The sequence below is a fragment of the Desulforamulus aeronauticus DSM 10349 genome (assembly GCF_900142375.1).
Lineage (GTDB): Bacteria > Bacillota > Desulfotomaculia > Desulfotomaculales > Desulfotomaculaceae > Desulfotomaculum > Desulfotomaculum aeronauticum.
Window position 1 is genome coordinate 1 of sequence record NZ_FRAR01000007.1, and the last position, 57,671, is coordinate 57,671.

62 protein-coding genes, 2 tRNA genes, 1 pseudogene and 2 riboswitches (1 of these 67 running past the window's edge) are annotated in these 57,671 nt (G+C 41.7%); of the genes and pseudogenes, 10 read left to right on the forward strand and 55 right to left on the reverse strand.

Features of this window, described 5'->3' with window-relative positions:
- The 14 genes from BUA78_RS19845 to BUA78_RS03505 all read right to left on the reverse strand — a co-directional run.
- Positions 1-156, reverse strand: a 156-nt coding sequence (locus tag BUA78_RS19845; RefSeq protein WP_476580462.1) for a transposase, incomplete at its 3' end; no start/stop codon positions are given.
- A 157-nt stretch (positions 157-313) separates the two neighbouring features.
- Complete coding sequence (locus BUA78_RS03445; RefSeq protein ID WP_072911015.1) at positions 314-625, reverse strand: YbjQ family protein; 312 nt, start codon at positions 623-625, stop codon at positions 314-316.
- Entirely contained in the window at positions 622-894 is a 273-nt protein-coding gene (locus BUA78_RS03450) for a hypothetical protein (RefSeq protein ID WP_072911016.1), read from the reverse strand. The genes BUA78_RS03445 and BUA78_RS03450 overlap by 4 nt, the downstream gene beginning before the upstream one ends.
- 105 nt (positions 895-999) lie before the next feature.
- Positions 1,000-2,298 carry a glutamate-1-semialdehyde 2,1-aminomutase gene (hemL, locus tag BUA78_RS03455; protein ID WP_072911018.1) on the reverse strand — a complete coding sequence of 433 codons (1,299 nt, stop codon included), beginning with the start codon at positions 2,296-2,298 and terminating at the stop codon, positions 1,000-1,002.
- Positions 2,299-2,308: 10 nt separating this feature from the next.
- Positions 2,309-2,782 (reverse strand): siroheme decarboxylase subunit beta, encoded by a 474-nt coding sequence (gene ahbB / locus BUA78_RS03460; RefSeq protein ID WP_072911019.1) that lies wholly within the window; start codon positions 2,780-2,782, stop codon positions 2,309-2,311.
- 19 nt (positions 2,783-2,801) lie between these two features.
- Positions 2,802-3,275, reverse strand: coding sequence for a siroheme decarboxylase subunit alpha (gene ahbA / locus BUA78_RS03465; protein WP_072911021.1), 474 nt, complete (start codon positions 3,273-3,275; stop codon positions 2,802-2,804).
- Complete coding sequence (nirJ2, locus tag BUA78_RS03470; RefSeq protein WP_072911022.1) at positions 3,276-4,268, reverse strand: putative heme d1 biosynthesis radical SAM protein NirJ2; 993 nt, start codon at positions 4,266-4,268, stop codon at positions 3,276-3,278.
- A 3-nt stretch (positions 4,269-4,271) separates the two neighbouring features.
- The gene (gene hemB, locus BUA78_RS03475; RefSeq protein ID WP_072911024.1) at positions 4,272-5,252 is read right to left on the reverse strand and encodes a porphobilinogen synthase; all 981 of its coding nucleotides are present in this window, start codon (positions 5,250-5,252) and stop codon (positions 4,272-4,274) included.
- 169 nt (positions 5,253-5,421) lie between these two features.
- Entirely contained in the window at positions 5,422-6,594 is a 1,173-nt protein-coding gene (gene nirJ1, locus BUA78_RS03480) for a putative heme d1 biosynthesis radical SAM protein NirJ1 (protein ID WP_072911025.1), read from the reverse strand.
- 279 nt (positions 6,595-6,873) lie between these two features.
- Positions 6,874-8,400, reverse strand: coding sequence for a uroporphyrinogen-III C-methyltransferase (gene cobA, locus BUA78_RS03485; protein ID WP_072911265.1), 1,527 nt, complete (start codon positions 8,398-8,400; stop codon positions 6,874-6,876).
- 5 nt (positions 8,401-8,405) lie between these two features.
- On the reverse strand, positions 8,406-9,335 hold the full coding sequence (gene hemC / locus BUA78_RS03490; protein WP_072911027.1) for a hydroxymethylbilane synthase: 930 nt from the start codon (positions 9,333-9,335) through the stop codon (positions 8,406-8,408).
- On the reverse strand, positions 9,332-10,711 hold the full coding sequence (gene hemA, locus BUA78_RS03495) for a glutamyl-tRNA reductase (RefSeq protein WP_072911029.1): 1,380 nt from the start codon (positions 10,709-10,711) through the stop codon (positions 9,332-9,334). Before hemA ends, hemC begins: the two co-directional genes overlap by 4 nt.
- On the reverse strand, positions 10,696-11,328 hold the full coding sequence (locus tag BUA78_RS03500) for a precorrin-2 dehydrogenase/sirohydrochlorin ferrochelatase family protein (RefSeq protein ID WP_072911030.1): 633 nt from the start codon (positions 11,326-11,328) through the stop codon (positions 10,696-10,698). The genes hemA and BUA78_RS03500 overlap by 16 nt, the downstream gene beginning before the upstream one ends.
- A gap of 12 nt (positions 11,329-11,340) precedes the next feature.
- Complete coding sequence (locus BUA78_RS03505; RefSeq protein WP_072911031.1) at positions 11,341-12,303, reverse strand: polyprenyl synthetase family protein; 963 nt, start codon at positions 12,301-12,303, stop codon at positions 11,341-11,343.
- 231 nt (positions 12,304-12,534) lie between these two features.
- Between BUA78_RS03505 and BUA78_RS03510 the strand changes: the two genes are divergently transcribed.
- Complete coding sequence (locus BUA78_RS03510) at positions 12,535-12,843, forward strand: hypothetical protein (protein WP_072911032.1); 309 nt, start codon at positions 12,535-12,537, stop codon at positions 12,841-12,843.
- 132 nt (positions 12,844-12,975) lie between these two features.
- Positions 12,976-13,073, forward strand: a tRNA-Sec gene (locus BUA78_RS20085).
- A 107-nt stretch (positions 13,074-13,180) separates the two neighbouring features.
- Here BUA78_RS20085 and BUA78_RS19850 read toward each other — a convergent pair.
- The 9 genes and pseudogenes from BUA78_RS19850 to BUA78_RS03545 form a co-directional block, all read right to left on the reverse strand.
- Positions 13,181-13,390, reverse strand: coding sequence for a hypothetical protein (locus BUA78_RS19850; protein ID WP_139257225.1), 210 nt, complete (start codon positions 13,388-13,390; stop codon positions 13,181-13,183).
- A gap of 20 nt (positions 13,391-13,410) precedes the next feature.
- The gene (locus BUA78_RS03515; RefSeq protein WP_072911033.1) at positions 13,411-13,632 is read right to left on the reverse strand and encodes a hypothetical protein; all 222 of its coding nucleotides are present in this window, start codon (positions 13,630-13,632) and stop codon (positions 13,411-13,413) included.
- A 12-nt stretch (positions 13,633-13,644) separates the two neighbouring features.
- A complete protein-coding gene (locus BUA78_RS03520) occupies positions 13,645-16,719 on the reverse strand; it encodes a hypothetical protein (protein WP_072911034.1) in 3,075 nt (1,024 codons plus the stop codon).
- A 154-nt stretch (positions 16,720-16,873) separates the two neighbouring features.
- Positions 16,874-17,386, reverse strand: coding sequence for an STM3941 family protein (locus BUA78_RS03525; RefSeq protein ID WP_072911035.1), 513 nt, complete (start codon positions 17,384-17,386; stop codon positions 16,874-16,876).
- A gap of 133 nt (positions 17,387-17,519) precedes the next feature.
- On the reverse strand, positions 17,520-18,224 hold the full coding sequence (locus tag BUA78_RS03530) for an N-acetylmuramoyl-L-alanine amidase (RefSeq protein WP_072911036.1): 705 nt from the start codon (positions 18,222-18,224) through the stop codon (positions 17,520-17,522).
- Entirely contained in the window at positions 18,217-18,402 is a 186-nt protein-coding gene (locus tag BUA78_RS03535) for a hypothetical protein (RefSeq protein WP_072911037.1), read from the reverse strand. The genes BUA78_RS03530 and BUA78_RS03535 overlap by 8 nt, the downstream gene beginning before the upstream one ends.
- An 81-nt stretch (positions 18,403-18,483) precedes the next feature.
- Complete coding sequence (locus BUA78_RS19855) at positions 18,484-18,744, reverse strand: hypothetical protein (RefSeq protein WP_139257226.1); 261 nt, start codon at positions 18,742-18,744, stop codon at positions 18,484-18,486.
- 162 nt (positions 18,745-18,906) lie between these two features.
- A pseudogene (gene tnpA / locus BUA78_RS03540) lies at positions 18,907-19,382 on the reverse strand (IS200/IS605 family transposase).
- 186 nt (positions 19,383-19,568) lie between these two features.
- The gene (locus BUA78_RS03545; protein ID WP_072911038.1) at positions 19,569-20,021 is read right to left on the reverse strand and encodes a hypothetical protein; all 453 of its coding nucleotides are present in this window, start codon (positions 20,019-20,021) and stop codon (positions 19,569-19,571) included.
- Between the two features lie 1,126 nt (positions 20,022-21,147).
- Here BUA78_RS03545 and BUA78_RS20090 point away from each other — a divergent pair.
- The 3 genes from BUA78_RS20090 to BUA78_RS03560 all read left to right on the forward strand — a co-directional run bounded on the left by BUA78_RS20090 (position 21,148) and on the right by BUA78_RS03560 (position 23,281).
- A complete protein-coding gene (locus BUA78_RS20090; protein WP_175548960.1) occupies positions 21,148-21,288 on the forward strand; it encodes a hypothetical protein in 141 nt (46 codons plus the stop codon).
- A 467-nt stretch (positions 21,289-21,755) separates the two neighbouring features.
- Positions 21,756-22,277: a cupin domain-containing protein gene (locus tag BUA78_RS03555; RefSeq protein WP_084082301.1), complete on the forward strand. Its 522-nt coding sequence runs from the start codon at positions 21,756-21,758 to the stop codon at positions 22,275-22,277.
- 362 nt (positions 22,278-22,639) lie between these two features.
- Positions 22,640-23,281, forward strand: coding sequence for a lactate utilization protein (locus tag BUA78_RS03560; protein WP_072911042.1), 642 nt, complete (start codon positions 22,640-22,642; stop codon positions 23,279-23,281).
- 882 nt (positions 23,282-24,163) lie between these two features.
- On the opposite strand, the gene BUA78_RS03565 is transcribed toward BUA78_RS03560, so the two are convergent.
- From BUA78_RS03565 to BUA78_RS03595, 9 genes are all read right to left on the reverse strand, one after another.
- Entirely contained in the window at positions 24,164-25,039 is an 876-nt protein-coding gene (locus BUA78_RS03565) for a copper amine oxidase N-terminal domain-containing protein (protein WP_072911044.1), read from the reverse strand.
- Positions 25,040-25,176: 137 nt separating this feature from the next.
- On the reverse strand, positions 25,177-25,515 hold the full coding sequence (locus BUA78_RS03570; protein ID WP_072911046.1) for a hypothetical protein: 339 nt from the start codon (positions 25,513-25,515) through the stop codon (positions 25,177-25,179).
- Positions 25,516-25,659: 144 nt separating this feature from the next.
- On the reverse strand, positions 25,660-26,145 hold the full coding sequence (locus BUA78_RS20790; RefSeq protein ID WP_139257227.1) for a methyl-accepting chemotaxis protein: 486 nt from the start codon (positions 26,143-26,145) through the stop codon (positions 25,660-25,662).
- Positions 26,075-26,488, reverse strand: a complete 414-nt coding sequence (locus tag BUA78_RS19865; RefSeq protein WP_139257228.1) for a hypothetical protein — start codon at positions 26,486-26,488, stop codon at positions 26,075-26,077. The genes BUA78_RS20790 and BUA78_RS19865 overlap by 71 nt, the downstream gene beginning before the upstream one ends.
- Positions 26,489-26,948: 460 nt before the next feature.
- Entirely contained in the window at positions 26,949-27,806 is an 858-nt protein-coding gene (locus BUA78_RS20795; protein ID WP_072911047.1) for a methyl-accepting chemotaxis protein, read from the reverse strand.
- An 87-nt stretch (positions 27,807-27,893) separates the two neighbouring features.
- Positions 27,894-28,064, reverse strand: coding sequence for a hypothetical protein (locus BUA78_RS20100; RefSeq protein WP_175548962.1), 171 nt, complete (start codon positions 28,062-28,064; stop codon positions 27,894-27,896).
- Positions 28,065-28,071: 7 nt separating this feature from the next.
- The gene (locus BUA78_RS03585; RefSeq protein WP_072911049.1) at positions 28,072-28,377 is read right to left on the reverse strand and encodes an abnormal cell lineage family protein; all 306 of its coding nucleotides are present in this window, start codon (positions 28,375-28,377) and stop codon (positions 28,072-28,074) included.
- Positions 28,378-28,479: 102 nt separating this feature from the next.
- On the reverse strand, positions 28,480-29,127 hold the full coding sequence (locus tag BUA78_RS03590; RefSeq protein ID WP_072911050.1) for a YkgJ family cysteine cluster protein: 648 nt from the start codon (positions 29,125-29,127) through the stop codon (positions 28,480-28,482).
- Between the two features lie 106 nt (positions 29,128-29,233).
- Positions 29,234-29,308: transfer RNA gene (locus BUA78_RS03595), tRNA-Gly, on the reverse strand.
- A 303-nt stretch (positions 29,309-29,611) separates the two neighbouring features.
- Between BUA78_RS03595 and BUA78_RS03600 the strand changes: the two genes are divergently transcribed.
- Positions 29,612-30,049 (forward strand): universal stress protein, encoded by a 438-nt coding sequence (locus BUA78_RS03600; RefSeq protein WP_072911052.1) that lies wholly within the window; start codon positions 29,612-29,614, stop codon positions 30,047-30,049.
- Positions 30,050-30,179: 130 nt separating this feature from the next.
- Here BUA78_RS03600 and BUA78_RS03605 read toward each other — a convergent pair whose 3' ends face one another.
- From BUA78_RS03605 to BUA78_RS03630, 6 genes are all read right to left on the reverse strand, one after another.
- Entirely contained in the window at positions 30,180-31,097 is a 918-nt protein-coding gene (locus tag BUA78_RS03605) for an S-layer homology domain-containing protein (protein ID WP_072911053.1), read from the reverse strand.
- Positions 31,098-31,199: 102 nt separating this feature from the next.
- Positions 31,200-31,772, reverse strand: coding sequence for a xanthine phosphoribosyltransferase (locus tag BUA78_RS03610; protein ID WP_072911055.1), 573 nt, complete (start codon positions 31,770-31,772; stop codon positions 31,200-31,202).
- A gap of 18 nt (positions 31,773-31,790) precedes the next feature.
- Positions 31,791-32,723 (reverse strand): ABC transporter permease, encoded by a 933-nt coding sequence (locus BUA78_RS03615; protein ID WP_072911056.1) that lies wholly within the window; start codon positions 32,721-32,723, stop codon positions 31,791-31,793.
- A gap of 3 nt (positions 32,724-32,726) precedes the next feature.
- Complete coding sequence (locus BUA78_RS03620) at positions 32,727-33,821, reverse strand: ABC transporter permease (RefSeq protein WP_072911058.1); 1,095 nt, start codon at positions 33,819-33,821, stop codon at positions 32,727-32,729.
- Complete coding sequence (locus BUA78_RS03625; protein ID WP_072911060.1) at positions 33,818-35,347, reverse strand: ABC transporter ATP-binding protein; 1,530 nt, start codon at positions 35,345-35,347, stop codon at positions 33,818-33,820. Before BUA78_RS03625 ends, BUA78_RS03620 begins: the two co-directional genes overlap by 4 nt.
- A 65-nt stretch (positions 35,348-35,412) precedes the next feature.
- Complete coding sequence (locus tag BUA78_RS03630; RefSeq protein ID WP_072911061.1) at positions 35,413-36,534, reverse strand: BMP family ABC transporter substrate-binding protein; 1,122 nt, start codon at positions 36,532-36,534, stop codon at positions 35,413-35,415.
- 215 nt (positions 36,535-36,749) lie between these two features.
- Between BUA78_RS03630 and BUA78_RS03635 the strand changes: the two genes are divergently transcribed.
- Complete coding sequence (locus BUA78_RS03635; protein WP_072911062.1) at positions 36,750-36,947, forward strand: cold shock domain-containing protein; 198 nt, start codon at positions 36,750-36,752, stop codon at positions 36,945-36,947.
- Between the two features lie 138 nt (positions 36,948-37,085).
- Positions 37,086-37,185: riboswitch (purine riboswitch) on the reverse strand.
- Positions 37,186-37,399: 214 nt separating this feature from the next.
- Positions 37,400-37,579, forward strand: coding sequence for a zinc ribbon domain-containing protein (locus BUA78_RS03640; protein ID WP_072911063.1), 180 nt, complete (start codon positions 37,400-37,402; stop codon positions 37,577-37,579).
- A 1-nt stretch (position 37,580) separates the two neighbouring features.
- Here the strand turns inward: BUA78_RS03640 and prpE are convergent, their stop codons facing one another.
- From prpE to metF, 12 genes are all read right to left on the reverse strand, one after another.
- Positions 37,581-38,330, reverse strand: a complete 750-nt coding sequence (gene prpE / locus BUA78_RS03645) for a bis(5'-nucleosyl)-tetraphosphatase PrpE (protein ID WP_072911064.1) — start codon at positions 38,328-38,330, stop codon at positions 37,581-37,583.
- A gap of 55 nt (positions 38,331-38,385) precedes the next feature.
- A complete protein-coding gene (locus BUA78_RS03650) occupies positions 38,386-38,598 on the reverse strand; it encodes a YgaP family membrane protein (protein ID WP_072911065.1) in 213 nt (70 codons plus the stop codon).
- Positions 38,599-39,073: 475 nt separating this feature from the next.
- Positions 39,074-39,586, reverse strand: coding sequence for a nucleoside recognition domain-containing protein (locus tag BUA78_RS03660; RefSeq protein ID WP_072911067.1), 513 nt, complete (start codon positions 39,584-39,586; stop codon positions 39,074-39,076).
- A gap of 25 nt (positions 39,587-39,611) precedes the next feature.
- The gene (locus tag BUA78_RS03665) at positions 39,612-40,031 is read right to left on the reverse strand and encodes a nucleoside recognition domain-containing protein (RefSeq protein WP_072911068.1); all 420 of its coding nucleotides are present in this window, start codon (positions 40,029-40,031) and stop codon (positions 39,612-39,614) included.
- Positions 40,032-40,164: 133 nt separating this feature from the next.
- Positions 40,165-42,072, reverse strand: coding sequence for a selenocysteine-specific translation elongation factor (gene selB / locus BUA78_RS03670; RefSeq protein WP_072911069.1), 1,908 nt, complete (start codon positions 42,070-42,072; stop codon positions 40,165-40,167).
- Entirely contained in the window at positions 42,069-43,499 is a 1,431-nt protein-coding gene (gene selA, locus BUA78_RS03675) for an L-seryl-tRNA(Sec) selenium transferase (protein WP_072911071.1), read from the reverse strand. The genes selB and selA overlap by 4 nt, the downstream gene beginning before the upstream one ends.
- A gap of 94 nt (positions 43,500-43,593) precedes the next feature.
- Positions 43,594-44,307 carry a FadR/GntR family transcriptional regulator gene (locus BUA78_RS03680; RefSeq protein WP_072911072.1) on the reverse strand — a complete coding sequence of 238 codons (714 nt, stop codon included), beginning with the start codon at positions 44,305-44,307 and terminating at the stop codon, positions 43,594-43,596.
- Between the two features lie 255 nt (positions 44,308-44,562).
- Positions 44,563-45,282, reverse strand: coding sequence for a FadR/GntR family transcriptional regulator (locus BUA78_RS03685; protein ID WP_072911074.1), 720 nt, complete (start codon positions 45,280-45,282; stop codon positions 44,563-44,565).
- Between the two features lie 132 nt (positions 45,283-45,414).
- On the reverse strand, positions 45,415-47,214 hold the full coding sequence (locus BUA78_RS03690; RefSeq protein WP_072911076.1) for an L-lactate permease: 1,800 nt from the start codon (positions 47,212-47,214) through the stop codon (positions 45,415-45,417).
- A 733-nt stretch (positions 47,215-47,947) separates the two neighbouring features.
- A complete protein-coding gene (locus tag BUA78_RS03695; RefSeq protein ID WP_072911077.1) occupies positions 47,948-49,837 on the reverse strand; it encodes a methyl-accepting chemotaxis protein in 1,890 nt (629 codons plus the stop codon).
- Positions 49,838-50,106: 269 nt separating this feature from the next.
- Positions 50,107-50,194, reverse strand: a riboswitch (cyclic di-GMP riboswitch).
- Between the two features lie 254 nt (positions 50,195-50,448).
- Entirely contained in the window at positions 50,449-51,306 is an 858-nt protein-coding gene (locus BUA78_RS03700; RefSeq protein ID WP_072911079.1) for a nitrilase-related carbon-nitrogen hydrolase, read from the reverse strand.
- Positions 51,307-51,327: 21 nt separating this feature from the next.
- On the reverse strand, positions 51,328-52,194 hold the full coding sequence (gene metF, locus BUA78_RS03705) for a methylenetetrahydrofolate reductase [NAD(P)H] (protein WP_072911080.1): 867 nt from the start codon (positions 52,192-52,194) through the stop codon (positions 51,328-51,330).
- A 258-nt stretch (positions 52,195-52,452) separates the two neighbouring features.
- Here metF and BUA78_RS03710 point away from each other — a divergent pair, with 258 nt between their 5' ends.
- Complete coding sequence (locus BUA78_RS03710; RefSeq protein WP_072911082.1) at positions 52,453-52,944, forward strand: rubrerythrin family protein; 492 nt, start codon at positions 52,453-52,455, stop codon at positions 52,942-52,944.
- Positions 52,945-53,084: 140 nt separating this feature from the next.
- On the opposite strand, the gene BUA78_RS03715 is transcribed toward BUA78_RS03710, so the two are convergent.
- On the reverse strand, positions 53,085-54,056 hold the full coding sequence (locus tag BUA78_RS03715) for a carbohydrate kinase family protein (RefSeq protein ID WP_072911083.1): 972 nt from the start codon (positions 54,054-54,056) through the stop codon (positions 53,085-53,087).
- Positions 54,057-54,211: 155 nt separating this feature from the next.
- Between BUA78_RS03715 and BUA78_RS03720 the strand changes: the two genes are divergently transcribed.
- Positions 54,212-54,673, forward strand: coding sequence for a copper amine oxidase N-terminal domain-containing protein (locus BUA78_RS03720; protein WP_072911085.1), 462 nt, complete (start codon positions 54,212-54,214; stop codon positions 54,671-54,673).
- Positions 54,674-54,755: 82 nt separating this feature from the next.
- Here the strand turns inward: BUA78_RS03720 and BUA78_RS03725 are convergent, their stop codons facing one another.
- The 4 genes from BUA78_RS03725 to speD all read right to left on the reverse strand — a co-directional run.
- Complete coding sequence (locus BUA78_RS03725; RefSeq protein WP_072911086.1) at positions 54,756-55,604, reverse strand: menaquinone biosynthetic enzyme MqnA/MqnD family protein; 849 nt, start codon at positions 55,602-55,604, stop codon at positions 54,756-54,758.
- 51 nt (positions 55,605-55,655) lie between these two features.
- Positions 55,656-56,372 (reverse strand): demethylmenaquinone methyltransferase, encoded by a 717-nt coding sequence (locus tag BUA78_RS03730; RefSeq protein WP_072911088.1) that lies wholly within the window; start codon positions 56,370-56,372, stop codon positions 55,656-55,658.
- Between the two features lie 34 nt (positions 56,373-56,406).
- Positions 56,407-57,174 (reverse strand): polyprenyl synthetase family protein, encoded by a 768-nt coding sequence (locus BUA78_RS03735; protein WP_072911090.1) that lies wholly within the window; start codon positions 57,172-57,174, stop codon positions 56,407-56,409.
- 173 nt (positions 57,175-57,347) lie between these two features.
- A protein-coding gene (gene speD, locus BUA78_RS03740; protein ID WP_072911092.1) for an adenosylmethionine decarboxylase crosses the window boundary here: on the reverse strand, positions 57,348-57,671 show its 3' portion. The gene runs 60 nt beyond the window's last position; the window shows 324 of its 384 coding nt (coding positions 61-384); its start codon lies off the right edge, out of view; the stop codon is at positions 57,348-57,350.

Consider the following 57,671-nt stretch of genomic DNA (forward strand, 5'->3'; position numbering starts at 1 on the left):
ACCATTATCAGAACAATAATAAGGCTGCACTTTTTCTCTAATAAACGAAAAATCTATGTACTTATCTATCTTTCGTAGTAAATGGTTTTGAGGAACTAATTCTTCAATACAAACAAATTCAAAACTGCTTTGAGTCTTGTCATTTGAGGTTAGTATTTTTACCACCTACAATCTTGCATTTTCTTCCATTATATCATAAAAAAAGCCCTAAACCTTTGATTTTCATGGTTTAGGACTACTTATCTTTAAATATCTACTATCATTGGCTTTCTCAACAGCCTGAGGTAAGCACGGGAAACCCGTGCTTACCTTTTTATATGGTAACTGCTGTACCGCTGGCACTTACCATTAACATACCTTCACGAATGACTTCATAGTCCAGGTCCACTCCTACAATGGCATTGGCACCCATCCGGCGGGCTTGTTCTATCATTTCTTCCACCGCTATCTCCCTGGCATGGGCCAGTTTACTCTCATAAGCCCCGCTCCTGCCCCCCACTACATCAGTAATGCTGGCAAAAAGATCCCTCACAATGTTAGCCCCCATAATAGCCTCACCGGTAACTAAACCGTAATAATTTCTAACAGGTTTTCCTTCAATAACAGATGTCGTTGTAATAATCATACCCCTGTCCTCCTTCGGTATTTTCCTAGATAGAAAATAGTAATTTTACTGGCACCTAAAAGTTGGCCCAGTACGGCACTGCCAATGGTAAAGGGGATGATAGACAGTGCTAAATGAAAGTGATGTCGCAGCCCAATGATGAGCGGTATTGATAAGTGCACGGCCATAAACCAAGCGGGTGAAAACTTGCGAGTTTTTTCCCGCCATCTCCCCAACGGTAGGTTAACCAAAAAAGCAGTGGTCAATGTAACAGCTTCTCCCAGCACCATATCTCCCCCCTGGTATTAGGCAAGCTATTCTCCTTATTTCTATTATTTTCCTGCTGCCTCACAAAAAAAGGACAGGCATACTAAACCTGTCCTTTAGCTATTCTCTTAGCTTTGGGCAACTGCTTTAAAAGCGTTAAAAGCGGCTTCTACAGTACGTTCAATATCATTTTCGGTATGAGCGGTGGAAACAAAGGCCGCCTCAAACTGAGCCGGAGCCAGGTAAATACCCTGATCCAGCATACTTCTAAAGAATACTGCATAACGCTTGGTATCTGAAGTGGAAGCACTGGCAAAGTCGTTCACTTGATGTTTAGTAAAGAAGCAACACTGTAGGGATTGTACTCGATTAAAGAATACTTCCACGCCGGCCGCTTTAGCTGCCTGACTCATACCCTGGGCCAGCAAGGCAGATTTACGGTCTAATTCCTGGTAGACACCGGGCTGTTGTAACTGTTCCAGGGTAGCAATACCCGCGGTCATGGCCAAGGGGTTGCCGGAAAGGGTTCCAGCCTGATACACAGGGCCTGCCGGAGAAACCATTTGCATAATTTCTTTTCTTCCACCATAGGCTCCAACGGGCAGTCCGCCGCCGATGATTTTACCCAGGCAGGTTAAATCCGGCATAATATTATAGTAGGATTGCGCCCCACCATAGCTTAAGCGAAAGCCGGTAATCACCTCATCAAAAATTAACAAAGCACCGTACTGATTACAAAGGTTACGAATCCCCTGCAGAAATCCCTCTGCCGGAGGAACCACACCCATATTGCCGGCCATGGGTTCCACAATCACTGCAGCAACTTCAGAACCCACTTCAGTAAAGATTTTTTCCAGTAGTTCCAGGTCATTGTATCTGCCATTAATGGTACTGCTAGCAATATTTTCCGGTACACCGGGACTGGTAGGTACACCATGGGTTAAGGCACCGGAACCAGTCTTAATGAGCAGAGAATCATGATGTCCATGGTAATTACCTTCAAATTTTATAATTTTACTACGGTTAGTATAGGCTCTGGCCAAACGCAGGGCACTCATCGTGGCCTCGGTGCCGGAATTAACCATCCGGACCATTTCTACCGAGGGCAGTGCCTCTACCACCATTTGGGCCAGGATTAGTTCCAGATCAGTTGGTGCACCATAGGTGGTGCCCCTTTCCAGACAACGCTGAATAGCGTGAATAACTGCCGGGTGGCGGTGACCAAGAATAAGAGGCCCCCAAGAGCAAACATAATCAATATATTCATTACCATCCACATCCCACAACCGTGCACCATTGGCTTTGGCCACAAAGGGAGGGGTAAGACCTACTGATTGAAAGGCTCGCACCGGGCTGTTAACACCCCCGGGAATAAGCATCTGAGCTTGTTCAAACATTTCTTTGGATTTCTGATAATTGGGAGCCATAGGAAACCTCCTAATCCATGAAATACTTCATACTACTTTTCTTTAATTCTGCTACACTGTAAAGGATACGATAACTATTTATGCCTGCTATTTGAGCCAGTCTTTCGGCAATCCGCTGGCACTCTTCACGACTGTGCCCATGCACCATGGTGTAAAAGTTATAGGGCCACTGGGGAAGCGACACCCGTTGGTAGCAATGGGTAATTTCCGGTAAGTGGAAGAACTGCTCACCCACTACATCAATTTTATCCTCGGGAATCTGCCAGACAATCATGGCATTGGCCGTATAGCCAACCCGCCGGTGCCGCAGCGCAGCCCCAATACGCCGCATAATACCCGCCTGCTGAATGGCGTGAACTCTGGTGATAAACTCTTCTTCCGTGATCTTTAAACGACGGGCCAATGCCTCAAAGGGTCTGCTGACCAGAGGCAAACCCGACTGCAATTCCATGACGATCTGTTTATCCAGTTCGCTTAATTTCATATTCTCCCTCACCAAACATTTAATCTTCCGATTCTTTATGATCTTCTCTGACCTTAAAATTGACCAGCACCTTAAAGTGCTTTTGGGAAGGAAGATTAATAATGTCCTCAATCCCTGTCTTATCTTTAATTTCAGTTAAAATTTGCTGTACTTTATCCGGAGACTGGGCTAGAATGGTAAACCACATATTGTATTCGTCTTCCCGCAAATAATTATGGGTAATGCCAATATAATCATTGATTACCGTAGCCACTTCATCAATCCGGTCTGGCGGTACCTTGATGGCGCAAAGGGTTCCCTTATAACCCAATTTGCGAGAGTCAAATACACCGCCTAAACGACGGATAATATCCTGTTGCATAAGTCTTGCCAAGCGATCGAGTACCTCTTGTTCGGTAATCCCCAGGTTTTCTGCTAAAACTTTATAAGGCTCTGGACAAAGGGGCACTTCGGCTTGGATTAAGTTTAGCAAACGCCTATCGATTTGATCCATCTAATACCCCTTTCGTCCATGGTAAAGGCACCAGGGTTCCTCCGCCATATAATCCCCGTGATAATAATGCGCTCTGGCGCGACAGCCACCACAGATTTTTTTAAAGCCGCAGGTACCACAGCCCCCTTTATAATCCAGGGTACGTAGCTCCTGAAGAACCGGGTTGTTCTGCCAGATGTCCACAAAGGAAGTTTCCTTAACATTACCCAGAGGCACATTCATGTAAGCACAGGGTTGAACATCTCCCTTAGGGCTAATGATACAGTAGGCAGTCCCAGCTAAGCAGCCCCGCTGAAAGCGAGTATCCACTCCCATTTGCTTGGCAATCCGCATAAACTGCGGTGCACAGGTGGGCTTTAGTTCAATGTCAACCTGCTTTTGTTTTTCCATAATCCTGCGGAGCAGACTTTCATACTGTTCAGCTCGTAGCGATTCCTGCTCAATATTCACCGCCCGTCCCGTAGGCACTAGAAAGAACACATGATGAGCCATGGCCCCCTCTCGGATCGCCAGGTCTGTTAGTTCTTCCACCTCATCGTAGTTCCAATCCATAACGGTAGTGTGGATTTGAAAGGGTAACCCGGCCTGCCGACAGTTGCGCATGCCATCAATGGCTGCCTGCCAGCAATTCTCCTGAGCCCTAAATTTGTTATGCTTTTCCGGGTCCACACTATCCAGACTGATACCGATAGCCATAACGCCCGCTTCCTTTAGTTTGCGTGCCACTTCCGGCGTAATGAGCGTACCATTACTACCAAAGACCGGCCGCAATCCCCGGGATTTGGCATGGGCCACCAGTTCATAGATGTCCGGGCGCATAAGCGGCTCGCCACCGCTGAAGATCATAATTTTAAAACCAGCCTGAGCAATTTCATCGATTAGTTTCTTACCTTGTTCCGTGGTTAATTCATCTTCTGCCTGAATACCAGAGTCCCGGTAACAGTGGGCACAATATAAATTACAGGCATTAGTGGTATTCCAGGAAATAATCATCGTTTAAACCTCCCTCAACCAGCGAGCCACCTCCAGGGCATGATAGGTAATAATAATATCTGCACCGGCTCTTTTAAAACCAGTTAGGGTCTCCAAAACCAAGCTTCTCTCGTCAATCCATCCTTGCTTGGCTGCAGCCTTTACCAAGGAGTACTCGCCACTGACATTATAGGCAGCCACCGGATAACCAAATTCTTCTTTAATCCGGCGAATAATATCCAGATAAGCCAAAGCTGGCTTTACCATCACAATATCTGCACCTTCTTTGATGTCCTGTGCAGTCTCCCGTATGGCTTCATCTCCATTGGCGTAGTCCATTTGATAGGTTTTACGATCACCAAATTGAGGAGTAGAACCTGCCGCCTCCCGGAAGGGACCGTAATAAGAAGATGAATACTTGGCTGAATAGGCCATAATAGGCACATCGGTAAAACCTTCTGCGTCTAACCGTGCCCGAATGGCAGCCACTCGGCCATCCATCATATCCGAAGGGGCTACCATATCTGCCCCTGCCCGGGCATGGGAGAGAGCTGTTTCTGCCAGGAGTTCCAAGGTAGCGTCATTGTCCACTGTATGATTATTAATTAGGCCACAATGTCCATGGCTAGTATACTCACACAGGCAAACATCAGTAATAACCAGGAGTTCGGGAAACTCTTTCTTAATAGCGCGTACCGCCTGCTGCACAATGCCCTCCGGGTGATAAGCTCCGGTTCCTACCTCGTCCTTTTCCTCGGGCACACCAAAAACAATAATGCCAGGTATACCTAGTTCTTCTACTGTTTTTATTTCTTCAAGCAACAAATCAATAGATACATTATAAACACCCGGCATGCTGCTTACTTCCCGGCGCACACCTTGCCCAAAGGTGGCAAACACAGGGTAAATCAGATCATCCACCGACAGGTGGTTTTCTCTTACCAACCGCCGGACACGTTCGTTAAGTCTCAGTCTTCGGTGGCGGATGTTAGGGAATGTTGGCAAGTTGAACACCTCCAGGAATTGCCTTTAGCCTTTGGCCATTAGCCGTTGGCTTTAGTTTCTTGATGCTCAGATTTTCTATATACGATATATATATTAATTCTATAGGAATTAGAAATTTGTATCCAATCTCATTGATTTTCTAATCAAGCCAAAGGCTGATGGCAAAATGCTACCGAATTCCAATCTCCTCATCGGTCAAATAACAGGCCGGATCTTCCGCCCAGAAATCTCCATGAACGGCTTCTGCCCTGGCACGGAAATTACCGTTGCACAGACCCAGCCATTGGCATTTAGCACAGCGTCCCTTCAGCAAAGGCTTGCGGTCTTTCAGACCCGCCAAAATAGGATGACTTAAGTCTGTCCAGATGTCACCAAATTTGCGTTCCCGTACATTGCCAAACCGGTGGTTACGGGTAAATTGATCAGCATGTACATTCCCTTCCCAATCCACCTCGCCGATGGCGATACCGGTACGGTTACCCCCATTACGGGCTAGTAATTCTAACACCTGGCGGGCTCGCTCGGGATCTTCTTTTAACAGTTTTAAATAAATATAAATGGCATCCGCATGGTTATCTACCGTTAAAATTTCTTTATCAATACCCCGACGTTGGAAATCCATGGTGCGTTCCATGATCAAGTCTAGAACCGCCCGGCTTTCTTCCGGGGAAATATCTTCCTTAATCATCTCGCTACCTCGTCCGGAATACACCAAATGGTAAAAGCACACCCGGGGAATATTCTCTTTTTCAATTAAATCAAAGATTTCGTTCAGTTCTTTATAATTATGACGGTTAATGGTAAAACGCAAACCCACCCGTTGATCTACCGCCAGACAGTTGCGAATACCGGCCAAAGCTGCTTCAAAGGAACCTTGTTTGCCACGGAAACGGTCATTTACCTCACCGATACCGTCCAAGCTGATTCCCACATAGCCAACGCCAATATTTTTTAGTCGCTGTGCCACCTCGGGAGTAATAAGAGTGCCATTGGTAGAAATGGTGGTGCGAATACCCTTTTGTTTGGTATACTCCGCCAGTTCAAAGAAGTCCGGTCTGACCAGTGGTTCCCCACCGGAAAACAGTAAAACCGGTACATTAAATTCCGCTAGGTCATCGATAAAGCGTTTAGCTTCCTCTGTACTAAGCTCTTTATACTTTTTGCTATCAGACTCCGAATAACAGTGACGACACTTCAGATTACAGGTGCGAGTAGAATTCCATACCACTACTGGTCCATGACCAGCCACCGCCCCATGAACCTGCCCCTGGGTACCGTGGGCATAGCGGAGGGAGTCACCATAATTTTGGGTACCGCAAAGCAATTTACTAACACCGATCATAAAAGCTCCCTCTTTTCTATTAGAAAAACTTGGCTTGTTTATGCCCTTTAGGGTACGCCATGTCTCTAGACGCAGGCGAAAGCCTTAGTTTTTCTTATACTTTTTTCAATAGAATTTTTATACTTTCTAAAGTGTAAATTTTAATCCGGTCGGGAAAGCTAACATTTCCCGACCGGGGCTTTGCTAGCATGTCGGAAAGTATAAACTTTCCGACATGCATAAGGGCAAACTAGGCTTCTGCCGACATCTAAAGACTTGGCACAAGCCAAGTTTTTCTACCTACACTTCTCTACCGAAGTGATCCATAATAGCTTGAACTAAGCCATCAATTGTATATTCTTTAGCTTCTATATCAACCCGTAACCCCAGTTCTCTAGCTGTAGTAGAGGTAATGGGACCGATACTGGCTACCGAAGTCTTAGCCAAAAGCTCAGGAGCGGTGCCCTCTCCTACTAGTTTAACAAAATTTCGAACAGTGGAAGAACTGGTAAATGTAACCACATTAATGGTTCCATCGGCTAGGGCTTCTCGAATAGCGGTAGCATCACCATCACCAAGAACCGTGTGATAGGCTACCACATCCTGCACAATGGCACCCATTTCTTCAAGGGCCTGGGGCAACATTTTGCGAGCAATGTCTGCCCGGGGCAATAATACCCGATCACCGGGTAATACTTTCCCTTTTAATCCCTCGACAATTTCTTCCGCTCTGTATTCCCCAGGAACATAATCTACCAATAGACCCCTTTGCTCTAGTTCTTCTCTGGTACGGGGACCAATAGCACACAGCCGAACATCGCTGAGATCCCGAATATCCTTTCGATTCTTACGCATACGGTCAAAGAACATTTTCACCCCATTGACACTGGTAAATATCAACCAGCGGTAGGAGCGTACATCGTTAATGGCACTATCCAGTGCTGTGAAATCCTCTGGGGGAACAATTGAAATGGTGGGGAATTCCCACGGCTCACCACCCAAGGCTTCAATGGCGGAAGAGAGAACACTGGCTTGCTCTCTGGAGCGGGTTACGATGATGCGTTTACCAAAAAGTGGCCTGTTCTCAAACCAGGCTAGTTTATCTCGTAAGTTGACAACCTCTCCTACCACAATGACAGCCGGATTCTTAAAACCAGCTGCGGTGGCCTTTTGACAAATATCGTCCAAAGTTCCGGTGAGGGTCCGCTGTTCCGGTCTGGTGCCCCAACGAATTAAGGCCACTGGTGTTTGCGGTGAACGACCGTATTCGATAAGTCTGGCGCAAATACCAGGTAGATTCCCCATACCCATAAGAAATAGTAGTGTCCCTGCCCCGGTGGCGATTTTATCCCAGGCAATGCTGGAATCATCCTTGGTAGGATCTTCATTGCCGGTAACAATGGCAAAGGTTGAGGTATAGCCCCGATGGGTAACCGGAATCCCAGCATAGGCTGGAACTGAAATAGCTGAGGTAATTCCCGGTACAACCTCAAAGGGAAGACCGTTTTCTACTAATAGTTCGGCTTCTTCTCCACCACGTCCAAAAACAAAGGGGTCCCCCCCTTTTAACCGGGTCACGACCTTGCCTTCCTTAGCCTTATCCACCAGCAGTTGATTGATTTCATCCTGCACCATGGCATGACGATCCGGGGATTTGCCCACATAGATTAATTCTGCTTCTGGCCGGGCATGAGCCAGAAGTCTTGGACTGGCCAAGCGATCGTAAACCACAACATCTGCCTGACGAATGCACTGTAATCCTTTTACCGTAATTAACCCCGGATCTCCCGGGCCTGCTCCAACTAAATAAACAATACCCTTTGCCATCATCATCATTCCCCTGACCTTACTTGTTCCAATATTCTTTTACCGCCTAAGGCGAGTAACTTTTCGGCTACATCAATGCCTAACTCTTTAGCTTGCTCTACAGGTGCCTCTCCCTGTGCCCGAAGCACTTGACTACCATCCAGATTGGCAACGATAGCTGTTAGAGATAGCTTTTTATTTACTACTTCTCCAAAGGCCCCGATGGGAACTTGACACCCACCTTCTAAATGCCGCAGCAGGGCTCTTTCTGCATCGGTAGCAGCCCTTGTCTCGGTATGCTCAATTCCCTGTAAAAGTGTCCTCACCTCTTCATCCTCGGCTCGGCACTCCACCGCAATGGCTCCTTGGCCAACAGCGGGTAAACAAACGTTAAAGGGAATAATCTCTGCGATCATATCTTCCCAACCCATACGCATAACTCCAGCAGCAGCTAGAATGATCGCGTCTAGCTGTTCGGACGCAAGCTTTTTCAAGCGTGTATTTAAATTGCCCCGTAAGGATTGCAGTTGAAAATCCGGGCGATAATGCAGCAGTTGGGCACAGCGACGTAGTGAAGAGGTGCCGATTCTGGCTCCTTGAGGAAGTTGATCCAGCTTCCGTCCATCTTTAGAAATAAGAGCATCACCAGGATTATCCCTTTTGCAAACAGCGCCTATGGTTAAACCCTCTGGCAAAGCGGTAGGCATATCCTTTAAACTATGTACAGCAAAATCAATTTCCCTTTGCTGCATAGCGAATTCCAGTTCCTTGGTAAACAAACCCTTATCCCCGATTTTAGCTAGGGCCACATCCAACATTTTGTCACCCTTGGTCTTCATGGTAACAAGTTCGAAGGTAAGTTCCGGGTGTTGTTTCTGTAATTGTTCCATTACCCAACGGGTCTGCCAGAGCGCCAGAGCACTATCCCTGCTTCCAACAATAATGTTGCGTCTCATGGTACCTCCCTATAATTCGTTGTTTGCTCCCAACTGACATGGCCTCCAGAGCAGGAAGCAACTTTTTTTCTTTGTTCCGGGGCTAATCCTTTATCCTTACAGTGTTGTCCTTTAACTTCTAGATTAAATATATTCTGGGTAATCTCTGTATATAAATGACCTTCCGGTGAAAGAGCATATTGTTTTAAATTGATAACCGGATTATGCAGCAATTGATTGACAATGGAGCTTGCTAAAGAACTAATAATTTTTCTTTCTCGTTCATTTAAATCGCCTAAACGATTAAAGGCCCGGTGCAATTCCCGCTGCTTAATCTCTTCACCCAGCTTTTTTAAGGCAGTGATGGTAGGAACCACAAATCTGGTAGAGAGCCAACACATAAATTCATTTAATTCCTCTTCAATGATCCCTTCTGCCTCCACCGCGGCCCTGCGCCGTTCCTCCAAGTTAGCGTCCACCACATTTTGTAAATGGTCCACATCAAACAGATTAACTCCGGGTATTTTACGCACCAGTGGGTCAATATCCCGCGGCACAGCAATATCGATCATCATGATAGGCTTGCCAGCCCGTTGCAACATAACGCTCTCTATTTCCTCTGGCTTAATTACATAGTGTCGCGCGGCAGTACTGGAAATAACAATATCGGCCTGGTTCATGTATTGAAATAGACTGTCAAACTTGACCGCTTTGCCTGCAAACTTTTCCGCTAGTTGCACAGCCCTATCATAGGAACGATTGGACACGATAACACTGGAAACACCATTGGCTACCAGATTTACTGCCGTAAGTTCACTCATTTCCCCAGCTCCAACTACCAAAACCGAACGACCATCCAGTGAACCTAAACTTTGCTTCGCTAATTCTACCGCAGCATAGGGAATGGAGACCGGATTTTGGTCGATACCCGTTTCTGTCCTGACTCTTTTGCCTGTTGTGATAGCCTGTTGGAACAATGTGTTCAGTACTACGTTGGTAGACTTTGCTTCCAGGGCCATCTCATAAGCTTTTTTGACTTGCCCCAATATTTGTGTTTCACCCAAGATCATGGAATCCAGACCGGATACCACTCGAAATAGGTGGCGGATCGCATCATAAAGGGTGTGACAAAAAGTGTAGTTTTTTATCTCGGAAATATCCAGTCCAGATTTCTCGGATAAAAAAGACCACACCGAACTCATACCCATATCTAATTCCATTGGTGCTACATAGATCTCTGTTCTGTTACAGGTAGAAACAATGGTACAACCATCAATGCCAGGGTATGCCAGAAGTTTGTTCAGCCATTCACTGGTTCCCCATTCCGGAAATGCTAACTTTTCCCGCACTTCCAGTGGCGCCGTGCGGTGGTTAACGCCAATTACCGCGATAAGCATTTATCAATGCGCTCCTTTACCTGACCATGCTTATTTTCCCTTAAAAGCTCTAGGATATCCGACTCAATCAGTTTCTTAAAAATTTCTTGTCTCTCTTCTATCTCTTCAACTTCATACAATATCCGTTGGCGAAGATCTGCTAGAATTTCCAGGAACTCGCCATATTCAGGCCCAAACTGCTCTGCCAACTGTCGCCTAATTTTAGCCGCTAGCATAGGGCTAGCTCCTTTTGTAGAAACGGCTATGGACAACCTGCCTCGTCTAACGACCGAGGGAACCGTAAAGTTACAATTCTCTGGGTCATCCACCACATTGATTGGTAAATTTTTCATTTGGCAATCTTTGACTATTCTTTGGTTAACCTTGGGTTGATTGGTGGCGGCAAAAACCAAAAACGCATCATCCAAATCATTGGGTTGGTATTCCCTTTGGCGGAGTTCCAGTTTTTCTTGGCAGTTCCATTGCCCGATAAGAGGTGTCACCGCAGGGCTCACCACCCGTACCACAGCGCCACATTCCAACAATGAACCTATTTTTCTTTCAGCCACTCTGCCGCCACCAACAACTAAGCAAAGTTTATGATCTAATTTAAAGTAAACAGGATATAGATAACTCATGCTATCGAACCTCTAAAACCTTCTAATCCCAATAAAATCTGCAATTTGATAAAATGTCTCCTTCACTGGCTTATCCGGTAACTGAGTCAAATTATTTTTTGCCTTTTCTAAATACTTAAGCGAAGCATTAAAGGCAAACTCAACGCCCCCGGCTTCTTTAATCAATTCAATGGCTTCATGGATCTGCTCATCAGTTTTATGAGGAATCTCCACCAACTGACGCAGCCGCTCCCGCCGGGTGCTTTTCTCCAGTGCATAAATAACCGGCATGGTCATGATACCCTGCCGCAAATCTCCACCGATAGGCTTCCCAAGTAGTCTTTGGTCGGCAACTATATCTAAAATGTCGTCTGTGATCTGAAAGGCCATCCCTAATTGATGTCCGTACCTTCTTAGCGCTTTGTACTCCTTTTCTCTCGCCCCCGCTGCCACTGCCCCCAGTTGACAACTGGCCGCAATGAGCAGAGCGGTTTTACGTTCAATACGGTAAAAATAATCCCGCCAACTTTGATATGAGCTATAGGAGGTGGATATTTGGTGAATCTCTCCTTCGCACATCTTTACACTGGTTTCTGCCAATACCTTAGCAATAATCGGATTTTCATACTGGGATATCAGTACCAGAGATTTAGCAAAAAGGTAGTCCCCTGTATGCATGGAAATCTTGTTACCCCAGTTCGCTTTTACCGTAGGAGTACCTCTTCTGATCATGGAATCATCTACCACATCATCATGAACCAGTGAAGCCATATGAATTAGTTCTAAAGCCACCGCTAAGGGTAAAATCTTCTCCAGGCAATCATTGTAAAAACGACTAGCCAAAAGTGCAAAAGCCGGACGCAATCGCTTTCCTCCGGCATTCAACAGGTGCATGGACGTTTGGGTTAACAATGGATCTCTGGATTGAACTATGGTTCTAATATGTTGTTCAGCCAATTCAAGATCGGCTCTTACCTCACTAAAAAAATCCAGCATCTTGTGATCTGTCACCTACTTGCGATATGTATCTTATACCACCATAACTGGTATTTATTCGCCGAGAGTTAAATAATTCCTGCCTTAGGAGACAAAACATGACTTATCTTGCGCAGAATCGACTATACTTCATATTTTACCATCTTTACCAATATCTTATCCAAGCAGGAAAAAGATGTACTATGTCAAATTAGTAATAAGCAGCGAGTTTAATTGGGGAGAGGTGTATTTATGAGAAGATTTATTCCAAGAAAGGACCTCATTGACTCACTAGGTGAAGATACTATGAGGCTTTTTATTACTAAGTTCCTAGATAAAGTTGATGAATGCCAAACCCATCCTTATTATAAACCAAATTTAGAGAAGCTTGGCCATGAAATGCTTAGAACAGCCTTTGAATTTGGGCTAGTTAATTTAAACCAAGGCTGTCCCGGGTGTAGCGGTGGCAGTTGTCATTCCCCCGCGGAAGATACTACACAAAGAAAAACAGATAAAACTTCCGGCAGCGGAAAGGTGCTCCCATTTAAGAGACTGAACTAATCCGTCAGAATTTTCGTTATTTGTCAAAATTAGTAGAAATTATTACTTTATGTTATAGTAATCAGGTTGCCTATGAACAAATGTCATGTTATAATCACAATGCGAAAATTAAAAACATACTATGATTTACACGGGGGTAGATGGTGCCTGGTGGTGCTCCTGGTCTTCAAAACCAGTCGTTGGGCAGCGTTCCTGTCCATGGTGAGTTCGATTCTCACATACTCCCGCCAGTATTTTTAAGGCTTCCGAGATTTCGGAGGTCTTTTTATTTTTGTGTGGGATAGTTTTATCCAACAGAATTTCTCACAAATTAATTTTGATCATATATTTCCTTCTATTATATAGCAGTTTCAACCGCTAACATACTTACGCTCTTTTCTTCTTTCCATCGGTGATCTGAAAGAGCATCATTTCTTCTTAGATTTCCACCGCTCCCAAAGGTTTGCAACTGTTCACGGTCATCATAGCTTAATCCCCATGACATCAGTATTAATGGCCGGCGCAATAAGCCCCGACCATTATTAAATCTAATACGTAATTTTATCATGTTAGTTACTCTGGAGTTAACTATTTGCTTATCAAGCGGGCAACTTTCCGCCTTAAGCTGTTCAGTGCCGTTGATTGAGTCTCATATTTTTCATCTGACCATCGACCATCAACATATTTACGATATAATAATTCATCGTCAAAGTCATTCATTCTAACCATTTTCTCGTCAATTACTTCACCAGACAAATGAGAGTAACCTATACATATATTATTTTCATTAAGCAGAGCATAAGTAAACAATTAATTCACTCCCTATAAAAATGTTAAAACAAACCATGAAACCTCAAAATTCGTTTCACCAAAAACAGTAATGGTGTTACTGTCTGTGATATAAACCGATGCTCTATTTTTAGTGTTATAGCTATTGTCTCTGTTTGAACAAAAAATCATGCTTCTATTAATATTAATCGTTGCAATAGTAACATTTTTCCCTGTCGGTGATGCATTAGTAAGGCCACTTTGTACAGATACACCACCATAAAACTCAACAACTTCTATAACGACGTCAGTCATATTCTTATCACCTGACGATACTACTACCTCAGAAGCTGAGTTTAACCGTCCCAGAATAGCACCATTATATGTTGCCGAGATTGATGTTGAGTATACATTAATTATAGTCTTCGATATGTCAACAGGATTTATTTGTAGTCTATAAACATAATCACTAAGACCAATATAAACCCTAGCCCTCTGAACAGATTTAATTTCTGCACCTTGATAGCTACCAACAACCCCAAAAATATTTACGTCTTTTTTGATATTTCCTGGAACTAAATTAGAGTTTCCATACGCAACCCCTCCACCGCTGTGATACCCGGCAGGGATAGCTTTATTACTAGTACCCGGAGTGATGTTATATGCTCCCCTGTCCGGCATTATCCCTATTTTTTTACTACCACCCTGGTAAAATGTTTTCCCCGCCAATACATCCCCAACTAACGCATTAGCATCTTTTGAAATATCCCTAACCTTACTCGCTAAAACATCAAATATATCGCTACCTGATGCACTTTGCCCCATGTCGGTAATAGCGGTAGCGATTTTATTCTTTCCATCACCGACTTGCGTAAAAGCCTGTTCAGCCCTGTCATATGCCTTTTTTGCTGCATTAGCAGTTACCGTCACATCCGTAGCAACTTTAGCCAACTCGTCAACCAAAGTATCTACAGTTGACTTGATGTTGGTGTCGTAGGTAGCGTCAACAGTTAGCATAGGTGCGGTAAATTCTTCTGGCATGGCTTGGTAGGTGACGCTGTATTGGGCGGTGGGATCATAAACTCCATTATCAAATGTTCTTGCTCTACCAATTCCGGTTTGGTCTGAGTAAGCAGTTGAAGTATACAATTCCCAATTACCTAAATCTGAAATATTATTTTTAAACACGTTTAATACAGAGATAACTTTATTGTGTAATTTAGCTTCTGGAGTGTTGATATACCATTTGGTTGAATTATATGGTTGAGCCAACTCTCTCACCACAACACCTTCAAATACTTCCACTTGATTCGCACCTTCATGTAAGGCAAGTTCGCCTTCATGCGGTACTACTTCCGTGGTGGGAGTGGCGAGTTGGTAGTGTAGTTGGTAGGGTGTGTAACCCTGATCATTTATAACAGTTGGGCATATATAAGTATGTGTCCCGTTAACAACCCCAGAAGAATTTACACCAATACCACAATATATCTTAGCCCACGTTTTTGTACCTGTTCCATTGTAAGGTACGGTTGCCCCACCCTCGCTTTGATACATCTTCCAACCATTAAAATACGCTTTAATCTCGTCTGCTGTCGGGGTGTAGTTTTCGCCCCAGCCGGAGTCGGTGTTTGGGATTGTGAGATATATTCCGTCAAAACCACCCGTAAACCAACATTGATCTGGTATAGGATTTCCTGGTGCCCACGGGTTTAATATCTTACCATCATATTTTATAGTTATAGGTAAGCCCTTTCCTTTTATAAAACCGCTTAAGCTTATTGCTTTAAAACCTGTCTGTGAGCTACCAAACACATATCCTAAACCATCCAACACCTTCTTCTCCCATTTCTTAGTCCGCACCCAATTACCGTCAATTTCCTCCAATGTTTCGCCTTCGTAGAGAGGGGTTTGGAGGTAGAGATGAGAGGGGTTGTAGGATTTGAATTCCGTTGGAAGTTTATCGCCAAGGACGAGCATTGGGTTTGTGAAAGTAAGTTTTCCAGTTGTAAAAGTAGGATTATTCTCATACTCACTGTCTGTCATAGCATTTACGTTAGTTAAGTGCACACGCAAATTGTTAACATTAGCCGGTGTTGTCACAATAATTGATTGACCACCAGAAATATAAAATCTCGGATAAACAATGCGTTCAATCTCTTTAATTTCACTAAATGTTAATCTGGCTCTGTGTCCTTCGGGGAGTCTAAAACTATATTTTTGGCCTGGAATAGCCTTAATATTAATATAAACTTGATTATCTACACTATCAGCGTCTAACTCTACCTTATACGGCTCTAAAACCTTAGCTTTCGTATTAGCATGTACCATCCACTGATTAAACGGTGGCAGTAAATTCTCCCCTTCTACCTTCAATGCAGGGTTTTGCACACATTGGAAGGAGTCAACATAGGGATAGCGTTCTGCGATTTGGGCAGAGGTTAGGGTGTCGATTTCGTTATATTCGGCTTGGCTTATTTCGTACAGACGGATGCCGTCTACATGTGCGTATTGCCCAGAAACACCAGTTACGCGTATTTGCAAACTTTTTCCTAGTAAAAAATCACCAGTTACTTTACTATAAACCGTAGTAAATGATGCAGTATTTACAACAGGAACGAGTAGTACATCGCTTACAGCAGTTTCAATTTTTACTGCATTCCCATTTTTTAATTCAGCCATATACAGATAATATTTACCAGACAATACAGTAGACGGAACAATCATACCCATGTTTCCTATGCTAGATGTTAATGTTATTTTAATACCATTATTTCCGTGAACTTTATTCGTACTGTCTAATGCATGCGTAACTTGCCAAGTAGTCCACTTCCCCACATCCTCACAATTACCATCCCTGCCCAGCAAGTTAACCAACTGCCGCCCCTTAAACTTCGGCTTTAGTTGTGCCGCCCTGGGTGCGTTTAGGACGCTTAGACCGTGAGGCAAGGTAACGGATTGTTTACTGTCAGTTTTGATTTGTTGCGTGTAGTCGGCCAAATGGGTATCAAGAACCATCTTTTTAGCAGCGTTTTGATCCATCAAATCTAGGTTTTCGTTATACGCCTGCCGATTGAAAACTTCATTCCCAAGTGGCTTTTTAAGTCCTAAATTCGGTGTTATTGTAAGCATTTTTTTCCCCCTTATTCTTTTTTACAAAGAATAACCCTAGTAACGGTGTCGCTACTAGGGCATAAAGAGGACATATTAATCGCGGTGCGTGGCAACGGTTTAGGGCGGCCACTATCAAGGCCACTTCGGTGATGGTGAGTAGGTAATATCTTACTCAATCCGCAATCTCTAAACTTATGTTAACACCATAGCGCTGGTGAATCATTCTTGCTAGGTCATTTATGGGGATATTAAAAAGGTGTTCCGGTATATTAAAAGTTCCGTATCCAAAAAAAGATTCTACATTGCTTAATGTTCTTCTTAAAGCACTCATACTACTCCTATACGACTCCTTGGCAATGATGCTAAAATATTTATTTGAAGTATAATCATTATCCTTTTGATGGGTGCGAACCAGTTCGATGTCTTCCCACTTAATTAGACCAACATTTTGATGATAGAAGCCCTTATCATTTATGATAATTAGTGGTTTCTTGGAAAAGGCCGTTAAACCTAATTTGACTGTTGCGGGGCCAAAAAATAATAAACATAATATGCCAGAGTAATTGTGATCTCCAATAATTATGATACAACCAACAACAAATACTAGCCCACATACTGTATAAAAAATAAGTGCCTTTTTTCGAGGATATATTCTAATCTCGTCTTCACCGTAATAATCCTCCACAAAACCCCTCCTTGAAATCAGAATTAATTCTCTTTATATACTATCATCATGGTTTATTGTATGACTATCGCATAAAATGTTACTTTATGTCGCATAAACAGAAAAAGCCCCAGCCGAAGCCGGGGCCATAATCTTATCTTAACTTTGCAGCCATTTTAATAATCAACGCAGCAGCATTTTCACCGGCCACCTGCTTACCGGACATGGCGTTGGCTAGCCAGTAATCAGGGCTACCAATAACACCGTAGTACTGCAATGTTTTAACGGCAGTAATTAAATCATTCTCTGGTTGCTTAGGCACTAAACTAAAGGCCCTAACCAATCCGGCTACAATCGCCCCGGCAAAGCCGTCGAGGGTCTCTTCCTGCTTAAGTAAGGCAGCGTCTCTAACGTTATCAACAAATAAACACTCCACTAGCATAGCAGGCATGCTTGTCTCTCTCAGTACCTGGAAGTTAGCTGACTTACAACCTCGGTCAGTAATACCTTTACTATCGAGATACTTACGGATTTCGGCATGGATCATGGTGTGGAGGGTCCGTGTTTTGTCGCCGGCCCCAGTATAGACAAAGCTCTCAAACCCGGTTCCACCTCCGGCGTTTACGTGGATCGAGAGGAAAAAGTCAGCTTTCTCCTTGTTGGCCATGGCTGCCCTTTCACTTAGGCTAAGGTATCGGTCATCCATCCTGATTACCTTAATCTCTACATCTTCATAGTTTTTGAGTTTAAGCGATACTCGTCCAGCGAGGTCTAGGGTGAGGTCTTTTTTGATTAAACTATTACCGGAGGCCCCTGGGTCTTTCCCACCGTGACCGGGGTCTAAGGCTATTTTAACCATTCGTGTTCCCTCCCCTATTCGCGTCAACGTGGGACTCACCTAAAATATAGAATATCGCCACCCCCGCCACCGTCATGATAGCTTCCTTAGGTAAATCTAACCCCGGCCCTTCATTGCCGATGGCCACACCAGCGGCAACAACGGCCATCCAAAACTTACGAGACTTAAACTTATTCATATCTTAATTCCTTTCCCCTAGCTTCCTAAATACTTCACAGCAGCACCAATCCCAGCCCCGAATCCTCCCACTTTGCCATGGTCAAAAGTGCGCTAATAATCTTGTCGTCCTGTTTCTCGTTTTCGATTCTTGACGGGCACAGCACTTTTCCCGATACTCTTCGCATTCCTTCCGGGTGACAGTATCTCGCTGGGCATCTAAGCGCTCGTGTATTCGTTTAATGTCCTCCCGAGTCTCTTCTCGCTGCCTAGTTAAAGTTGTTTCTATTTTCTCTAATTGCTTGACTACGTTAGATATTTCGGTCCGTAGTACATTGACTTCACCTTCTCCCAGCTCCCCCACTTCCCGGTAACATTACTCGGCACCATCAGCAGCCGGGCATCACGACCACCCGCTTAGCGGGTGGTTTGCTCTAGCCCTATAAGGGCATGGTACTAAGCGGAGCCTTAAGGCTCATTGAGAGATCCGCCAGCCGCATATCTTTACAAACCACCCCTAAAGGGGTTATTTTTTATTGTTCTTTCCTACTTGCTCACCCGTAAACGGGTCTATATACTCTTTTATACTCATCTGGTCCGAAACAATATCCTCCTGTAGTTGCTTTTTAATATATTGCTCAATTGCTTTTTTATTGCGTCCTACCGTATCGACATAGTAACCCCTACACCAGAAATGTCTACTGCCATACTTGTACTTTAAATTCGCATGCTATCAAATATCATCAAGGAGCTTTTCCCTTTTAGATAACCCATGAAACTTAATACACTTAACTTGGGTGGTACAGATACCAACATGTGAATGTGATCTGAACAGGCATTTGCTTCCAATATTTCTACTTTCTTGTACTCACATAATTTCCTCAATATTTTTCCTATATCTTCTTTGATTTTTCCATATATCACTTGCCTTCTGTATTTTGGTGCAAATACTATGTGATATTTACAATTCCACTGCGTATGTGCTAAACTTTCTGTATCCATTTGGTTCCTACCTCCTTTGGTTATTGTGCGGCTGGCTAAACCTGCACTATTCTACCAAGCGGAGGTAGGTTTTTCTACTCATAGCTAAAGCTTTTTTGTACCACCTGCATAGCAGGTGGTTTTCTTTTAGACAATAAAAATAACGCCTCAGAGGGCGTTATTAAAAAGTTACATTAAATTGTTTTGTTATGGCAATATTTTAGCTATCAACATATCGCAAGCTGTTACTCCCGAATCTCTAGCATCAATTTTTGCTATAACATCTCCTGGAACTGCTCCAGGGAGAATATCTATTACTGGCGAGATTTTAATTTCATCTGCAGATTGGGTAGTATTTTTAATAGTTATTTCCATTCTAGTACTAGTTATAAACTCATATTCAGCACCTTCTACACTGGTCTTACTCTGATCAAAACAAACCCCGGCAGGTAGCTTAACAATAAAAATATCATTATCATACAAATCAGTCGGATATGCATCATCCTCCTGAATAGTAATAATACCCAGTTCAGCACTTTGAGCGGAATTAGGTATGAGTACAACTTCGCTAATTGAGTTTTTTGTATACCCAAAAGCCGTTGCACACACTGTCAGTAAACTCATTAAGACAACAGTAACTATTAACCCACGATATTTCACACAAAAACCCCCTTGTATTTTTATTATCTAACCCCAAAACACCTCCTTGTATTTTTATATTATTTTGTTTCAACATGAATTATGAATTTCCTTTGATAAATATTGATACATTATGTCTAAACTTACTTTATATGTCAATTTTGCAAGGTATTAAAAATAAAATAACGCCCTGGTTAGGCATTGTTTCGCATTTTAAGTCTTAAACGAAGTAAATGACTCTTGCAGTAGATCAAAAAAACATCACAGTTAGGGCCCGCTAAGGAGCAATGTACGGAGTGGTGTATGTTTCGGTTCTGAATCCTTGACGATCCATAGTAATGCCACCTTTAGTGCGGGCAACATAAGGAGCCATGGCCCATGCAACATAGGAGAATGACTGATTTCTATTAGCTTTTTAAGATCATTTGATCGCAGAGTCAAAAAGAAAAGAGCCCGGAGGCTCTATGGTTATTTATATTTCAATAAAATCACTGGAACTGTCATATGTAAGAATGTCTATATAGCTAGTTTAATTTCTTTTTAAATACAATCTCATAAAATTGGACCTTATCAAAAAAATTGTTAAAATTAAGAATCATAATTTTTTCCCGTAAAATTCTTTTCCTTGTTTCTTTGATGCGTATTATTTCTATAGAATTATTGTTTTCAATTAGCTTTTTTATGATTTCATGTGTTACAGTTTTGTACTCAATCCCACAGGATAGAAATTTAAATGTTCTTAATAGCTTAATGCCAAAGAGTGCTTTTCTCCCGTAATTATCTTTAAACTTTAACTTTACTATTGTTTTTAGTGTCGGATGCATATATATTGTGTTCGGGTTACCCCTAAATATTTTACAACACCATTTTTTCTTAAAAATAAACAAATTGTTTATTCTATTTACGAAAAGCATTTCACAAAGCAAAAAACCTAGAATAAAGACAATTAAAAAAACAAAAATAGACAAAACACCAAGAATAATTATGTACCCCATAACATCACCCCTTTAACGCCATTCTTCGACACAAAAGGAGGTTAACCCTTTATACAAATTTCGACGCTTAACTCTTTATGGTTTTTAATCCATGATATTCACTGATTTTTATTTTTATAAAAGAACAAAATATACTCAAGGGAGGTGTTGTTATGTTTCATGGATATCATCGGCATCATGGCTTTTGCGGATTATTTATGATGACCGTGGCCTCTGCAGCCATGACAATTCCGTTTTTATGTATCATGAAAAGAATGGCAAACTCCTTAGAGATAATCGCAGAGAAAAAATAGTATTATTAATATTGCCGCCTTGGAGGCGGCCCTTTTTCTGCCATCTGCATAAGGCCCTGCATGCAAAAACCCCCATCACTGGCCGTTCTTGTCCTATCCCACCATGACCAAAACGATGCACTATCAACATGTAAGAGAGATTTTATTTCTTTCAGTTATCTTCTCGCACTTTCACTAGCCGCCTTAGTCATTTGCCAAGCTCTATTTTCGTAGCCCCTTTTAAATTAGGTTCTCCCATCTTAGCCACTCCCAGGCAAATTATCATCCCCGTGATAAACTAAGATTGTCCACATTTTATCCGTCCTAATGGGTGAGGCTTTTTGTTTTACCTGTGTTGCATGAAATGGATGCACTACAAAACTACTGACTAACCAACGGAACTCAAACATAAGAACACTTCTTAATATCAGACATATACTATTGTAAATTTAAGGAAAGGAGTGTTCAGTTTGGGTAATTTTCGTAAAATGTATCTCTGCCCTTACTATCCATATATGCCAATGTACAGCCCAGGATATTGGAATCACTTCCCTAATCAGTATATTCCTTATAAAGATCAAGCCAGTGCTCCAATTAAATTAATAGATTATGGGCCTCACCCATTTGCTATTAACATTGAAGAAGCTACAAAGCAGAATAATAATTTTCGTATGACTTTATGGACAGGAGACTATTTACAGCTCACCTTGATGAGCATTAATGTGAGAGAAGACATAGGTTTAGAAATGCACCCCAACCTTGATCAATTCATACGTATTGAAGAAGGATTAGGACTTATTCAAATGGGAGATAGCAAGGACAGGTTGGATCGTCAAGCACATGTCCAAGATGATTACGCGATTATTATTCCTGCTGGTAAATGGCACAATCTAATTAACATAGGCAATGTACCGCTTAAATTATATTCTATTTATGCACCACCTGAGCACCCATTCGGAACTGTTCATAGAACAAAAGAAGAAGCTGAAGAACACCACAGACGTGCATAACAAAAGAAATTTCTAAAAAGACTTAATTCCCATATACTCCTCTAGTATTTCAAGGCTTCCGAAATTTCGGAGGTCTTTTTATTTTTGGGCGTTGGTAAAATTTTATCCAATAAATTTTTATCCAGCGTAAGACACAATCATAAATTTTTCATAAAGGACCACGGTACATTGTGCTGTTAGTTGTGAGTACCTTAAGTGTTGGAATTGCTAATTTGTTTCACTGGCGGTGTTGGTGTAAATAATGTTTTTAGCTTAATGTGCCGTTCCATGAAATGTGCAGGAAAGAAATATTTATTATATAATGTTTTTACATTTCCCACTTGATCTTATTATTTACCTTCTGTAAGGAGTGTTAACATTCTATGAATATACCAATTTTATGGTACCGGGAAAAACAAGTAGAAAGAACCATCAATAATTTAGAAAAGCATAACATCCTCGGTTTTTATGTTAAAGATGAAAATGAACTATTGATCAAAATAAAAGAACTAATCAAAGAAGCTTCTGTTGTCGGAGTAGGTGATTCAATGACTCTTTTTGAGACAGGAGTTATTGATTTACTAAGAAACGGGAAATACCATTTCTTAGATAAATACAAAGATGGACTAACTCGTGAGGAAAAAGATCAATTATATAGGGCTATTTTTAATTCAGATACGTTTTTATCCAGTACCAACGCTTTAACTGAGGAAGGAGAACTTTTTAATATTGATGGTAATGGAAGTAGAGTAGCCCCCATGATTTACGGTCCAAGACAAGTCATAATTATAGCAGGCATTAATAAGATTGTTAAGAACATTGAAGAAGCTGAAAAGAGAGTAAGAAATTATGCCGCACCATTGGATGCAAAAAGACTCAACAAGAAAACACCCTGTGTAGCGTTGGGATATTGTGTTGACTGTAAAAGTGAAGAAAGAATTTGCAACTCTTTTGTAACTATAAAGAGACAATTTATTAAGGACAGGATCAAAGTAATAATTGTAGGAAAAGAACTGGGCTACTAGCCTTAACCCGATGGCTATTTAAGGGAGGCCCAAGGATGCCAAACAATTATTTCTTTCATAATTCACCACCAAATTCGATAATTTACCATAAAAATTTAATATTGCTTTAATATTGCCGTGATATACTCAGAACATCCTCTGTTTAATATAGATCCTCTTCTTGTTTCACCGCTTTATTGGCGGTGTTTTTTTCTGCAAAAGTCGGCAGGCATACTTGAGTTTATTATCATTTATCTTTAGGAACTTAAACAAAATTTTTCATATTTTTTTAGAGTGTTTCCTTACCTCCTTCTTTCATTCTGTCACATTATACATATTTATGAATATTATGGAAAAAAGGAGGTTATTTTTATGGCATTTGGATTTGGTCCGTTTTTTAGACCACCCTTTTTTAGGCCGCCTTTCTTTCGGCCTCCGTTTTTCAGACCCCCGTTCTTTGGTAAAAATCAGAAAAGCAAGTCTTCAGTAAGCAACAAACCTAATAAAAAAAGGTAATCTTGCCTAGCATTGACAAAGGGGTTCGAGAGATTATTCTCTAACCCCTTGCACGGAGCAATACAGAATTCGGAATAAAATTAATATTTTTAGCCCCTTAGATACCTATTCCCGTTTGAATTCCCTTGTTTAGATTTTGTTGTCCTGGAGATTTTTTGGGGATTTTCGAAGATGAAGATAATGAAAAAGCCCCTACCTAAAGGCAGAGGCTTGCGAGGAAAAGAATTGAAGTTCACTGGTATTGTCGTACATCATTGTAATACAGGGGACCATGGTTATCAATCAGACTATGGTCCTATTCCCTCAGAAACAATTCAACCTGTGCCACCCTAATATCCCCGTGATTATGTTGGGTTGCCAGTAACGGGTAAGAAACGCATCTAAAATTTATAGTGTATTTGTTATGATTACCTGATCGTCAATGAAATTCACCTGTGCCTGTAAAGCTTCTGCAACAGCACGAACCGGTAACATTACTCGTCCATTCTGATATTCAGGAGCAATATCCATTATAACTGTAGTTCCGTTCGTAATCATTTGATTACTCCCTATGGTAAGCACAATACTTTGAGAACCCTTGTTTATTGTCACTTTGTCATTATCAAAAAGTATATCTTGGTCATCTACTCCTAGTGAGCTTACTAAATATCGAATAGGTACAAACGTTCTGTTATCTTTAACATAGGGAACTACATCCATTGCTTTGGACACACCGTTATAATTGTAGAGCTGGGAACCTACTTTAAAAACTACCGATATGTCTGTGGGTGAGTCAATTACCTCACCAAGGCTGATCTTGCTAATTACTTTATCTACGTCATCAAAAAGCGAACCGCTTTGATTAATTGCTTCACCTGACAAATCTAAATAGAGGGGTCCATCCGGAACTTTACGGCTAATAGTAAGCCTAATATCCCGCATACTTATCGTGCTAGGAGTACTACTTTCGCTTTTAATAGTTACCTTAATATATTCTCTGCCAGCACTGCTAAAATCGTTTATTACTGAATCAATTTTTAGGTCACCGCTGACAACCTCAACTTCGGGTAAGGTGGCAAAAGTAACTCCGCTAGGCAGCGTAAAATAAATAGGAAGCTTTTCCTTAAATGCCCCCTTTATTGTTTCATTAACCGTTATGTCTTCTACCTTTTGGTTTGGTAACCCTAATTTTAAAGAGGTGCTTGCCGCGAAAGTAGACGTTGGTAAGACAAGTAAGCAAATAAGAGTGAAAACAACCAAAGTCTTTATAGACCTTACCTTCAATTCAATTCCTCCTCAAGAGATATCTTTATATAGTTAGACGAAACAGTAACGATATAGTTCCTCCGTAAAGATAAACACCGCTTTTTAAGCCGCAAGGCTTAGAAGCGGTGTTTTTTAAAGTTCATATTTCCATACCTCTACATTTGCTTTAATTTACTAACAAGTTTTAATATATCAAAAGCACAATATAAAATTGCCCCAAAAACAACGAGCCACCACGTCAGCTTAATCCTTGGCACTATTTTAGAAATAACATACAATACGCAGTAAGATACCACTATTCCGGAGATAGCATTTAGTATATTAAAGAAAATCAGTTTATCAACTTTCTCCTTTATAATTTTCCACATAAAAAGCTCTGTTATAAATTCTACCAGAAGTAATGCAATAAACCCAGTAACAAACAATGTTAGCCCCGTAACTATCGTTGTTAATTTGTTTTCAAGCATATCCTTTATCTTTATAGGAGATGTCATAATATCCCCCCCTAAAAATTAGTTGCTTAGGGAAAATATATTCAAAAAAAGTAATATGATCAATGAATTTTTTAAAATAAGTGCATGAAACCAAACTTTACAATAAAAATTCAAAAGGCCCGGAAGCTTCGCAGGGGAATATTTCTACTTATTAAGTTGCTCAGCAATCTGATACAACGCTTTAGACATATGAAAAATTTCACCTACCGAAGCCGAGATTTCCTCCACCGAAGCTGTTTGTTCCTCAGATACTGCCGCTATTTGGTGGATCTGCTCGCCTAATTCATCGATAGCAGTTCTTATCATAGTAAGAGTATCGGTGATTTCCTTGACGGATCCGGTGGTTCTTGCAGCTAGTTTACGTATTTCCTCTGCAACTACGTTAAATCCCTTCCCTTGATCTCCTGCTCGAGCCGCCTCAATCGCAGCGTTCAAACCAAGTAAATGAGTCTGTGCTGCTACATCCTTAATCAGGTTTAGAATAACATCTGTCTTTTTTACGTTGTTACTAATGGAATCAGCTTGTCCTGAAAGATTCGTTGCGGAAGCTGCTAATTGCTCAGAAGCAGCTGTTAAGCCACTGGTAGTTTGAGCAATGACATCTAAATGACTCCTCCAATTTCCTAGCATCGCCTAGCAAAGCATCTTGTATAGCAGTAGGCTGTCCCAGTAGAAGCGAGCCAATTATTTCGCCTCCTGTATCGTAGAGTGGTACCCCTATACCAAGAAACGCTACCCCAAACAGTTCCGGGCCAATTTTTGCGGTGATACGACTTCTGCTTTTCAAAACCTTGTCTGCTAAACTACCGGCTTTTATTGAATCATTGGTAGTAATTCCTTGATTAAGAAGAGTTCCCGGTTGATAATAAAGATATTTCTCATGGTCCGTTACACCCAGAGCTGATTCAGGTCCGAGCAGCATTTTAAAACTTTTAGCCATTTCAATAACATATTCCCAATTGTGGTTGATCACTTGGTCACCCCCTATTCTTTAGCTAATTCTATATCTTATTTTTCAACAGCTATTATAAGAATCCTTTGAATTCCAATCTTTTTTGAAAAAAATTGTATACGCCATTAACTTAAAGGCAGTTTGGTAAACCTACCACTCAAGAACTTGCTTAAAAAAGCTATCTCAATTGTGAAACAACATGTAGGCAAAACCTAATTGAGGCAAGGTAACACTTTCCATATTATACCATATAATATGGATAACTAAGAGCAAGTTGCTTTTAGTTATCCCCCTTCCTAACTCGGCAGTTATTGCCGGGTTTTTTTTGTAAAGACTTGATAGAAGCCTAACATAATTTTTGACCCGGCCTTAAAGGCCAGGTCAATACGGAGAGTTATTTATTACCCCAAAGGGCAGTAATTATAGTACCCAAAAATAATTCAATTATAATTGTTAGATAATTACAACTTCATCATCATGATTAATCACTAAAGGTACTTGATAATTGTTCTGCTATATTATTAAGTTCTTCTACTTGATTAACCATTGCCTGAAGTGCCTGGGACATTTTATCTGTACTTTCCGCTATGGTTACTGCCTGTTTCTCGGTTTCTACGTTTGAGTATTGAATCTCTCGGATAACATCTTTAACCCTATTTACAGATTGTGCACTGCTATCCGCTAGCTTCCGGACTTCGTTGGCAACTACATTAAAGCCTTTACCATGTTCACCTGCTCTGGCAGCCTCAATCGCAGCATTTAGGCCTAATAGCTTTGTCGATTCTGCTATATTACGTATAAAACCTAAAATATCTTCGGTATTAGCTGCTTTTTTCATGGCCTGCTGAGCTGTCTCTGCCAAGATCGAAGTGGTACCGGCCTGTTCCTCAGACGTGGCAGCCATTTCTTGAATAAAGCCCGTTAGGGACTCCAACCCAGTTTTTAATTGTCCTGTAGTTTTTTTAGCCAGCTCTTGTGCAACATCACGTTGTAGACGCAATTGAATAACTTGGGCAGCAAAGGATGCAATCGGTTTTACAACCTCAGGATCACCAGTAATACCAATAACGCCTACCCTTTCATTTTGGTAAGATATCAGTACGTTAGAACCGGCACGGACATTAGTTAATCTTGCTGCCTCTTCTTGGGTCACACCATAGTAATCCATTTCACCTTGCATCATTCTTCTGGATATATCGTGAATGGAACCTTCTCTACCTGGTATAGTACTGGCTATAACAATGCCCCCAGGTCCAAAAATACTAATATTTTCGTTTAGTTCTTGGGCGATCATATGTACCATTTGCCTTGCGAAGTTCTGATTTATTTCGATAGTCATTTAGTTAGCTCCTTTTCGCAGTGATGATTATTAGATTTATGATTTTCCGGAATCTAACAGAATCTATTTAAGTATTTTTAAAATCAGTTACTCCGACCAGCCCAATTCCTGGGTAAGTTCTTTAATATGGGCTCTTAATTGGCATTCCTCTACTTTTAGTTTACCAATTTGCGTACGAACTGCCATTAAATCTTTGACCAGTTCATTTACATGTTCGAGTTTTTGACGATTCCTATAGCTATTAATATCTGTAATCATGCTACCATCATTCCCCATCAGATAATAAATTATCCAACTCTGCAGTTAGTTTCTGAATAGATTTCTTCAATTCCACCTCTTTTTCAAGCAGTTGAAAATAACCGTAGTAATCTAAGCCCTGTTGTTGTTGCAAATGAACCAATAGTTCAATCTTAACATCTTTAGGCATTTTTTGAATTATATCATGATAGTCAGGAAGCTCAAGGTTCTTAAATATTTGTAGGTATTGCCTTACTTCAATAATTTCCTTAACCAAGCTATTTAGCTTTTCCAGTTGCCGTCGTTTCCGATAATCAGAAAGATTAGTTATCATGCACGATCACCCTAATTCCTTGTTTCGACATTAATTTATTAGCTTCCTGCAGCTTAATAATCAAAAAGAATTCGGATCGGCATTATTCTCCGATCCGAATTCTTAGCATAACTGACTCCACAATTTAGCTGTACATATATCTTTAAGTAATATTTTATCGTAACTTGATTTACCGGAAAAGGCATTGCTCGGATAGTCCTCTAAGCTAGGGTCTGCCTGGTATTGTTCATGCATAAAAGGTTTTTGACCAGCTTGCTTGCTTTGCATTAACCACATACGAACCAATTCGTCCATCCCTGAATTGACCAACTGAGATCGTAATTCCCGCGCTCGCTCTGTAGATTCAATACAAACGAAACTCTGGCACACTAGGGAACGAGCCAGATAACTGGAGCAAATGCGTTCTGTTTGGTCAAGAAAGCTACAAGCACCATCCAACGTAAAGCCCAAGCTAATATCTACCACAGCACCTTCTACATAAACATAACAGTGGTCTTTAAGAAAAGACAGTACTGGCCAAGGCCCCTCCAGAGCTAACAATTTTTCCATTTTTTCTACATAATTAAGCACATCAATGCTAGTAAGGGGAATTCTTTCCCAACAACATTCATCACAACCACGGCAGGGAGGGTCCATACTATTTTCTATCCAAATATTGATAGCATCCAGATAATCTTGAATTGTTGCATCAGGGTTTAATACCTCTACGTCAAGAAATTTATCCTGTGTTTTAAATACCTTGATTTTCAAAATTTAATCCCATCTTTCTTAAATACCAATACATTGTGACCCCTATAAGTAAATAAACCAGCCAAATAAATAAAAAAGCAGGGAAAACTCCCTACTTTTTAACATCTGGAGCGGAAGACGAGATTCGAACTCGCGACCCTCGCCTTGGCAAGGCGATGCTCTACCACTGAGCCACTTCCGCATTAGCAAGTTTAATATACCATATCACTCAAAACTTGTCAAAACGAAATTGTTCATATCTAGACATTTTTCTTACCTGGTTTTTACCTGATTCACATAAATTCCCTGGTAGCTACTATTCTATTCCTCATCAATAAAACATAAAAATTTAATATCTAGAACAGAAGGGGGCGATTAATGAAAATTAAATGGTAAGACACTACTAGCATGGTTCGACCGATCCGGCAAATGTTTTCTTGCCCAGTATTAGCAGGATTTCGTTTTATTGGATAGAATAAATGCAAAAAGGCGAGGAGGGTTTGCCATGTATAAAAAAATTTTAGTACCTTTGGACGGTTCGGATCGTTCGACCAAAGCCCTATCCCACACAGTAGAACTAGCTCTCAAATTGGGTTCTCAAATCACCCTAATGCATGTAGTGCCCAGTTTACCACCCTATGTAAATACTGCCGTGGATAGATTGGGTCAGGCACAGCAATCGATCATTGATGAGTTGATGAGAAATGGCAAAGAAATGTTGCAGCAATACGCCTCTTCCATTTCAGATAAAGGTATCGAAGTTAAAACTTTTACCGTAATGGGTCAACCGGCAGATGAAATTATCGAAAAAGCGATTAAGGAGAATTACGACTTGATTGTAATTGGCAGCCGAGGCTTAGGAGAAATTAAGGGATATCTAATGGGAAGTGTTAGCAACCGTGTCTCTCGGCATGCTGTCTGCCCGGTACTAATTATACGTTAACAACTTCATAGCTGGATAAAAGTTAGAAAAAACAAGCCTCCGCCGGCATCTAAAGACCTGGCGGAGGCTTGACTTGTTCTTTACAAAGGACTCAAGTGTTTGTCGTGATTAAATCTTTTTGTAATACTGATTAGACTCCTTGCAATTGTAATGTCAGTTGGGCAGGATAACTGGCCGGTATTGGCTTACTATCCTTAGGTTCAGTGATAACAGTAGAATTGTATGAACCCGGTGTCGGTTCCTTGGTATCATACTTAACTATCAGCGTGTGTTCCTTCAATTGCATATCTACGATAAATATTTTATAACCACTGGAAGGCTTTTCTCCCCAGGATATTTCTAATGCACGGCTACCTTCTTTATTCGTAATAATCTGTGCCGTGACACCTGTATCATTGACCCCGACTAACTGCTCAAGGTTCTTTAAAATGGCTTGTGCTTCAGCACTAGTTATTCCTTGCTTTGGTTGAAAATTCCCCTCCTGGTTAAGGTTCATGATTTTTTGTCCTACTACCAGTTTAATGTTATCCGTTGCTTTACTATTAGCTTTGGCCAAATCCTTTATCACTGGTTCCCCAGAGGATTCAACTAGGTTTTTTCCAGGTTGATGTTGCAGCAGATTGCCAATCATCTCAGCCAGTTCTTCCCGAAGAATGTTTTCAGAAGGACGGAAGAACCGATCAGAAGAATTTATAACCTGATTGTATACAAGTATCATCACAGCATCGGCATAGGATTCTTCTACTTTAACATCATCATAAAATTCTGCTACTGCCGGTGGTTTTAAAAACCGAAAGCTGTTCAAGTTTAAATTTAATGAGTTTACCATCTTTTCTGCTAGTTCAGCACGGGTAATATATTGGTTCACCTTATTGATATCAGCTACTGCAGGGGTAACAGGAGTTACTTCTGTCTTATTAATGGCATTTTTTTGCTGAGGGTGGGCTATTTTATTTTTTTCGTCTGCTTGGCTCTTCCCAATGGGATAGAGAGCCACGGCAGTTAGCAAAAGAGCCCCTGCCATTATACATGATAAACGTTTCTTCATAGTATTACCTCCTGTCACTTACATTGACGCAGAGGAACGATAACAAGTTCCATAATGTGGCTAATCCAACCAAAATATTTTAAGGACCGGAAAACACCGGTCCTATTCTTCAAAGTGGAGCTTACCACCTTCCAGACTATTCACTTTAATTAAGGATTCTATTCGGATACCGGAATTTCTCAGTGTCTTTCCCCCACCTTGAAACACTTTTTCAATTACAATGCCAACCCCTACCAGATGTGCTCCTGCCTGCTCAACTAATTTAGTTAAACCCTTGAGGGCTTCTCCCCTAGCCAGGAAATCATCCACAATAAGCACCCGATCATCTGCGGTTAAATACTCCTTAGCCACAAATACATCCACCGATTCATTTTTGGTGAAAGAATAAATCTGAGATTGGTAACATTGCTGATCAAGGGTTGAAGGTTTTCTTTTTTTAGCAAAAAGCAATGGTGCCTGCAAAGCCATAGCAGTGGTTAGGCCCACTGCAATACCAGAGGCTTCCACCGTTAAAACTTTGTTGATCTGGGTGCCGGCGAAACGCCGGGCAAATTCACGTCCAATTTCTAACATTACCTCGGGATCAATCATGTGGTTAATAAATGAATCCACCCGCAAGATCTGTTCAGAAACCACTTGACTATTATTTTTCATTTTCTCTGTAAGTAATTGCATTAGGAAACCCTCCACATGTTAGCGTTCTTCTCGGTCATAGGGCACGCCTAAAGCTCCCGGGGAACCAACCCGGTTGGCCATTGCTTTGCGAGTCACCATTATTAATACCAAAATAGTAAATATGTAGGGTAGCATTTTTAAGAAGAAAGAAGGGATAGCAATTCCCATGGCTTGGGCACGGAAGCCAAAGGCATCAATACCACCAAAGATATAACTGCCTAACATGGCTCGCAAGGGATTCCAGGTAGCAAAAATAACCAGGGCCACCGCAATCCAACCACGACCCGCTGTCATATTTTCCAACCAGGTAGGTGCATAAGCCAAAGAAAGATACGCCCCACCTAAGCCAGCTAACATCCCACCTAAAGTCACATAAAAATATCGTACTTTATAAACACTGACACCTAAAGAATCCGCCGAAGCAGGGTTTTCTCCCACCGCACGCAGGTTTAATCCTAGGCGAGTGCGATAGATCAGAAACCAAAGCACTGGTACTACTATATAAGATAAATAAACCAATTGATCGTGTTGAAAGAAAACAGGCCCAATAAAAGGTATATCGCTTAGAATACCCAAATTTACAGGCTTAAAAGCATTCTCAATCGGCACACCAATATAGGGCTTACCGAGAAAACCGGATAATCCTGTCCCAAAGAGGGTAAGTGCCAGACCTGTGACCACTTGATTTGCTTGTAAAGTCACCGTTAAAAAAGCATGGATTAACGCCATTAGGCCTCCTCCTACGAGAGCGGCCAAAACCCCAAGCCAAGGATCATTGGTCTTTACAGCGAAAATAAAACCACTAACCGCACCGACTAACATCATACCTTCAACACCTAGATTGAGAATACCGGATCTTTCGGTTAACAGTTCTCCCAGGGCTGCGAAAAGTATCGGGGTTCCTGCAGTTATAGCGGTAGCCAAAATAGTAATGAGAAATTCTTGGGTCACTGGCTACACCTCCACTTTTCCTTGGTTCTTTAAGACAATGCGGAAACGGTTAAAAAATTCGCCGCCTAAGACAAAGAATAGTAACGCTCCTTGAATCATAAACACGATGGCTGCAGGAACACCAGTGGTTTGTACACTGTAACCACCAACCTGCAAAGCGCCCAGCAGAATGGCAACCAGGATAATTGCGAATGGATTAAGCTTGGCCAACCAAGCCACGATAATGGCAGTGTACCCGTAACCAGGACTTAGACCTTGCTGCATTCTTTGGGTAATGGCTGAAACCTCCGCCATCCCAGCTAAACCAGCAATGGCACCACTGACAAACATCACCAAGATAATATTCTTTTTAATATTCATACCTGCGTAACGGGCGGTTCGAGGGCTTTCGCCAATTACCGTTACCTCATAACCCCAACGGGATTGTTTAAGAACAAACCAGAGTAAGACTGCGATTGCCAAGGCAAAGACTAAGCCAAAGTGTACTCTGCTGCTACCAAGGGTTGGCAGCACTGCCGAAGGTTCAAAGGGCTTACTTAAGGGAAAATTCATACCCTGGGGATCTTTCCAAGGGCCAAAGATAAAATAATTTACCCACAGGATCGCTACATAGTTGAGCATAAGAGTTGTAATGGTTTCATTAACTCCCAGGTAAGCCCGGGGAATGCCTGGAATTAGGGCCCATAATCCACCACATAATAAACCCAGTAAAACCATGCCCGGCAGCATCAGGTAAACGGGCAGTTCGGGATAGGTCAGTGCCAGCCAAGATGCTCCAAAGGCGCCCATATAAAATTGCCCCTCAGCACCGATATTCCATAACTGCATGCGGAAGGCCATGGAAACACCAAGACCACAAAGCATTAGTGGGATGGCTTTGACAATGGTCTCGGAAACACCGTAAGTAGAACCAAAGGCGCCATCCAGCATGCCGCCGTAAACAGCAAACACCTGTCCCCAAGTAATACCTTTCGGAGAACTTAGTCCATTAAGATACAGAAATATTGCTCCGGTTATCAAAGCTAAGAAGACCGCTATCACCGGTATCAGAACCAACCCCATAGAGGAGGGTGCTGCTCTACGTTCCAACTTTATCACGATGCCTTAACCTCCTCAGGTTGAGAGCCTAACATCATTAAACCTACTTTTTCTGGCTCAGCTTCTGTTACAGGTAGAACTCCCATCAAAGTGCCCTTGTATAACACACCAATATTATCTGAGAGTTTTAAAAGCTCTTCCAGGTCTTCAGAAATCAAAACAATGGCAGCTCCTTTGCTTCTCTGCTCCAAGAGCATTTGGTGCACCGCCTCCGCGGCAGCAATATCCAACCCCCGCACAGGATACACCGCCACAATAACCTTTGGCTTGGCCGCCAATTCCCTGGCCAGGAGAATTCTTTGTAAATTACCGCCGGAAAGCATTTTAACCGGTGCTTCCAGGCCAGTGAGCTTCACCCCAACACTTTCTATCAGTCTAAGGGCAAACTCCTTGGCTAGTTTTCGGTTTATAAATGGACCCCTGCCCAGCCCAGGTCTACGATACTCTTTTAAAATTAGGTTATCTATCGCACCAAGGTTGGGCACAAGTCCAGAACCCAGACGGTCTTCCGGGATATAACTGACACCTTCTTCAATAATCTCCCTGGGCGAAAAATTACTAACATCTTTACCACAAAGGGTAATGCTACCCCCAGTCAAGGAGCGCAAACCCACTATGGCTTCTGCCAGTTCCCGTCGTCCGTTGCCTGCAATACCGGCAATACCTAAAATTTCTCCTTCTCGTACAGATAAGGAAACATTACATAAACCCGCTCTGTTGCTATCACTGGGAGCTGAAACATCCTTAAGTTGAAGGATCGGTTGACCCAAATTCCCCAGCTTTCTTTTCGTTGGAGCAATAATGTCTTGCCCCATCATCAAACGGGCCAATTCCCGTTCATTTACTTGACTTCTTTCCCGGGTTGCCACAGATTTGCCATTTCTTAAAATGGTAACCCGGTCGGCTACTTCCATCACTTCATTTAATTTGTGCGTGATTAGAATAACTGATTGTCCCCTTGTTGTCATTTGTTTAATCACCTGAAACAATTCCCTGGCTTCTTGGGGAGTCAACACAGCCGTCGGTTCATCCAATACAAGAAGTTTGGAACCCCGGTACAGCATCTTAACAATTTCCACTCTTTGTCTCTCGGCGACAGATAACTGCCATATTTTGGCAGTTGGGTCGACTTGCAAACCATATCCTTGAGACAGTTCTGCAATTTCTTTCTCTACCTGTTTGGTATTCATTGTAAATCCGGCATCTTTGCTGCCGAGAATTACATTTTCAGCCACCGAAAAGGTTTCAACTTGTTTAAAATGCTGATGCACCATGCCAATACCAGCTTTAATGGCCTCGCGGGGTGATTTGAAGCTTACCTGGTGACCTGCCACATAGATTTCTCCGGCGTCAGGACGGTAAAGGCCAGATAAAATAGACATCAAGGTACTCTTACCGGAACCATTTTCCCCCAGCAGTGCTAATATTTCTCCCCGTTTCACCTGCAGTTCCACCTGATCATTAGCCAGCACGCCCGGAAATTTTTTGGTGATTTGCCGCATGTCAACCAGTAAGCTTTCAGTCATTTTATTCTCCCCCTAAATTTGTCTGCTGGCAGGATAACCTGCCAGCAGACAAATTAGATTTTTATTTATTTAGGAATTGTACCCTCTACACCTTCCACAAACCAATCAAAGGACAGCATATCGGCATCGGACATTTTTTGGCCGGCAGCCACTCTTTCTTTCCCTGTTTGATCTTTAACGGGTCCGTCAAAAACATCAAACTTACCTTCAATCAATTCTTGTTTTTTGGTTTCTACCAATTGTTTTACATCTTCAGGTACCATGGGACCAAAAGGAGCCAGATCTACAATATTATCAGAAATAGGACCCCAATATTGATCGCTCTTCCAGGTACCTTCTTTAATCGCTTTAACTGTATTTACATAATAAGGACCCCAGTTCCATACAGCGGAAGTCAGAACAGCCTTGGGAGCCATTTTGCTCATATCGCTGTTGTAACCGATCCCGAACTTACCTTTTTCTTCAGCAGCCTGCTGAGGACCGGGGGTATCCTGGTGCTGGGCAACTACATCGGCACCAGTTTCTAACAAACTCTTGCCGGCTTCTTTCTCGGCGGCGGGATCATACCAGGTGTTGGTCCAAACCACGTTAACTTTAGCATTGGGATTTACAGATCTCACACCCTGTGTAAAAGCGTTGATACCACGGACCACTTCGGGAATGGGAAAAGCAGCTACATAGCCAATGGTGTTGGTTTTCGTGGTTTTACCAGCAACGATACCGCTTAAATAACGGGCTTGATACATCCGGCCAAAATAGGTACCTACGTTATCCGCAGTTTTATAGCCGGAGCAATGAAGGAATTTAACATCAGGATACTTTTGGGCTACCTTAATAACAGGATCCATATAGCCAAAGCTGGTGGCAAAAATAATTTTGTTACCCTTTTCTGCCAGCTCGGTCAGTACACGTTCAGAGTCAGCTCCCTCAGGAACCGATTCCACAATGGTTGTTTCTATATCTGGCATTTCCTTTACAAGATATTGACGACCTAGATCATGAGCATAGCTATATCCGCCATCTCCTACTGGTCCTACATAAATGAAAGCAACTTTCAGCTTATCCGTGGCTGCGTCTTTTTTACCCTCTTCTGCTGCCTTAGGTTTCTCTTGACTGCCACAACCTACAAGGGCTACAGCTAATACCAAGGTAAAAACAATAGTTAAGATTTTTTTGCTCAGTTTCACCTAATTGACCTCCTAGTTTTTTGGTATATTTTTTATTTCTAACTAGCTAAAAAGTTAAGCCATCCCTCCCCCGCCCCCATAACTTTTTTAAAATACTTATGTATTATGTAAAAATTTCTTATGTAAAAAATTCTAATTTTAGGAATAGATGGGCAACTTATTGCCAATACTTAGACTAAAGCAATTTGCTTTAGTAATTTTGAGGAGGAAATACATTGCAAGGTAAGGTTAAATGGTTTAATGCCAACAAAGGCTACGGTTTCATTGAGTCCGAGTCTGGTACCGATGTATTCGTACATTACTCAGCGATTCAGACCGAGGGGTATCGTACCCTGGAGGAAGGTCAACCTGTTGAATTTGATGTAGTGGAAGGGACTCGTGGCCCACAAGCCGCTAATGTTAATAAAATATAATAAAAAAGCCCAGCACGATAGGTTTCAATACTCATCAGAGTGAAACCTACCGCCTGGGCTTTTATCCCTTTCGGTGTAACGTCGAAAAAGACGCCTGTACCGCTTGGACCGAACCAACCCTGAAAAGGTTGTGGAACCCTAGGTACACTTTCCCTCCGTAGTTAGGCAATTACGGTTGCCATGTAGAAACGCCCGGGCCAATTCCCAGGCATATACGGAAACATATTGTATACAAGATCATACTACCAAGACTGAGAAGATTTGTCAACGAGCAAATAGTATTACTGACAAAATGTGATAAGTTCCGAGAAATTGGGAGCTTTTTGTTTTTTAAGGAATACAATAATGTGTAGAAAACTGTCTATTTACTTACACCTTTGCACTAATTTCCATTTTCTAGTTAATTGGTGTGAGTTGGAATATTATCTACATTATCAACAGGAGGAATGTTCATGGTTATTTGCCCATACTGTCAGAAAGAAATAGCTGGAGAGCTTGATACTTGTCCGCACTGCGGTGTCACTATGATCTATTTTTATCAATGCCACCGTTGCCATCAAGAAATTGCTGCTACTGGTATATTAAAATTTTGTCCTCTCTGCGACGCCAATTTTTCCGATCAAATGAACTAACTCACTGCCGAATATAATATACCTCTTGGGCTGGTACTTGGATAAGCTCCCGTTCCGGATAACGTAGGGCAGTTAAATATCCTCCCATGGCACAGCCAGTGTCGATATCAATAGTATTGTTTCTAAATTCAGGCTTTTTCACCGGTGTATGACCATAGACTACTAAGGCTTTGCCCCGGTAGTGTTTTGCCCAATCTCGTCGCACCGGCAAACCATCCGGGGTTACTTGCCCCGTGGTATCCCCGTAGAGACAAAAACTCTCGATCTTTTTACCAACCCTGCCGATCATCTGCTCTTTAATTCCGGCATGAGCAACTACCAAATTTCCATTATCCAGTAGTAAATAGGGAGAGGATCTCTGATAAAAATCAGTAAATGCCTTAGTAAAGATTTCTCTTTCCACAGAGGTAAGCTTCTTTAATTCCTCAACTGTTTTTTCCAAACCATATTTTACCTGCACGGAACGTCCAGCCAAATACCTACTAAGTTTTTTGCAATGGTTTCCCGGTACATATAGGGCATTTCCCATCTGCACCATTAGCATTGCCATTTTTATGCTCTTTAAACTACTGGGACCTCGATCGCCTAGGTCCCCTAGAAAAATAATCTTTCTTCCTGCAGGATGGTAAAAACTATCTTGCTTTTGATGGTAACCCAAAAGAGTCAACATTTCCTTTAACTCAGCCAAACATCCATGAACATCACCGATAATATCAAAGGGACCTTTTTCCTTACTAAGATCAAAGTTCAAGGGATAGTCCTCCTAATCAATGAAAACGCCCGGTAGATACCGGACGTTCTCTACATTAAAAGAAATCTTCCTCATCTTCCTCTGTATTCAGCCAATCGATAACTGGGTCATAGCCGATCACTCCAACAGCGGTAGATTTTAACCCCAGCAAAGTCATACCCTTGCCAAAAAGAGAACCTTTGAAATTTTGGGATCGTCCCAGACCGATAAAAGCTAAGCCACCTACCACGCTAAGAAGGCGTTCAGTGGAATTCATATTTTGCCGCACGGATCTTCACCTCCCTTTTTATTATGGTCTGTGAAGATCAATGTTTACCCCACGAAATTTCTGGTTGCGTTGGTTTTAATTGATAAATATTTCTTCAGAAAATCTTTTTATGGGCTTAAATTCCTGCCAACCACATCGATTGCAGCCGAGTAAATGAGTGCAACACTCTGCTGTATATCCCTGATAACCATCCTCATATATTTTTTGGTCTTCATAGGCACTGTAAGGATCAAAAAAGTCCTGGATCAGTCCATAATCCGCTAATGTATCGCCACAATTGGGACAAATATGGTTTAAAGTATACAGCCTATTACAAAGCACACATACCTTATCCAGGGTTTCTCACCTCTTTTTTACGTAAGCTTTCCCAGATACGTTTATTTGCATGCGGCAAGTCTCTTTTCGCTGAAGAAGCTGCCAGATAAACTCAACGTCTACCCTCGCACTTCAATCGTAACTGCTTCTAGCAAAAACCTTAGCTTTTCTCACAATGAGAGCAATGGGGCACCATTATTTTGCCAGCGAATATCTTCTCTAGTCGATTTACACCTGACCACCGAGAGAGTATATACGTTATTAGCACTGCCAAAATAAGTCTACCTGCTAAAATGATGATTCCATTAGCTCCCACAGCCATAAAAAGTGCCGTATCTTCCAGCACCGAATGACATAACACCAAAAAAACATTAATAAGAAATAAATCCCGCCAGGTTAAATCACCATTTTTAACACTCTCAATAATGACTCCAGCACCATAGGCTAAACCAAAAATTAAACCAATGACTAACGGAAATGCCCCTTTCTGGGATAGACGGAAAAATCTCATAACCGGGGCCATCCAGCCAGCCATTCCATCTAGTACATTCATATCTTTGGCAACTTCCAAGAAGATCATTAGTGGAATGATAATCACAGCCATTTGAAAAACACTTTTAAAACTGCCCTGTAAGGCAGTCCTGATAAATTCAGACCATGCTATAACTTCCATCAGTTACGTCCTCCCCGTTTAAAACCTAGAGTAAAATGTTTACTACGATTCCTGCTATAATAGCTAATAGAATGCGGCTTAGGCCCACAAACCAGGGATTAATGCCGCATTTTCCCGCTACCGCACTTTCCACAATGAGCGAATGAGATAGCAATAGCATTAGGGCCATAATGTTAATCTCCTTACTATTTAATGGCAGGGAAGACATTACGCCCAAGGCCCCATAAATGTTTAGCACATTGCCCACCACCAGAGCTAGAGATGCCTCTCCCGGTAAGCCCACATATTTCATAAAGGGGGAACAAAAATCCGAAATTTGTTTTAAAAGAGGCGTAAAACTTAATAAACTAACCGCTACATAAATCGGCACCACCACCTTAGACAATAGCCAGGTAGTGGACAAACCTTTATAGAAACCTCTCTTAAAGGTATCAAAAGTGACCACGTGAAAAACCTCCCTATTCGAAACATACGTTTTAAATTCCTCATGGATTCAAGCAGTCCTACCAAAAAGAAGCAATCATGTAAGGCCGGTTCAAAATCAGAACCGGCCTTACGCTATATTAACCCATCATTAATTATACAAGGACCCGGTTGTCACCTACCCGGCGGGTCACCCTCTCACGATCAAGGGTTTCCAATAAGGGTAAAATGTACTTGCGAGAGGTATTTAGTAAATCCCTGGTTTGCGCTACTGATAGCTCCCTATTTTGACTAAGATAACCAATAATCATCTGCTTAGCTTCCCGGTAATGCTCTGCAGCAAAGAACAACTCTTCGTCCGCCAATTTTACCAGTTTTTCTGTCCGTAACAGGTACTGTAAATACTCTTGTGCTTCCGTTACCTTGATTTTATTTGATTTTATAATTTCCTGCCAAGAAGGGGGCTGAAATCCACCCTGTTGAACAATGGCTAGCAAGGAATTCACTGTTTTCTGGTAGACTTCCGGCAATTCCTCATTAACAGAAGGATGGGCTAACGTTTTATCCGATAGTTTTATATAGCCCTCCGCTGCTAAGGACTGAAGCAAATATTGAAAGCTTTTACTATTGATAAAAGAAAACTTTCTGGAACGCATTTCTTCCTTAGGGAAACCTTCCCTGAGAGGATACTCCAAGTGATATTGTTTTGCCAATTGTTGAATATTTTTACCCCAATCTTCGTAAACCTGCCAGGAAGCAAAAAGATCCTTCTTTTCAGAGACAATTCTTTTGATCTGTTGATCTTCTACTAGTTTTTGCACACTTACGTTCACTTCTCCCAGAGCTAAACCGATGCCTGTCGCAATATCTTCATCGCTGAATAGTCCCTGTTTACCAGCCAGAAACTGGGCAATTAATTCCTCTGGAGATCCCATTTCTTTCGTAGCCAGAGCTTCCAACACCTCTGGTCGGTAACGCTTATGTTTGGCTGCATTGGCATCAATAACGGTTCCTCCGCCAATGGTACGCATCGGAGAGTAAGAACGAATAACAAAGCGATCCCCTTTACCAGCCACAGCTTGTTCTTCTAATTCCAACTGAGCATAAATTTCTTCACCAGGCCCCAATTCCTCCCGGTCCAGCAACCGAACACGTCCTAAAATCTCATCAGTCCCCAGATAGAGTCTCACCCGGGCTCGATTTTTTAAGGGTTTGGCTGCACTTTCCAGCAACAACAACCGGACATCCATACGGTGGGACGGGTCTACACTGCCGGGGGTAACCAATACATTCCCCCGATGTACCTCTTCCACCTCAACTCCCGTCAGGTTCACTGCCGTTCGCTGCCCAGCTCTGGCCTGCTCCACCTTTTTACCGTGCACTTGCAAAGAACGGATTCTGGATGTCAAACCCTGGGGCGTAATCTCCACGGTATCTCCTAGAGAAATACGGCCAGAAAGTAAAGTACCGGTTACCACTGTACCAAAACCTGTTACCGAGAACACTCTGTCTACAGGTAATCGCAGTTTACCAATACTGACCCGTTCCTCAGTATCTTCAACAAACTGATCAATGGTCTTTAATAATTCTGGAATACCCTGTTTTGTAGTGGAAGAAACAGGGATAATGGGTGCTCCTCTAAGAGAAGTACCCTGAAGATACTCTCTGACTTCCTCGGTTACCAACTCCAACCAGTCTTCATCCACTAGATCCACCTTGGTTAACACAACAATCCCTTTTTTAACCTGCAGCAATTGGATGATATCCACATGCTCTCTAGTTTGGGGCATAACCCCTTCATCGGCGGCAATGACGAGCATAACTAAATCAATACCGCCAACACCTGCCAGCATATTCTTAATAAACCTTTCGTGTCCGGGGACATCCACAATACCAGCTTGCTTGCCACTGGGCAGCTTTAACTCCGCAAAACCCAATTCGATGGATATACCTCTTTCCTTTTCTTCCTTTAACCGATCGGTATCCATACCGGTTAAAGTCTTAATCAGCAAGGTTTTTCCATGGTCAACGTGACCAGCAGTGCCAATAACAATATGTTTCATCTACCGGACACCTCCCCGGAATTAATTACCCTGGCTATCACTTCTGCCAGTAGTTCAACTTCTTCTGGTTGGACTGTACGTAAATCCACTTGATATTTATTGTCTTGCACCCTACCCACCACTGCCGGTTCTGCTAATCGTAATTGAGCCGACATTTCCTCTACCGATAGATGCTGCACCATACAGGTAACTAAATAGGTCGGTAATTCAGCTGTAGGCATAGAGCCCCCACCCACTTGAGATGTGCCGCTGATTACCTGTACTTCGGCGGGGTAAGCTACTTTGGCTTTCAATTGAGCAGCCAGCTCCTCTGCCCTTTTCAACAAAGCACCGGGAGCCTCAGTCAACATTCTTAATGTAGGAATATTTTCTAATACATTATCCTTATCTAGATATTCTCTCAAGGTGGCTTCCAGAGCGGCCACCGTAAACTTATTAATACGGACAGCTCTGGTTAGCGGGTTCTTCTTCATTTTTTCTATCCAATATCGTTTACCAACAATAATGCCAGCCTGGGGCCCACCTAAAAGCTTATCCCCGGAAAAGGTAACCACATCAGCACCGGCAGCTACAACTTCTTGAACACTAGGTTCCTGGGGTAACCCATAAGGAGCCAAATCCACTAAAAAACCGCTACCTAGGTCTGACATCACCGGTATTTGATGTGATTGTCCAATTTGTACTAATTCATTCACCGTTGTTTCCCGGGTAAAACCGACAATTCGGTAGTTGCTGGTATGAACATGCAGCAAGAGTGCTGTATCTTCCGAGATCGCCTTTTGATAATCATGGGGATGGGTCTTATTGGTGGCTCCCACTTCCACTAGCATGGCACCACTCTGTTCCATCACCTCTGGAATTCTAAAAGAACCACCAATCTCCACTAGTTGCCCACGGGATACAATAACCTCTTTTCCCTTAGCCATGGTACCTAAAGCTAATAATACCGCGGCAGCATTGTTATTAACCACCAAAGCAGCTTCAGCACCCGTAAGGCGAGTAATAATTTCTTCCACAGGTTCGTACCGAGAACCTCGCCTGCCTGTGTTAAGGTTGATTTCTAAATTACAAAAGGAGGATGCGACTGCATCTACCGCATCCCTAGCAGCATAAGACATTAGGGCTCGTCCCAGGTTAGTATGCAGTACCACTCCTGTGGCATTAATAACACGCCGTAAATTAGGTTTTGTTTCCGCAGCAATCAGATCCGAAGTTTTTTTAACTACCAGTTGATAAATATCTTCAGGAGAACCGGTATAACTGCCGGATAAAATCTCCTGCCTTAAGCCTTCGATGGTCTTCCGAACTGCATCAACCACTACTGTCCGGGGTCGTGTTTGCAGTAAATTGAGGATTATTGAGTTTTTCATCAGATCATCAACCTTCGGCAATGATCTCAACAATGATTTGTCAATCGGCAGTTCCATGCTATTCCTCCATACCTACATGCTTTTTCCATTATAGGGTAAAATATGGCTAAAATGCAAGAAACCCAGCCTAAGCTGGGTTGATGGCGACTGACTACTGATTTTTCATAATTTGCATAAGTACTTTTTCCGTGCTAACTAAGTGGTTCATCATAACATGGCGCGCTTCTGTTTGATCACCTTTTTTTATCGCCTGATAGATTTGTTCATGATGTTGGTATAGGATCTCCGAAGTTTCTTGACTCTGATAAAGTCTTTCTCTAACAGCTTTCATGACATTCTCCATGGTCTCAGAGACAGAATTCATTATTCTTATCAGCAAGGAATTATGGGCAGCATCGGTAACTGCATAGTGAAGTTTTAAGTCATTTACCTCTCCTGAGACTCCTTTGACAATATCTTGATGCATTTTGTCCAGCCAATATTTTATTTTTTGAATATCCTCTTCGGTTCGGCGTAAGGCAGCTAGTGCGGCAGCCTCAGTCTCGACGATCTTTCTTAATTCCAGCAACTCAAAAAGAGTGTCTTTGCCGGTTACCACAGCCAGAGACATGATATCCGTCATGGATTTGGTACCTATTTCCCTGACAAAGGTTCCTTCACCCGGCCTAATCTCTATAATGCCGATGGCTTCCAACGCTCGATAGGCTTCTCGCACCGCCGACCTACCAACTTGCAAACGTTCGGCTAATTCTCTTTCCGGCATAAGCTTGCTACCAGGAGTAAGTTCACCATGCGCAATCATAGCTTTGATTTGACTAACAATTTCTTCGTATATCTTTTTAGGTCTTATAGGTTTAAATTCCAAGTCATCACCCCTGACAAATTACACCGTATTTGAATGTTTACTATTAATAATAATACAGCCAAGTAACAAGTGCAAAGGCATATTTTACTTTCTAAATAGAAAAAGCCGACTGGCATGTCTGTGGCCTTTATCCTAATGTCATAACCTAAGAAAATAGGCAAAATTTTAGTTTTCTCAAATTCACATTCACAGAATTTTTATACAGTTTAAGTGTTTAGAATAACCCAGCTTTAGCCGGGTTATCGTATCTCGTGCTCATTGTTTAGAAAGTAATATTCTTTCTGCCAACTCCTTTTCTGCTTGGGATAAATGATGTAACATAGCTGAACGTGCAGTTTGCTCATTTCCCTTAGCAATGGCTTCATAGATTGTCGCGTGCTGACCATAAAGTATTTCTGGAGTAGCAGCGGTTTGATACAGATTCTCTCTTACTACTTTCATCTCTGTCTGCATAGTTTCTGAGATAGAGTCCATTAAACGAGATAAAAGTGAGTTATGAGCTGCATTTGTGATGGCATAATGAAATTTCATGTCAGAAACATCGCCTAGATTACCCTTCTCAATATCAGCCTTCATACAATCAAGCCAGGTTCTAATAATTATTAAATCTTCTTCCGTCCTACGTATGGCTGCTAAAGCAGCAACTTCTGTTTCTATAATTTTTCTTAATTCCAGCAGTTCAAATAAAGTATTCTTACCGGTTACTACTGCCCAAGTCATAATATCAGCCATCGGTTTATTGCCAATTTCACAAACAAAGGTTCCCTCACCGGGCCTAATTTCTATAACTCCTAATGCCTCTAAAGCACGATAGGCCTCACGTACAGCGGAGCGACCTACTTGAAGTCGCTCCGCCAACTCCCTTTCGGGAAGGAGTTTATCATCTGGATGTAGCTCGCCTCGAGTGATCATTCCTTTGATCTGTTCTACAATCTCTTCATAGACTTTTTTTGCTTTGATTGGTTTGAATTCCACAAGCAGCACTCCAGGTTATTTTTCAACAGCTCTACTATCTTTCGATATAACATAGGTTATCATATCATTTACGAATCCCTTGTGTAAGAGAAAGTTATGGAATCCTAGGATTCCATAACTTTCTTAGACCTTTTAGTGAACGCTAATTTTAGCACTGTCCTTAGCAAAATTACCGTTACCCTTTTGCTTGTAAGCGTAGACGGAAATCACTACTACTACAACAGCAGTGCCTAACAGAATCATAGTACCCTGGCTGTGTAAAGCGGCGGCTGCAGCCTTGGCAGCTTCTGGAGAGATACTAGCCGCTGCTTGTTTAGCGGTTTCGTAAACAGGAATCATCCAAGTGAGCACATAGGCTTGCAGATAAGTTATTACACAAATAAACGCGGTAAAGAACAAACTGTGCAGTACGGTGAAGCGGAACAGATTGCCTTCTTTACCTACCAAGTTACAAGCAGCAGTGGCCACAGCGATAGACTGAGGAGAAATCATCTTAGCGGCAACACCACCGGAGCTGTTAGCAGCAACGGTCAGAACAGGATCTACACCGATCTCAGTGGCAGTAACCGCCTGCATTTTACCAAACAATGCGTTAGCAGAGGTATCAGAACCGGTTACAAACACACCTATCCAACCCAAAATGGGAGAAACTAGCGGGAACAACGCACCGGTTACGGTGAAAGCTTTACCCAGGGTAGGAGTCATACCGGACCAGTTAGCAACATAAGAGAAACCTAATACACAAGCAATGGTAGTTAACGGGAAAGCCAAGCTTTTCACGGTTTCAGTAAAGGTCTTCACAAAATCACTAACGCTAATTTTGAGAATAACGGCTGTAATAATGGCGGAAAGTAAGATGGCAGTGCCAGCAGCAGACAGATAGTTAAATTTGTAAATTACTTCAATTGGCTTGCCACCAGATAAAATTACGTTGTTAATAGCATCAAAGGGGATTTTGACAGTAACTGTATCCAACAAACTTTTTACGGAATTAAGACCCCAGTCACCAATGAGAATCGTCAGGATGATAAAGGGGGACCAGGCCTTAGCAATGGCACCAAAGGAATGGTTTCTTATTTCCAAAGTGGCAGCGGGTTCATCTTTAAAGCGCCAGATATTCTTGGGTTTCCAACTTCTCAGGAAGAAAACCATGGCTACGATGGAAACTAGAGAAGAAATAATATCGGGAAGCATAGGGCTCAAGTAGTTGGCAGAAAACCACTGGGCAACTGCGAAGGAAATACCACAAACCAGGATCGCAGGCATAACTTCTTTGGCACCTTTCCAACCAGCCATTATAAATACCAGCCAGAAAGGAACAAGTACGGACAAGAAAGGCAACTGACGACCAACCATCTGAGAAATGGCCATGGCATCAATACCAGAAACAGCACCAGCAGTAATAATGGGAATACCAATGCCACCGAAGGCAACAGGAGCGGTGTTAGCAATTAAGCACAGACCAGCAGCATACAAGGGGTTAAAGCCTAAGCCCACCAGCATACCGGCGGTAATGGCTACCGGGGTACCAAAGCCCGCAGCACCTTCCAGGAAGGCACCGAAGCAAAAGGCAATTAGCAATGCTTGTAAACGTCGGTCATCGGTGATGGCCGCAATAGAATCTTTAATAATTTCAAACTGCCCACTTTTAACAGTTAACTGATATAAGAATACGGCAGTTAATACAATCCAGCCAATGGGGAACAAGCCGTATAATGCACCGTAGATTGAGGACCAGATAGCCAGTCCAGCAGGCATATCATGGACAAATACAGCAATAATAATGGCTAGAAGTAAAGTAATACCTCCTGCAATATGGCCTTTCATTCTAGCAATGGCCAGAGCATAGAACATAAATAGGATAGGAATAGCAGCCACAAGGGCAGAAAGGAATAAATTATCTAAGGGATTAATTACTTGAGTCCATGGCATATGATCTTGTCTCCTTTACTATGTTGTGTGATAGACTGCAAGTTTTTCGTTTTAGCAAGCAAATAATAACAAAATACAATTAGCATAAAATTAGAAAAATTGCGATAACATAAAACGCTTAACGATGCTCTTTTTTCCCCTACCACCTCCATACATATTTTTTATGGCTTTAGACCTGTTAGCCTATTGGCTAAATGGTATGACCGCCAAAACACACTTATTTAGCCATTTTTACAACCCCAGGATCCTTTGCCCATGACAGAAGATTATATAAATTCTTAACACTTATGGGCACCAAGGGTAAAACTTATGCCGTTGTGTGAACACTGCTGGCATAATTGGTTCTTCTACCTTACTCCATTAATATTCTTAATTGTGTTTCAATTTCCGTAATTCATATTATAGTAACTATTGGTTTGCTAGTCAACCATTAAGATGGTCTGACCACTTGTAATAATAACGACATTTCGACAAATTTTTATAAAACCCCTGCTAAATCAAACATATTTTTAAAAAATTTTTACTTTTATGACCATTTACCGTACATTATTGATTTTATTTAGTAGACAATTTTCAAAATGTATAAAAAGTCTGTTGCACAATGAAATAACAACCGATTGCTAAAGGTAAAACCAAAAGTCGAGGTCAAAAAAGAGTGGGAGTGTCACAAAAAAGCGTTTTGCGACACTCCCAGCTTACCTTTAATCATCTTCGCTTTATATATCGATGTTAGCTACACTCTAAATTTACTAGTAATCTGAGTTAATCTTTCCGCCAACTGGGAAAACAACTGCACAGAGGAAGCTACCTCTTGCATTGCTGCTGTAGACTCTTCTGCAGACTTTGCTACCTCAGAAATTGAGTTACATGTTTCTTGGGCACTCTCTGTTATTTCCTCAATCTTGCTAGTCAAGTCTTGTACCTTGTCGATAATATTGTAAAAGGATTTGCCAGTTTCATTAACCACATTCACACCTTGCTCTACTTTGTCGACACTCTCAAACATAACCTTAACAGATCTTTCGGATTCATTCTGTATTTCTGTAACTAATGCTGTAATTTCCCTAGCTGCCTCAGCTGATCCTTCTGCTAACTTCCGCACTTCCTCAGCAACTACGGCAAAACCACGTCCCTGGTCACCTGCCCTGGCTGCCTCAATAGCAGCATTTAAAGCAAGTAAATTTGTTTGTTCTGCAATTGATGTGATTGTTTCAATTATTTGACCAATCTTTCCAGCAGTAGTATTAAGTTGTTTGACTACTTCCGCAATATTGTTAGTGGCAGTACTAATGTCATCCATCTGATTCGTTACACTGATAATGTTGTTTTGTCCTCTTTCCGCTTCCCTAGATGCATCAATAATGGCCTCTTTCATAGTCTGTGTACTTTGAACTGTTTTCTCCACTGTCAAAGTTATATTAGCAGTGGTTGCACTGGTTTCGGTAGCTATAGCAGATGTTTCTTCTGCATTAGCACTTAATTCTTCAGAATAGGCTGCTAAATTGGTTGCGTTATCCCGAATATCCGTGACAATCTCTTTTAGATTATTAACCATCCCGCTGATGGGCCCGGCAAGTGCTCCTAATTCTGCGCTTGTCTCTGTGAAATCCATTGTTAGGTCACCATTTGCAACCACCTGTAGGTTTTTCTCCAGCGCCGTCATTGGACTCAAGATCCTAGAGAGAATTGCATATGTGGCTATTATTATGAGTACAAAGGTAATTAAGAAGACAATTATCAGCATATTTATGATTTTGCTATGCTGTTTAATTACCTCAGTGCGGTCAAAATTACACTTTACATAAGCAATAGCCTTACCCTGAAAGTCTTTCACTGGGATGATTATAGCTGTGTTAGCCCCCTCACTGATGACATCCCATTTTCCACCAGCCATGATCTCTTGTACTTTTTCACTTTTTGTATTAAAGGAATCCTTCTCAGCGGTACCTATCAGAAAACCTTGTTTACTTTTATCATCCCAGGCTACAGAATCCTTAATATTTAAGTAAAAAAACACCTCTCCACCCGATGCTTCTTTCCACTTATTCAGTAAATCTTTCGTTAAAGACATACCATATTCTACTGAGCCATTCAGGTATTTTCCATCCATAAACATGGGGGCTACTACTCTGAAGCCAATGCCTCCTTTGCCTTCTTCCAAACCGACCATAAGGGCTTTACTCTTATTGGCCTCAACAACTGTTGCTCTAAACGATGACAGATCATCACCGTATTTTTCCAAAGAATGTAACCTTAAAAAGGCAATGGCTGGAGCGTCGTGAAATTGAAACTGCTCAACGCCTTCACCTTTCACTTGTTCCCATGTGCCAATGGTAAGTGCGGTAAGTCTTTCCCTATCCCGTTCAGCAAAAGCTTTCTGAATTTCCGGGTTGTTTACAATAGGCATTAAAGCCATCTTTGCTTTATTTGAAATACCGTCAATGTCACCTAGAATTCTTTTACTAATCATATCGTATTTGTTTTTTTCTTGATCGTGGATTAAATTATTAACTTGTGCGTTATTAATAGTGTACATGCAGACCATTGCTATAACAAAAACACCTGCTATCACCGCAATAATGGGTTTTAGCATTTTTGACTTAAGAGATGAACTCTGCCTCATTCTTATACTCCCCCAATCGATACACTAAAGCAAAATCTAGAAGTACTGTAAAATATTGTCCCTATGTAACTAATGCTATCTTTCCCCAACATTCACGAATAACACCTTAACTATCTGGCTAGTTGCCTCCCTAGTAGCCAGAGTGTAAAATTCCGGAGACTTGCTATTAAATAAAATTTAGTAAAGTGTTACTTTTACGATTACCGATAGTCAATTTTTCTATCTTAGCCCCCCTAAAAAACAAAATACACCAAATAGCTCTGGTGTATTTAAGAAACCTGGCAATCATCGTCATTAGTGACCTTAGACCCATGGTTTTGCGTCCTTAGCTTTCGCTTAAGTTTGCCCGGATTATTTTACCATATTCTATTATAAAATAACTAAAAAATAAATAGTTTTTAACATCTTACCTATAGATTAATTTTGTATTAGTAAATAACAGAAGCTATTTCCACTCAGCAGACTAATAGTTTAAAGTAAATGTATCTATAAACATGATGAAACCCTTGAAGTCATTTCAAGGGTTTCAATTAGCAAGAAATATCAATCTATCATTCATAGCACAGCCAAACGTGACAGCTCCAGTTTCATAAAATCTCTATACTTTTAGCCTATTCAAGGAATAGGTTGGTTACATTTGTCTTTACTAGCTCACCATATAACTCCGGTCTTCTCCCATTTAAATAAAAGCTATTTGCCATAGACATACTGTCTTGATTCCTAATAAGATTAATTTTAGTAGAATCTAATTTTGCTATAAGCATAGATTCTGCCCCGTTAAAATCTTCGGCTATCACTTTTCCTTTGGGATCAATCACCATGGCCCCACCGCAGTAACTATGCCCTGTTCCATCATCACCCACCAAATTACATGCAGCTACAAAGACACAATTATCATAGGCTCTGGCAACCAGATATTTCAACCAAATATCTTTGCGATCACCCACCATGGTCGGAGATGCATGGGGTGTGAAAATGATTTCTGCTCCCCGTAAAGACAAAATAGTGGTCATTTCAGGAAAATGCATATCAAAGCAAATCTGAATACCTAAGCTAGCCTTAGGGGTGTTAAAAATACTAATTTCATTCCCCATAGAATAATGGGGTTGTTCACTTCTCCCTAAATGAGTTTTACGATATTTGAGGATACTCCCATCTGTATTGGCTACCAATTGAGTGATAAAGGGTTTATCACTATCGTTTTTTTCAGCCATGCCTAAAATTATTGTGATTTTTTTCTCTTTAGCCATTTGCTTTACCTTATGAATGAAAGCACTCTTCTCCAGATCAATAGCAAGGTTTGTCAGGGGCTGCCTACTATATCCCTGTAGACACATTTCAGGAAAACATATGATATCTGCATTTTTAGATGATGCCGCTTGTACATAATGCTCAATCTTATTTAAATTTTCCTGGATTTGTCCCAGTCTAGACTGCATTTGCACAAGGGCAATAGTGGTATCTTGCAAAACAAGGTTACCTCCGTAGCTTTATGCTTTGCCCACATTTTTTAGTATTTCAGTAATTTGTTGGTGTTTATTCATGGTATACAGGTGAATGCCATCTACTCCGTTATTTAGTAGATCCTCCACCTGCCGGCTTGCATATTCTATACCTGCCTTTTCCATATCCTCTGGGTTGTCACCATACTTGTCTACCATAATCAGTAACTTAGCAGGCATAGAAGCACCACACAGGGTGATCATTCTTTTAATTTGTTTACTATTAAGCACAGGCATAATGCCTGGGGATACAGGACACGTAATGCCAATTCTACGCGCATTTTCGATAAAGTTATAGAAAATGCGATTGTCAAAATATATTTGAGTAACCAGAAAATCTACACCTTGGTCTACTTTGTGTTTTAACCATGTTAAATCTTCACTAAGACGAAGACAATGGATATGTCCCTCCGGGTAAGCGGCAGCCCCCACAGACATAGCACTGCTGTTCTTAATATGCTTTACTAGATTAGAAGCGTATTTAAAGTCGCAAGTAGAGAAATCGTAATTGGGTTGATCTGCCGGCGGGTCACCCCTGAGAGCTAAGACATTTTCAATATTCTCTGCCTCGAGATCTTTTAGAATCTGATTAATTTCCACAGTGGTGTGACCTACGCAGGTTAAATGAGCCAGAGCCTCCACGTTGTATTGGTTTTTAATGCGAGAAGCGATCTCTCTCGTTCTATCCCTGCTGCTCCCCCCTGCACCATAAGTAACACTAATGTAGTCTGGATTCAATTTAATCATTTCTTCCAAAGTGTTAAAAATGCTTTCGATAGGGGTAGTATTTTTAGGCGGAAATATTTCAAAGGATATAACTGGCTTTTTTTCTTGAAATAAATTGGCTATCTTCACTGTTTCATCACCTTATCTTTTTCATTTCGTAAATTGAACTATATCTATTTTATTATAGCTTGGTAATCAATGTTATGAAACATCAAATCTACCCTGCCTCATATTGTATATTGTATTTTAATTGTAATTACGATATATTTCACTTTTCTTACAACATTCTTAACTCTTGCTTGATGGTCTTGTTTATTCATTTGGGTAATATTATACTAATAACTGGCAAGAATAGAATAGATTCTTACTTATAAAAGGAGGTCAATCATGTCTACTGAAAATAATTTAAAAGCAGCCTTCGCTGGAGAATCCCAAGCAAATCGTAAATACTTAGCCTTTGCTGCTAAAGCTGATCAAGAAGGTTATCCTGCAGTAGCTAAGTTATTTAGAGCTGCCGCAGAAGCGGAAGCCATCCATGCCTTAAGTGAATTAAAGGCTCTGGGAGGGATTAAATCCACCGCCGAAAACCTGCAGGCTGCCATTGAAGGGGAAACCTATGAATTTACAGAAATGTACCCCGGCTTTATTCAAAGTGCAGAGACTGAAGGCAATAATCTGGCTAAACGTGCCTTCCACTTTGCCAACGAAGCGGAACAAGTCCATGCCGAACTCTATAAAAAAGCCCTAGAAGCATTGGAAAATAAAGATAATATCGATTACTATCTCTGTCCCGTGTGTGGCTATATTCATGAACGTACCAATCCAGATAAATGCCCCATTTGCGGTGCCAACGGCAGTGCTTTTAAAAACCTAGGGTAACAGCCCTAAGTAAAAGGAATGTCGCAAAACTACTTTTTGCGACATTCCTTTTTTGGCTGCCAGTCATCGGCCAATTCATAACATCGGGGGCATATGCAACAGTCCTTGCCCTGTGCCCTGCCTGGTTACCTTGGCATATTTTAAATTACGGCTTTATCTAAAATTTTGGCCAATGCTTTAAAGTGTTCGTCCTTCCGCATCATCTCCGGAATAGCAGAGCATGTATTTTCAGCCATCTGAATAGTCCAAGAAGCTACCTTTGTACCATAGGTCACTGCCTCACTAAGGGGGCGATTGCAAGTTAACCCCATAACTGTGCCCGAAAAAAATGCATCCCCCGCGCCACTGGTGTCAACCACACGGGTTGGCAGTGCCGGTTGATATCCTATCTCCCCGGTTTTACTATCATAGTAAACCGCCCCTCTATCACCCAGGGTAACCACCATTGCTCTCAGTTTGGCCTTGCCTACAAATGACTTTAACTCTTCCTGAATGACAGTCATGTCTTGTCCAGAGATTTCTTTGCCAATCAGCTTGGCAGCCTCAATCTCGTTACAGATAAAACAATCCGTAAAAAGTAACAATTCAGGATTACCTAATATCACTTCCAAATTACCCGGTATGCCATATACTGGCTTTCCTTGGGATTGGGCAATCTCAACCACTTGATAAGAAATATTTCTGTTAAGATCTAATTCCAACACAACGTGGCTGCAGGTCTCCATTATCCGGGACCCCTTTTCCACAATATGTTTCTCCAAAAGCTTTAAGTCAGGCATTTGTGATATGGAACCAGCTAAATCACCCTTCTGGTCTAAAATGGCCAGCCACATACCCATTCCCTTTTCATCCACGAAGGTTAAATATTCCGTATTTACCTTCGTTCTTTGTAGTCTACTGATAACTTCTTTTCCTAAGGCAGAGTTATCTACTGTTGACACAAAAAAGGTTGATAGCCCTAAATACGCCAGATTTTCTGCTACATTTCGTCCCACTCCACCATGAAAAAAACGAATATCACCGAGATTTCGACCATAGGGGTCGTATTGATGTTTGGAAAATCCTTTGCAATCCATAAAAGTGGTCCCAATAACAGCTATTTTAGGTTTCATAATTCCCTCACTCATAGAAATTTTCTAAAATCAAATTAGCTAGCTAGCTGAAAATACAAATATTACTCTCAATATTTAACATAGAACTCTAAATTCTCAACATACGTCTATTGATTGGAGGCTGCACAACATTTTCTGATATAAAGGAGTTTACAATGAAAAAAATACTATCTTTGTTTCTGACCGGTTTACTTGTGTTCGGCCTAGCTGTCAGCACCCTTGCCGCGCCTATTAATCAGGCCACATTTTATTTAAACCAGAGTTACTACCTGGTAAACAATAGCCAGCAGTCCATGGATGCGGCTCCCTTTATCCAGAACAATCGTACTTACGTACCCATCCGCTATCTTTCCTATGCCTGTGGATTGACTGATCAAGATGTACAATGGGATGAAGTCTTCCAAACGGTAAAGTTATCACAGGGGGATAAAATTTTGCAACTGCAAGTGAGTATTGACCAGGCCATTATCAATGACTTCGTTTATGATCTTGACGTGGCACCGGTTATTCGGCACGGTCGTACTTATTTGCCCGCTCGGTTCATTGCCGAAGCCTTCGATTACAAGGTAGCCTGGGATGAACATAACAGAACTGTATCGATTACACCACCCAAGTAATAAGCCAATAACCATTCATACAAAAACGGGCTGCCACAAGCCCGTTTTTGTATGAATGGTTAGGAGTTCCCGATCCTTTATGCTAGATATCTGTTTCGCCCCAAACTGATAAACGGACTCGTTCTTCAATAAGACCACTCTTGTAACAATAATCGTAGTAAGTTAATAACGCCCGGCGATGATCTGCTGTGAATTCATTATTAATGATCCTATAATATTCTTCTACTACCTCCAGCGGCAACCCGGTACGGTGCCTGCCTTTTTCCAATAAAGCGGGTAGATTAACGGCAGAATATTTTTTCGCTTCCAGTAACGCACTGCAAAGAGCATTCACTTCATCTGGATGCTCTTTGGCAAAGTCTTTGCGCACGATCCAGAGGGCATAAACCATTCTTTCCCCGGTAAACTGTTTCCACACTTCACCGAGATCGGTTACATGGTAGGGTAATCCCTGCCGCTTTACCTTTACATGGGCACGCATGGCGTCGTTACCAACTAGCAACGCCCCGTCCCCTTTGGTCATCATCTGCTCTAAATTCGGTGCCATTGTACATAGCTTGGCTTCCACATGATAGTAGTGATCAAAGAGTACCTTCAATAAAGCTCTGGAAGTAACTGAGGAAACGGTAAGATTGACTACCTTTCGATCCAGTTCGGTAACAGGCACATGGCTGAACAAAAGAATACTTTGTACCGGCCCATCGGCACTAACGGACACATTAGGAAGTATCAGGCAATTGTCAGTATTTCTGGCGTATGTAATGGAAGAAATCAATGATACCTCTAATTGCCCCTCTAAAAACATTTTGTCCTGCAAGACAGGTGGACTTTTAATAAGCTCCCCCGCGAAGGACACCTGACCTTCCTCAAAGGCATGATAGACCGGTAGCGTGTTCAGATAATCAACCTGGCCAAACCTAATTCCGGCCACTTAAAACCCTCCCCACAACATTGTACAGGGTATCACATTCCCACATCGACCTCACTTCGTTCCCACATGAACCGCTACAATACCACCGGTAAGTTCATAATACACGGCTCCTTGCAAGCCAACCTTGGTAAAAATATCTCTAATTACAGACTGGTGAGGAAATACTTTCAGGGAATTGGGCAGCCACTGGTAAGGACCATCCTTACCCACGCCCATTTTCCCCAACAGGGGCACTAATTGTTCAAAATATAGATAATAAAGTTGTTTAAATACTGGAGCACTGGGTTTTGCTAATTCCAGGGAAACCACTCGTCCTCCGGGCTTCACCACCCGCCTCATTTCAGAAATACACTTTTCTACGTCTGGAACATTCCGTAAGGCAAGGCCAATGGTAGCACAATCAAAGGTATTATCCGGAAAGGGTAAAGCCAAGGCATTTCCCTGTACCAACTCAATCGTTTTTTGATAAGGAGTTTTTTCAATATTGCCCTTGGCAATTTCCAACATATTTTCACAAAAATCCAAGCCCACTACCCGGCCACTATTCCCTATGGCTCTGGCCAATTCAATGGACAACATGCCTGTACCACAGGCCACATCTAACGCAGTACCACCAGGGGTAAGACCGGTTTTCTTCACCGTAAAGCGGCGCCAGTGCTTATCCCGGTTAAAACTTAAGATGGTATTCATTAGGTCATAACGATGTGCTATGGTGGAAAACACCCCATGAACAAATTGCTCTTTATTTTTACCTTCGTATTGCTGCAAAGTAATACTCCCCTCTCAGAAGATTCTTCCAAGGTTAGACAACCTTACGAATATCCCCTTCGGTTAATTGTAACGCCTTTACTAAATTTTCCAGCATCACTTGATCTGAGTGATTAGGGAGTTTTGACAAAAATGTCAAAGCTTGCTCAAAATAATTCGAACAATAACCTGCTACCATACCCTTCTTTCTAAGACCGTAGCCCATGCCTAAATTAAGCCCAAACTCGTATAAATACTGCAAATCTTCCTCTGGTGCCCCGGCAAGCTCTCCCGCTAAACGTGCTGTTCCAGCAAAAAGCTCAGCCGTTTCTAGTTTTGTTATTTCAGCCATTAGTTGGTTATTATCCTCTTGTCTATAGCGGCTTGTCCGATCCAATATACCGCCCTCGTGAATACGCCCAATAATTTCTGCTAAAGGTCGTAAGAGATGTAGTATATCCGCATTACAGAGAGCAGTAAAAAATTTTCCATAAAGGTAATCCCCTACTAAAACCGGAAATTGCGTACCATCCCGTGGATCTGTTGCCTGTCTTTGCGTTGTATCTGGAATGCGTTGGTGAATGCGAGAAGCCATAAAAATAAACTGCACAATGGTACCCAAAGAAAGGATCTTGGAGGACCTGCAGTTGTATAATCTAGCCACCATTAGAGCTACCGCAGGACGTAAATTTTGGTCCATGGGGGATAGTTCTAAATGGGCATAATCACCTATCTGTCCGGCTTTAATAGATAAATTGCTGTTAATGGTATGATAAATAGTATTTAGCTCTGCTCTAATTTCTGCAAAAACATCGCCCGGCATCCATAAGCCCCCCCTTAATTGGCGGTAACTTTATATTATTTCGTTAATTATAACAAATCTCCTTCCATAATGATCTGGAAAATAGCCACAAAAAAACTGACGAGCCTCGCTCCATCTTAAGATGTGCTAGGCTCGTCAGCCGCTACTACTGTGGGTACTAATAAAAATCCCTCCTATGAATTTACGGCCACCAAAGGCGGCGCCATACCAGGCAGGATTCCTCTCTTAGTCTCTTGAGCAGCCATATCTTTTGCACCAAATTCTCTGGTTAAGAAGTTGCATGCATCCCATGGGTTTACTGTATCACCACAGGTAAAGACATCAACCGCTGCATAGCCTAATTCAGGCCAGGTATGAATGGCAAGGTGGCTTTCACTAATTACAACAACACCACTAACGCCCTGAGGACTAAACTTATGGAAAACATATTCGCGGACCTCAGCCCCCGATTCCAGTGCTGCGTTCACCATAATTTCCTCAACCCTTTTCACATCGTT

Coding starts and splice junctions, on each gene's coding strand:
- BUA78_RS03445 (WP_072911015.1), bottom strand. CDS start 625: ATGATTATTACAACGACATCTGTTATTGAAGGAAAACCTGTTAGAAAT.
- BUA78_RS03450 (WP_072911016.1), bottom strand. CDS start 894: ATGGTGCTGGGAGAAGCTGTTACATTGACCACTGCTTTTTTGGTTAAC.
- hemL (WP_072911018.1), bottom strand. CDS start 2,298: ATGGCTCCCAATTATCAGAAATCCAAAGAAATGTTTGAACAAGCTCAG.
- ahbB (WP_072911019.1), bottom strand. CDS start 2,782: ATGAAATTAAGCGAACTGGATAAACAGATCGTCATGGAATTGCAGTCG.
- ahbA (WP_072911021.1), bottom strand. CDS start 3,275: ATGGATCAAATCGATAGGCGTTTGCTAAACTTAATCCAAGCCGAAGTG.
- nirJ2 (WP_072911022.1), bottom strand. CDS start 4,268: ATGATTATTTCCTGGAATACCACTAATGCCTGTAATTTATATTGTGCC.
- nirJ1 (WP_072911025.1), bottom strand. CDS start 6,594: ATGATCGGTGTTAGTAAATTGCTTTGCGGTACCCAAAATTATGGTGAC.
- cobA (WP_072911265.1), bottom strand. CDS start 8,400: ATGGCAAAGGGTATTGTTTATTTAGTTGGAGCAGGCCCGGGAGATCCG.
- hemC (WP_072911027.1), bottom strand. CDS start 9,335: ATGAGACGCAACATTATTGTTGGAAGCAGGGATAGTGCTCTGGCGCTC.
- hemA (WP_072911029.1), bottom strand. CDS start 10,711: ATGCTTATCGCGGTAATTGGCGTTAACCACCGCACGGCGCCACTGGAA.
- BUA78_RS03500 (WP_072911030.1), bottom strand. CDS start 11,328: ATGAGTTATCTATATCCTGTTTACTTTAAATTAGATCATAAACTTTGC.
- BUA78_RS03505 (WP_072911031.1), bottom strand. CDS start 12,303: ATGCTGGATTTTTTTAGTGAGGTAAGAGCCGATCTTGAATTGGCTGAA.
- BUA78_RS03510 (WP_072911032.1), top strand. CDS start 12,535: ATGAGAAGATTTATTCCAAGAAAGGACCTCATTGACTCACTAGGTGAA.
- BUA78_RS19850 (WP_139257225.1), bottom strand. CDS start 13,390: ATGATAAAATTACGTATTAGATTTAATAATGGTCGGGGCTTATTGCGC.
- BUA78_RS03520 (WP_072911034.1), bottom strand. CDS start 16,719: ATGCTTACAATAACACCGAATTTAGGACTTAAAAAGCCACTTGGGAAT.
- BUA78_RS03530 (WP_072911036.1), bottom strand. CDS start 18,224: ATGGTTAAAATAGCCTTAGACCCCGGTCACGGTGGGAAAGACCCAGGG.
- BUA78_RS03535 (WP_072911037.1), bottom strand. CDS start 18,402: ATGAATAAGTTTAAGTCTCGTAAGTTTTGGATGGCCGTTGTTGCCGCT.
- BUA78_RS20090 (WP_175548960.1), top strand. CDS start 21,148: ATGTTTCATGGATATCATCGGCATCATGGCTTTTGCGGATTATTTATG.
- BUA78_RS03555 (WP_084082301.1), top strand. CDS start 21,756: ATGTATCTCTGCCCTTACTATCCATATATGCCAATGTACAGCCCAGGA.
- BUA78_RS03560 (WP_072911042.1), top strand. CDS start 22,640: ATGAATATACCAATTTTATGGTACCGGGAAAAACAAGTAGAAAGAACC.
- BUA78_RS03570 (WP_072911046.1), bottom strand. CDS start 25,515: ATGACATCTCCTATAAAGATAAAGGATATGCTTGAAAACAAATTAACA.
- BUA78_RS20790 (WP_139257227.1), bottom strand. CDS start 26,145: ATGCTAGGAAATTGGAGGAGTCATTTAGATGTCATTGCTCAAACTACC.
- BUA78_RS20795 (WP_072911047.1), bottom strand. CDS start 27,806: ATGACTATCGAAATAAATCAGAACTTCGCAAGGCAAATGGTACATATG.
- BUA78_RS20100 (WP_175548962.1), bottom strand. CDS start 28,064: ATGATTACAGATATTAATAGCTATAGGAATCGTCAAAAACTCGAACAT.
- BUA78_RS03585 (WP_072911049.1), bottom strand. CDS start 28,377: ATGATAACTAATCTTTCTGATTATCGGAAACGACGGCAACTGGAAAAG.
- BUA78_RS03600 (WP_072911052.1), top strand. CDS start 29,612: ATGTATAAAAAAATTTTAGTACCTTTGGACGGTTCGGATCGTTCGACC.
- BUA78_RS03605 (WP_072911053.1), bottom strand. CDS start 31,097: ATGAAGAAACGTTTATCATGTATAATGGCAGGGGCTCTTTTGCTAACT.
- BUA78_RS03610 (WP_072911055.1), bottom strand. CDS start 31,772: ATGCAATTACTTACAGAGAAAATGAAAAATAATAGTCAAGTGGTTTCT.
- BUA78_RS03625 (WP_072911060.1), bottom strand. CDS start 35,347: ATGACTGAAAGCTTACTGGTTGACATGCGGCAAATCACCAAAAAATTT.
- BUA78_RS03640 (WP_072911063.1), top strand. CDS start 37,400: ATGGTTATTTGCCCATACTGTCAGAAAGAAATAGCTGGAGAGCTTGAT.
- BUA78_RS03660 (WP_072911067.1), bottom strand. CDS start 39,586: ATGGAAGTTATAGCATGGTCTGAATTTATCAGGACTGCCTTACAGGGC.
- selB (WP_072911069.1), bottom strand. CDS start 42,072: ATGAAACATATTGTTATTGGCACTGCTGGTCACGTTGACCATGGAAAA.
- selA (WP_072911071.1), bottom strand. CDS start 43,499: ATGGAACTGCCGATTGACAAATCATTGTTGAGATCATTGCCGAAGGTT.
- BUA78_RS03690 (WP_072911076.1), bottom strand. CDS start 47,214: ATGCCATGGACTCAAGTAATTAATCCCTTAGATAATTTATTCCTTTCT.
- BUA78_RS03695 (WP_072911077.1), bottom strand. CDS start 49,837: ATGAGGCAGAGTTCATCTCTTAAGTCAAAAATGCTAAAACCCATTATT.
- BUA78_RS03710 (WP_072911082.1), top strand. CDS start 52,453: ATGTCTACTGAAAATAATTTAAAAGCAGCCTTCGCTGGAGAATCCCAA.
- BUA78_RS03715 (WP_072911083.1), bottom strand. CDS start 54,056: ATGAAACCTAAAATAGCTGTTATTGGGACCACTTTTATGGATTGCAAA.
- BUA78_RS03720 (WP_072911085.1), top strand. CDS start 54,212: ATGAAAAAAATACTATCTTTGTTTCTGACCGGTTTACTTGTGTTCGGC.
- BUA78_RS03735 (WP_072911090.1), bottom strand. CDS start 57,174: ATGCCGGGCGATGTTTTTGCAGAAATTAGAGCAGAGCTAAATACTATT.